Origin of the sequence: Georgenia alba (assembly GCF_042665525.1) — a bacterium.
Classification (GTDB): domain Bacteria; phylum Actinomycetota; class Actinomycetes; order Actinomycetales; family Actinomycetaceae; genus Allobogoriella; species Allobogoriella alba.
The window spans coordinates 1833255-1887662 of sequence record NZ_JBHTCQ010000001.1; the positions used below are offsets into that span (position 1 = coordinate 1833255).

Annotated in this window: 52 protein-coding genes and 3 tRNA genes (2 of these 55 running past the window's edge); 30 read left to right on the top strand and 25 right to left on the bottom strand. The window is 73.0% G+C overall.

Going from position 1 to position 54408, the window contains the following annotated elements; translation table 11 throughout:
- On the top strand, positions 1-915 hold the 3' portion of the coding sequence (locus ACFQQL_RS08435) for a carbohydrate ABC transporter permease (RefSeq protein ID WP_382393190.1). It extends 111 nt beyond the left edge of the window; only the last 915 of its 1026 coding nucleotides appear in the window; its start codon lies off the left edge, out of view; its stop codon occupies positions 913-915.
- Positions 912-1814 (top strand): carbohydrate ABC transporter permease, encoded by a 903-nt coding sequence (locus ACFQQL_RS08440; RefSeq protein ID WP_382393192.1) that lies wholly within the window; start codon positions 912-914, stop codon positions 1812-1814. Before ACFQQL_RS08435 ends, ACFQQL_RS08440 begins: the two co-directional genes overlap by 4 nt.
- Positions 1815-1879: 65 nt before the next feature.
- Here the strand turns inward: ACFQQL_RS08440 and ACFQQL_RS08445 are convergent.
- The 3 genes from ACFQQL_RS08445 to ACFQQL_RS08455 form a co-directional block, all read right to left on the bottom strand.
- Positions 1880-1952 (bottom strand) — tRNA-Lys (locus ACFQQL_RS08445).
- Between the two features lie 130 nt (positions 1953-2082).
- Positions 2083-2463, bottom strand: coding sequence for a hypothetical protein (locus ACFQQL_RS08450; protein ID WP_382393194.1), 381 nt, complete (start codon positions 2461-2463; stop codon positions 2083-2085).
- Between the two features lie 109 nt (positions 2464-2572).
- A complete protein-coding gene (locus ACFQQL_RS08455; RefSeq protein WP_382393196.1) occupies positions 2573-3610 on the bottom strand; it encodes a LacI family DNA-binding transcriptional regulator in 1038 nt (345 codons plus the stop codon).
- A 222-nt stretch (positions 3611-3832) separates the two neighbouring features.
- Here ACFQQL_RS08455 and ACFQQL_RS08460 point away from each other — a divergent pair, with 222 nt between their 5' ends.
- Genes ACFQQL_RS08460 through ACFQQL_RS08475 form a run of 4 tightly spaced genes read left to right on the top strand, consistent with a single transcriptional unit; the run spans position 3833 to position 8926 of the window.
- Positions 3833-5764 (top strand): glycoside hydrolase family 127 protein, encoded by a 1932-nt coding sequence (locus ACFQQL_RS08460; RefSeq protein WP_382393198.1) that lies wholly within the window; start codon positions 3833-3835, stop codon positions 5762-5764.
- 28 nt (positions 5765-5792) lie between these two features.
- The gene (locus tag ACFQQL_RS08465) at positions 5793-7112 is read left to right on the top strand and encodes an ABC transporter substrate-binding protein (protein ID WP_382393200.1); all 1320 of its coding nucleotides are present in this window, start codon (positions 5793-5795) and stop codon (positions 7110-7112) included.
- Entirely contained in the window at positions 7109-7999 is an 891-nt protein-coding gene (locus ACFQQL_RS08470; RefSeq protein WP_382393202.1) for a carbohydrate ABC transporter permease, read from the top strand. The genes ACFQQL_RS08465 and ACFQQL_RS08470 overlap by 4 nt, the downstream gene beginning before the upstream one ends.
- A 9-nt stretch (positions 8000-8008) precedes the next feature.
- Positions 8009-8926, top strand: coding sequence for a carbohydrate ABC transporter permease (locus ACFQQL_RS08475; protein WP_382393204.1), 918 nt, complete (start codon positions 8009-8011; stop codon positions 8924-8926).
- 31 nt (positions 8927-8957) lie between these two features.
- Here ACFQQL_RS08475 and ACFQQL_RS08480 read toward each other — a convergent pair whose 3' ends face one another.
- On the bottom strand, positions 8958-9278 hold the full coding sequence (locus ACFQQL_RS08480; RefSeq protein ID WP_382393206.1) for a hypothetical protein: 321 nt from the start codon (positions 9276-9278) through the stop codon (positions 8958-8960).
- 131 nt (positions 9279-9409) lie between these two features.
- Here ACFQQL_RS08480 and ACFQQL_RS08485 point away from each other — a divergent pair, with 131 nt between their 5' ends.
- From ACFQQL_RS08485 to ACFQQL_RS08495, 3 genes are all read left to right on the top strand, one after another.
- The gene (locus ACFQQL_RS08485; protein WP_382393208.1) at positions 9410-10318 is read left to right on the top strand and encodes an ATP-grasp domain-containing protein; all 909 of its coding nucleotides are present in this window, start codon (positions 9410-9412) and stop codon (positions 10316-10318) included.
- A gap of 104 nt (positions 10319-10422) precedes the next feature.
- Positions 10423-11535, top strand: a complete 1113-nt coding sequence (locus ACFQQL_RS08490; RefSeq protein ID WP_382393210.1) for an NDMA-dependent alcohol dehydrogenase — start codon at positions 10423-10425, stop codon at positions 11533-11535.
- 44 nt (positions 11536-11579) lie between these two features.
- Positions 11580-13028, top strand: a complete 1449-nt coding sequence (locus tag ACFQQL_RS08495; RefSeq protein WP_382393211.1) for an aldehyde dehydrogenase family protein — start codon at positions 11580-11582, stop codon at positions 13026-13028.
- Between the two features lie 25 nt (positions 13029-13053).
- Here the strand turns inward: ACFQQL_RS08495 and ACFQQL_RS08500 are convergent, their stop codons facing one another.
- The 3 genes from ACFQQL_RS08500 to orn all read right to left on the bottom strand — a co-directional run bounded on the left by ACFQQL_RS08500 (position 13054) and on the right by orn (position 14770).
- On the bottom strand, positions 13054-13740 hold the full coding sequence (locus ACFQQL_RS08500) for an HNH endonuclease family protein (RefSeq protein WP_382393213.1): 687 nt from the start codon (positions 13738-13740) through the stop codon (positions 13054-13056).
- Between the two features lie 192 nt (positions 13741-13932).
- Positions 13933-14008 (bottom strand) — tRNA-His (locus ACFQQL_RS08505).
- A 99-nt stretch (positions 14009-14107) separates the two neighbouring features.
- Positions 14108-14770 carry an oligoribonuclease gene (gene orn / locus ACFQQL_RS08510; RefSeq protein WP_382393215.1) on the bottom strand — a complete coding sequence of 221 codons (663 nt, stop codon included), beginning with the start codon at positions 14768-14770 and terminating at the stop codon, positions 14108-14110.
- Between the two features lie 52 nt (positions 14771-14822).
- On the opposite strand from orn, the gene ACFQQL_RS08515 reads away from it, so the two are divergent.
- Entirely contained in the window at positions 14823-16025 is a 1203-nt protein-coding gene (locus tag ACFQQL_RS08515; protein ID WP_382393217.1) for an NAD(P)/FAD-dependent oxidoreductase, read from the top strand.
- Complete coding sequence (gene sigJ, locus ACFQQL_RS08520) at positions 16022-16972, top strand: RNA polymerase sigma factor SigJ (protein WP_382393219.1); 951 nt, start codon at positions 16022-16024, stop codon at positions 16970-16972. Before ACFQQL_RS08515 ends, sigJ begins: the two co-directional genes overlap by 4 nt.
- Before the next feature lie 30 nt (positions 16973-17002).
- On the opposite strand, the gene ACFQQL_RS08525 is transcribed toward sigJ, so the two are convergent.
- From ACFQQL_RS08525 to ACFQQL_RS08550, 6 genes are all read right to left on the bottom strand, one after another.
- Positions 17003-17545, bottom strand: a complete 543-nt coding sequence (locus tag ACFQQL_RS08525; RefSeq protein WP_382393221.1) for a CGNR zinc finger domain-containing protein — start codon at positions 17543-17545, stop codon at positions 17003-17005.
- A 216-nt stretch (positions 17546-17761) separates the two neighbouring features.
- Positions 17762-18457, bottom strand: coding sequence for a phosphotransferase (locus ACFQQL_RS08530; protein WP_382393223.1), 696 nt, complete (start codon positions 18455-18457; stop codon positions 17762-17764).
- Positions 18457-19218: an ABC transporter permease gene (locus ACFQQL_RS08535; protein ID WP_382393225.1), complete on the bottom strand. Its 762-nt coding sequence runs from the start codon at positions 19216-19218 to the stop codon at positions 18457-18459. The genes ACFQQL_RS08530 and ACFQQL_RS08535 overlap by 1 nt, the downstream gene beginning before the upstream one ends.
- The gene (locus tag ACFQQL_RS08540; protein WP_382393227.1) at positions 19215-20027 is read right to left on the bottom strand and encodes an ABC transporter ATP-binding protein; all 813 of its coding nucleotides are present in this window, start codon (positions 20025-20027) and stop codon (positions 19215-19217) included. The genes ACFQQL_RS08535 and ACFQQL_RS08540 overlap by 4 nt, the downstream gene beginning before the upstream one ends.
- Positions 20024-20404 carry a DUF1048 domain-containing protein gene (locus tag ACFQQL_RS08545; protein ID WP_382393229.1) on the bottom strand — a complete coding sequence of 127 codons (381 nt, stop codon included), beginning with the start codon at positions 20402-20404 and terminating at the stop codon, positions 20024-20026. Before ACFQQL_RS08545 ends, ACFQQL_RS08540 begins: the two co-directional genes overlap by 4 nt.
- A gap of 5 nt (positions 20405-20409) precedes the next feature.
- Positions 20410-20736: a PadR family transcriptional regulator gene (locus ACFQQL_RS08550; RefSeq protein WP_382393812.1), complete on the bottom strand. Its 327-nt coding sequence runs from the start codon at positions 20734-20736 to the stop codon at positions 20410-20412.
- 303 nt (positions 20737-21039) lie between these two features.
- On the opposite strand from ACFQQL_RS08550, the gene ACFQQL_RS08555 reads away from it, so the two are divergent.
- The 6 genes from ACFQQL_RS08555 to ACFQQL_RS08580 all read left to right on the top strand — a co-directional run bounded on the left by ACFQQL_RS08555 (position 21040) and on the right by ACFQQL_RS08580 (position 27330).
- A tRNA-Arg gene (locus tag ACFQQL_RS08555) sits at positions 21040-21112 on the top strand.
- Positions 21113-21326: 214 nt separating this feature from the next.
- The gene (locus ACFQQL_RS08560) at positions 21327-22892 is read left to right on the top strand and encodes a GTPase family protein (protein WP_382393231.1); all 1566 of its coding nucleotides are present in this window, start codon (positions 21327-21329) and stop codon (positions 22890-22892) included.
- The gene (locus ACFQQL_RS08565; protein ID WP_382393233.1) at positions 22889-24337 is read left to right on the top strand and encodes a GTPase; all 1449 of its coding nucleotides are present in this window, start codon (positions 22889-22891) and stop codon (positions 24335-24337) included. Before ACFQQL_RS08560 ends, ACFQQL_RS08565 begins: the two co-directional genes overlap by 4 nt.
- A gap of 84 nt (positions 24338-24421) precedes the next feature.
- The gene (locus ACFQQL_RS08570; protein ID WP_382393235.1) at positions 24422-24994 is read left to right on the top strand and encodes a single-stranded DNA-binding protein; all 573 of its coding nucleotides are present in this window, start codon (positions 24422-24424) and stop codon (positions 24992-24994) included.
- Positions 24995-25123: 129 nt separating this feature from the next.
- Positions 25124-26806, top strand: a complete 1683-nt coding sequence (gene ettA, locus ACFQQL_RS08575) for an energy-dependent translational throttle protein EttA (RefSeq protein WP_382393237.1) — start codon at positions 25124-25126, stop codon at positions 26804-26806.
- A complete protein-coding gene (locus ACFQQL_RS08580; RefSeq protein WP_382393239.1) occupies positions 26806-27330 on the top strand; it encodes an acyl-CoA thioesterase in 525 nt (174 codons plus the stop codon). The genes ettA and ACFQQL_RS08580 overlap by 1 nt, the downstream gene beginning before the upstream one ends.
- A 9-nt stretch (positions 27331-27339) precedes the next feature.
- Here the strand turns inward: ACFQQL_RS08580 and ACFQQL_RS08585 are convergent, their stop codons facing one another.
- The 3 genes from ACFQQL_RS08585 to ACFQQL_RS08595 form a co-directional block, all read right to left on the bottom strand.
- The gene (locus tag ACFQQL_RS08585; protein ID WP_382393241.1) at positions 27340-28365 is read right to left on the bottom strand and encodes a DNA topoisomerase IB; all 1026 of its coding nucleotides are present in this window, start codon (positions 28363-28365) and stop codon (positions 27340-27342) included.
- Positions 28366-28427: 62 nt separating this feature from the next.
- Positions 28428-29876 carry a beta-N-acetylhexosaminidase gene (gene nagZ / locus ACFQQL_RS08590; protein WP_382393243.1) on the bottom strand — a complete coding sequence of 483 codons (1449 nt, stop codon included), beginning with the start codon at positions 29874-29876 and terminating at the stop codon, positions 28428-28430.
- A gap of 52 nt (positions 29877-29928) precedes the next feature.
- Positions 29929-31590 (bottom strand): BadF/BadG/BcrA/BcrD ATPase family protein, encoded by a 1662-nt coding sequence (locus ACFQQL_RS08595; protein ID WP_382393245.1) that lies wholly within the window; start codon positions 31588-31590, stop codon positions 29929-29931.
- 95 nt (positions 31591-31685) lie between these two features.
- Between ACFQQL_RS08595 and ACFQQL_RS08600 the strand changes: the two genes are divergently transcribed.
- Together ACFQQL_RS08600 and ACFQQL_RS08605 are read left to right on the top strand one after the other, a co-directional pair.
- Positions 31686-32657: an N-acetylmuramic acid 6-phosphate etherase gene (locus ACFQQL_RS08600; RefSeq protein ID WP_382393247.1), complete on the top strand. Its 972-nt coding sequence runs from the start codon at positions 31686-31688 to the stop codon at positions 32655-32657.
- Positions 32658-32731: 74 nt separating this feature from the next.
- Positions 32732-33301, top strand: a complete 570-nt coding sequence (locus tag ACFQQL_RS08605) for a DUF4282 domain-containing protein (RefSeq protein WP_382393249.1) — start codon at positions 32732-32734, stop codon at positions 33299-33301.
- 65 nt (positions 33302-33366) lie between these two features.
- On the opposite strand, the gene ACFQQL_RS08610 is transcribed toward ACFQQL_RS08605, so the two are convergent.
- Genes ACFQQL_RS08610 through ptsP form a run of 3 tightly spaced genes read right to left on the bottom strand, consistent with a single transcriptional unit; the run spans position 33367 to position 36433 of the window.
- A complete protein-coding gene (locus tag ACFQQL_RS08610) occupies positions 33367-34293 on the bottom strand; it encodes an acyl-CoA thioesterase (protein WP_382393251.1) in 927 nt (308 codons plus the stop codon).
- Complete coding sequence (locus ACFQQL_RS08615) at positions 34290-34721, bottom strand: globin (protein ID WP_382393253.1); 432 nt, start codon at positions 34719-34721, stop codon at positions 34290-34292. The genes ACFQQL_RS08610 and ACFQQL_RS08615 overlap by 4 nt, the downstream gene beginning before the upstream one ends.
- Before the next feature lie 14 nt (positions 34722-34735).
- A complete protein-coding gene (ptsP, locus tag ACFQQL_RS08620) occupies positions 34736-36433 on the bottom strand; it encodes a phosphoenolpyruvate--protein phosphotransferase (protein WP_382393255.1) in 1698 nt (565 codons plus the stop codon).
- Positions 36434-36623: 190 nt separating this feature from the next.
- Between ptsP and ACFQQL_RS08625 the strand changes: the two genes are divergently transcribed.
- The 6 genes from ACFQQL_RS08625 (at position 36624) to ACFQQL_RS08650 (ending at position 43589) form a co-directional block, all read left to right on the top strand.
- Positions 36624-36854, top strand: coding sequence for a PTS sugar transporter subunit IIB (locus tag ACFQQL_RS08625; RefSeq protein ID WP_382393257.1), 231 nt, complete (start codon positions 36624-36626; stop codon positions 36852-36854).
- Positions 36851-39019: a 4-alpha-glucanotransferase gene (malQ, locus tag ACFQQL_RS08630; protein ID WP_382393259.1), complete on the top strand. Its 2169-nt coding sequence runs from the start codon at positions 36851-36853 to the stop codon at positions 39017-39019. The genes ACFQQL_RS08625 and malQ overlap by 4 nt, the downstream gene beginning before the upstream one ends.
- 17 nt (positions 39020-39036) lie before the next feature.
- Complete coding sequence (locus tag ACFQQL_RS08635) at positions 39037-39510, top strand: PTS sugar transporter subunit IIA (RefSeq protein ID WP_382393261.1); 474 nt, start codon at positions 39037-39039, stop codon at positions 39508-39510.
- Entirely contained in the window at positions 39501-40211 is a 711-nt protein-coding gene (locus ACFQQL_RS08640) for an HAD family hydrolase (protein ID WP_382393263.1), read from the top strand. The genes ACFQQL_RS08635 and ACFQQL_RS08640 overlap by 10 nt, the downstream gene beginning before the upstream one ends.
- A 32-nt stretch (positions 40212-40243) precedes the next feature.
- On the top strand, positions 40244-41467 hold the full coding sequence (gene rlmN / locus ACFQQL_RS08645; RefSeq protein WP_382393265.1) for a dual-specificity RNA methyltransferase RlmN: 1224 nt from the start codon (positions 40244-40246) through the stop codon (positions 41465-41467).
- Between the two features lie 532 nt (positions 41468-41999).
- Positions 42000-43589, top strand: a complete 1590-nt coding sequence (locus ACFQQL_RS08650) for an HNH endonuclease signature motif containing protein (protein ID WP_382393267.1) — start codon at positions 42000-42002, stop codon at positions 43587-43589.
- A 234-nt stretch (positions 43590-43823) separates the two neighbouring features.
- Here ACFQQL_RS08650 and pepN read toward each other — a convergent pair whose 3' ends face one another.
- Complete coding sequence (gene pepN, locus ACFQQL_RS08655) at positions 43824-46424, bottom strand: aminopeptidase N (protein WP_382393269.1); 2601 nt, start codon at positions 46422-46424, stop codon at positions 43824-43826.
- 150 nt (positions 46425-46574) lie between these two features.
- Between pepN and ACFQQL_RS08660 the strand changes: the two genes are divergently transcribed.
- Together ACFQQL_RS08660 and ACFQQL_RS08665 are read left to right on the top strand one after the other, a co-directional pair.
- A complete protein-coding gene (locus ACFQQL_RS08660; protein WP_382393271.1) occupies positions 46575-46772 on the top strand; it encodes a hypothetical protein in 198 nt (65 codons plus the stop codon).
- Positions 46773-46812: 40 nt separating this feature from the next.
- Positions 46813-47430, top strand: coding sequence for a mycothiol-dependent nitroreductase Rv2466c family protein (locus ACFQQL_RS08665; RefSeq protein WP_382393273.1), 618 nt, complete (start codon positions 46813-46815; stop codon positions 47428-47430).
- 25 nt (positions 47431-47455) lie between these two features.
- Here ACFQQL_RS08665 and ACFQQL_RS08670 read toward each other — a convergent pair whose 3' ends face one another.
- Complete coding sequence (locus tag ACFQQL_RS08670) at positions 47456-49465, bottom strand: M13 family metallopeptidase (protein ID WP_382393275.1); 2010 nt, start codon at positions 49463-49465, stop codon at positions 47456-47458.
- A 62-nt stretch (positions 49466-49527) separates the two neighbouring features.
- Between ACFQQL_RS08670 and ACFQQL_RS08675 the strand changes: the two genes are divergently transcribed.
- Positions 49528-49980, top strand: a complete 453-nt coding sequence (locus ACFQQL_RS08675; RefSeq protein WP_382393277.1) for a ribose-5-phosphate isomerase — start codon at positions 49528-49530, stop codon at positions 49978-49980.
- Between the two features lie 19 nt (positions 49981-49999).
- On the opposite strand, the gene ACFQQL_RS08680 is transcribed toward ACFQQL_RS08675, so the two are convergent.
- A complete protein-coding gene (locus tag ACFQQL_RS08680; protein WP_382393279.1) occupies positions 50000-51298 on the bottom strand; it encodes a GNAT family N-acetyltransferase in 1299 nt (432 codons plus the stop codon).
- Between the two features lie 39 nt (positions 51299-51337).
- The gene (locus tag ACFQQL_RS08685) at positions 51338-52066 is read right to left on the bottom strand and encodes a hypothetical protein (RefSeq protein WP_382393281.1); all 729 of its coding nucleotides are present in this window, start codon (positions 52064-52066) and stop codon (positions 51338-51340) included.
- Between the two features lie 182 nt (positions 52067-52248).
- Here ACFQQL_RS08685 and ACFQQL_RS08690 point away from each other — a divergent pair, with 182 nt between their 5' ends.
- Positions 52249-52614, top strand: coding sequence for an MGMT family protein (locus ACFQQL_RS08690; protein WP_382393283.1), 366 nt, complete (start codon positions 52249-52251; stop codon positions 52612-52614).
- The gene (locus tag ACFQQL_RS08695; RefSeq protein WP_382393285.1) at positions 52607-53578 is read left to right on the top strand and encodes an Fpg/Nei family DNA glycosylase; all 972 of its coding nucleotides are present in this window, start codon (positions 52607-52609) and stop codon (positions 53576-53578) included. Before ACFQQL_RS08690 ends, ACFQQL_RS08695 begins: the two co-directional genes overlap by 8 nt.
- Before the next feature lie 87 nt (positions 53579-53665).
- Here ACFQQL_RS08695 and epsC read toward each other — a convergent pair whose 3' ends face one another.
- Positions 53666-54250, bottom strand: a complete 585-nt coding sequence (epsC, locus tag ACFQQL_RS08700; RefSeq protein ID WP_382393287.1) for a serine O-acetyltransferase EpsC — start codon at positions 54248-54250, stop codon at positions 53666-53668.
- Positions 54250-54408 carry the 3' portion of a cysteine synthase A gene (gene cysK, locus ACFQQL_RS08705; protein ID WP_382393289.1) on the bottom strand. The gene runs 777 nt beyond the window's last position, so only the last 159 of its 936 coding nucleotides appear in the window; its start codon lies off the right edge, out of view; it ends in the stop codon at positions 54250-54252. The genes epsC and cysK overlap by 1 nt, the downstream gene beginning before the upstream one ends.

Sequence of the window (54408 nt, forward strand, 5' to 3'; positions counted from 1 at the left end):
TACGTCAGCTTCATGCTGGTGTTCCTCGGGCTGCCGCTGGCGATCTTCCTGGTGTTCGTGATCTGGCCGTTCCTCCAAGCCGGGTTCTACTCCCTGACGGACTGGTCGGGGTTCACCGCCGAGTTCAACATCGTCGGCCTCGACAACTTCGTGTGGCTGATGAATGACCCCCGGTGGATCAACGCGGTCGGCAACAGCGTGACGATCGCCCTCGTCGTCCCGACCGTGACAATCGTCATCGCGTTGATCTTCGCCAGCCTCATCACAGTGGGGGGCTCGCAGAGGGGGCAGGTGCGCGGCCTTGCGGGCTCGTCCTTCTACCGCGTGGTCTCCTTCTTCCCGTACGTGATCCCGGCGATCGCGGTCGCCATCATGTGGCGGCTGATCTTCGACCCGAGTGGTGGGCTGGTCAACGGCATGCTCACCGGGCTCGGTCTCGAGCAGTTCCGGGCCTTCGCGTGGCTCGGCAATGTCGGCACGGCGATGCCGGTGACGATGTTCGTGATCATCTGGGGGATGGTCGGCTTCTACATGCTGCTGTTCATCGCGGCGATCAAGGGCGTCCCGGGAGAGATCTACGAGGCCGCCCGGATCGACGGGGCGAGCCGGTTCCGCATCGCCTGGTCGATCACCATCCCGCTGATCCGCGACAACGTGCAGACCGCGTGGATCTACCTCGGGATCATGGCGCTCGACGCCTTCGTCTTCGTCCAGGCGCTGAACCCGCAAGGCGGGCCGGACAACAGCACGCTCGTGATGGCGCAGCAGCTGTTCCGTACGGCGTTCATCGACGGCCAGTTCGGCCGGTCGAGCGCGATGGGGGTGGCGATGGCGGTGGTCACGCTGGTGTTCGCCGCGCTGGTCTTCACGGTGAACCGCCTCACCGGCGGCCGCGACGAGAGGGGGCGCGCATGAGCACCGAGACGACGACGCCGACGTACGACGCGGCACCGGGGTCCGACAATCCCGTTCCTGCTCGCCGCGCCGGGGATGACCGGTTCGTCCCGACGGTGGCGCACGCGGTACTGGTGCTCTGGTGCGTGCTCGTCGTCGCGCCGATGCTGTGGACCGTCCTCAGCTCGTTCAAGACGAATCCGGAGATCTTCGGCGAGCCGTTCGGGCTCCCGGCGTCGTGGAGCTTCGCCAACTACGCCGATGCGTGGACCGAGGCCGAGATCGGGCGGGCGTTCTTCAACACGGTGGTCGTGGTCGGCAGCGCGCTCGTCCTGGTCATGCTGCTCGGCGCGATGTGCGCCTACGTCCTGGGGCGTTTCGAGTTCCCGGGACGACGGGCGATCTACTACCTCATGCTCGCCGGCCTGACGTTCCCGGTGTTCCTGGCCATCGTGCCGCTGTTCTTCGTCCTGGAGAACGTCGGCCTCCGGGGCACGTTGCCCGGCCTGATCCTCACCTACGTCGCCTTCGCACTACCGTTCACGGTCTTCTTCCTCTACTCGTTCTTCCGCGGCCTGCCGGACGAGATCTCGGAGGCCGCCGCGATCGACGGGGCGGGCGAGTGGCGGACGTTCTTCCAGGTCATGCTGCCGATGGCGCGGCCGGGCATGGCGTCGGTGGCCATCTTCAACTTCCTGGGCCTGTGGAACCAGTTCCTGCTGCCCGTGGCGTTGAACACCAACGAGGAGAACTGGGTGCTCTCCCAACGTCTGGCGTCGTTCGTCTCCGCGGCCGGGTACCGCTCGGAGTTCGACCAGATGTTCGCGGCGGTCGTCATCACCATCGTCCCGGTGCTGATCGTGTACATCATCTTCCAGCGCCAGCTGCAGGGCTCGGTGAGCCAGGGGACGATGAAGTAGGTCCGGCGCAGACACGAGGAAGCCCCGCCGGTCCGGGCCGGCGGGGCGATCGGTGGGCTCCGAAGTACACCGCCTGGGACTCGAACCCAGAACCCACTGATTAAGAGTCAGTTGCTCTGCCAATTGAGCTAGCGGTGCGCGCTGCGACGGTTGACTCTACTGCACCGTCTCCGGGCCCTCCAAGCGAGATGGGGCGCGGGCAGCGGTGATGTCCGGCACACGGCCGGACGGGTCACGACCCGTCCGGCCGAGGGGGTCGTGAGGCGGGCTACTTCTTGCGCCGGACGCTGCTGCGCTTGCCTCCCCGGCCACGGCCACCACCGCTGGAGCGCCGGAACCGGCCGCCGCCGGAGCCGCGCCGGCCCGAGGAGCCGAAACGGCCGCCTCCACCGCCGAAGCCGCCCGAACCGGAGCGGCGCTTGCTGCGCGAACCGCCGCCGAACAGCCCGCCGCCCGAGCTGCGTCGGTAGCCGCTCCCGTAGCGGCGGCCACGGCGGTAGCCGTCGTCGTAGCCGCGGTCGTAGTGACCGTCGTCGTAGTAGCCGTCGTCGTAGTAGCCGTCGTGGTGGCCGCCGGACATGCGCCGGAGCCAGCTGACGATGCTGATGATGAGGAGGGCGATGAGCAGGACCCAGACCCAGCCGTCCATCAGGGACTCCCTTCTGGCACGCCGGACCCGCCCGGCGGCTCGTTGCCGGACATCTTGCGCCATCGCCGCGCGAAGCGGAATGGGGAGCGCTCCCCGTGACGTCTCCGGGTCAGGAGGTGCCGAGCGTCGAATCGCGCGCCACGAGCCGGGGCCGGATCAGCTCCGTGCCGTGGAACGGCTCGCCGGCGAGCGCCGCGAGCAGCAGCTCGGCCGCCCGCTGCCCGAGCGTCTCGAGGCGCATGTCCACCGTGGTCAGCGGGGGCCGGCTGGCCAGGGACATGACCTGCCAGTCGTCGTAGCCGGTCACGGCCACGTCCTCCGGCACGCGCAGCCCGCGCTCGCGCAGCCGGTCGGCGCCCCCGCGGGCGAGCTGGTCGGAGGCGAAGACGATCCCGTCGACCGGGTCGGCGGCGTCGGGGCCGAGCAGCCCGTCCCCGACGAGCATGTCGACGGCGTGCCGCCCCCACCGCTCGCTCCACTCGCCGAACCGAGGCTCGCCCGCGAGCGTCATCGCGCGCGCCTCGGCCGCCGCAGCGGCGGCCTCGTGCCGCACGTGTGAGGCGCGGTGGTCGCCGCGGCCGCCGACGAAGGCCAGCCGCCGGTGCCCGAGCGAGCGCAGGTGCTCGACCACCTGGTGCATCCCGTCGGCGTCGTCGGGCACCACCGAGGCGTCCTGCGGGTCGGTGGACGGCGCGAACGCGTAGACCACCGGGCCCGGCGCCGCGACCGGCTCGCGTGGCTCCGTGGTCCGGCCGGTCACGATGATCCCGTCCACGCGCCTGCTCACCAGGGAGCGGATGTGGTGCTGCTCGCGCACCGGATCGTGCCGGGCCGTGGCGAGCAGGGCCGAGATCTGGCCCGCCAGGAGCGCGTTCTCGGCCCCGAGCACCACCGGCAGCGAGAACCGCCCGGCGTTGTCGGTGCTGAGCAACCCGACGGTGTACGTACGCCCGGTGTGCAGGGATCGGGCACCCGCGTGCGGAACGAAGCCGAGCTTCTCGGCGGCCTCACGGACGCGCTCACGGGTGCTGTCCCGGAGCATGCCGTTGTTGTTCAGGGCCTTGGACACGGTGCTCGGGGAGACCCCTGCCAGCGCGGCGACGTCGACGATGCGCACCGGCTCGCCGCGACGTCGTGGCTCCGTCACGACTCCCCCCTCCAGCAGTTTCGCTCGTTTCCGAACGGCTCGCGCGGCCCGGTCAGGAGAGTGTAGGCCACAAGCGTTCCCGACGGCGGAAACTCGCCTTAGGACGTCATTACACGAGATGGCGCCAGCGCCGTTGACAGCGCCGCCAGATCGGTCCTAGCGTTCGGAAAACGTGTTCTGAACGTTCCTGGATCGCCCCACCACCTCTCGACGAGGAGACGTATGACCACCGAGACCTCGACCGGCGTCACGGCCGGCCCCGCCGCACCGACGAGCTCCGCGCAGGTGGCGCTCCGTCCCGTCGCGCCGGGCGCCGCGACCATCACGGGCGGTGTGTGGCACGCCCGGGCCGAGGCGAACCGGACGAGGACGATCCCGGCCGGTGCCGAGCTCCTGCGGACCGCCCACAACCTCGTGAACCTCGAGATCGCCGCCGGAACGGCCGAGGGTGAGGCCGTCGGGCCGATCTTCGCCGACTCGGACGTCTACAAGTGGCTCGAGGCCGCCGCCTGGGAGTACGGCCGCAGCGGGGGAGAGGACCTGCTCGCCACCCAGCACGAGATCGCCGAGCTGCTCACCCGCGCCCAGGCCGAGGACGGCTACCTCAACTCCGTGGTCCAGCTGCGTGAGCACGAGCGGTACCGCAACCTCCCGTGGAGCCACGAGCACTACTGCGCGGGCCACCTCATCCAGGCCGCAGTCGCGCACGCACGGACCACGGGAGGCCGCGAGCTGCTCGACGTCGCCACCAAGGTCGCCGACCACCTCGTCGCCACCTTCGGGCCGGGCAAGACGGAGGACGTCGACGGGCACCCCGTCATCGAGATGGCCCTCGTCGAGCTCTACCGGGAGACCGGCACCCGCGCCTATCTCGACCTGGCCCGCTGGTTCGTCGACGCCCGTGGCCACGGCATCATCGAGGGGCACGGCCACGCACCCACGTACTTCTCGGACCGCGTGCCGGTCCGCGAGGCCACCACGGTCGAGGGGCATGCGGTCCGGGCGGTCTACCTCGCCGCCGGTGCGGCCGACGTCGCCGCCGAGACGGGCGACACCGAGCTCCTCGCCGCCCTGCAGCGGCAGTACGACTCGATGGAGCGCACGAAGCAGTACCTCACCGGCGGCCTCGGGGCGCGTTGGGAGGGCGAGTCCTTCGGCGACCCGTACGAGCTGCCCAACGACCGCGCCTACGCCGAGACGTGTGCCGCCATCGGCGGTGTGCAGTGGGCGTGGCGCATGCTCCTGGCCACCGGCGAGGCGCGGTACGCCGACCAGATCGAGCGCATGCTGCTCAACGGCGTCCTGTCCGGCATCTCCTTGGACGGGACGGAGTTCTTCTACGTCAACCCCCTCCAGCTGCGCAGCGACGCCCACCCGGAGGGCGACCGCAGCCCCGCACACGGTCGCCGCGGCTGGTTCGAGTGCGCCTGCTGCCCGCCCAACGTCATGCGCACCCTCTCCAGCCTCGCCGGCTACCTCGCCACCACGGGGCAGGACACGTCCGGCAACCCCGCCGTGCAGATCCACCAGTACGCGCCCGGCTCCGTCTCCGGCGCCGGTCTCGACCTGGACGTCGAGACCGCGTACCCGTGGGACGGCGGCGTGCGGGTCACGGTCCGCCGGGCGCCGGAGGGACCGGTCACGCTCGCCCTGCGCGTCCCCGGGTGGGCGGAGGGCGCCACGCTGCACGGCGAACCGGTCCCGGCGGGGCAGTACGCGTCGGTGACCCGCACCTGGAGCACCGGGGACGCCGTCACGCTCGACCTGCCGATGTCCCCACGTTTCACCGTCGCGGACGACCGCGTCGACGCCGCGCGCGGCTGTGTGGCCCTCGAGCGAGGCCCGTTGGTGTACGCCCTCGAGGCGGCCGACCAGCCCGACGGCGTCGTGGTCGACGACGTGCGCGTCGATCCCGGCAGTGCCGTCACCGCCGAGCACCGCGAGGACCTGCTGGGCGGGGTCACCGTGCTCCGGCTGCGCGGGCACCAGGGCAGCGCCCCGCCGTCGGACGCCCGCAGCCCGTACGCCACCGCCGGCACCCGGGAGCACGCGACCCGGGGCGAGGCGGTGACGCTCACGGCCATCCCGTACCACGTGTGGGCCAACCGAGGTCCACAACCGATGCGGGTGTGGCTCCCCGTCGTCGAACACTGAGGAAGACCCGTCCTTGCGAGGAGGAGCGATGACGCTCTCACGCCGAGGGTTTCTCGGGCTTGCCGGTCTCGGCAGCGTTGCTGCGCTGCCCGCGCTCGCGGGCTGCGGCGGCACGCTGCCTCCGACGGACGTGACGGTCGCCGGGTTCGGTGAGAACGCCGAGGGCGTGCTCAACGTGTGGTGCCGCTCGGACACCCTCACCGGCAACCAGGTGATGGTCGACGCGTTCCACGCCGCGCAGGACCGGCTGCGCATCGAGCTGACCCCCATCCCGAACAGCCAGTACGTGACCAAGCTCGCCACCGCCATCCGCGGCGGCCGGCCTCCGGACCTGGTGGACATCGACGACATCTACTCGGCCCTGTTCATCTTCCGGGACGCGTTCGCGGACCTCACCCCCGTCATCGAGGAGCTGCCCTACGCCGACCGGCTCAGCCCCGGCCACCTCGGCCTGGCCACCATGGACGACCGCTACTACGGGGTGCCGTTCCTGGCGGACAACTCGGTGCTGTGGTGCAACCTCGAGCTCTTCGACCGGGCCGGGATCAGCGTCGACGAGGCGACCTCCTCCTTCGAGGGCTATCTCGAGGCCGCCCGGGCGCTGGCCGGCCTCGGCGAGGACACCTACGGCTGGTGGACACCGGGGAACGCCTCGGGAACCCTCGGCTTCATCGTGCAGCCGCACATCTGGGCCACCGACACGGACATGATCGCCGGGGAGGTCGGCGAGCAGTACGGCAACGTCGTCGGCAACGAGCCGCTGCGCCGCACGCTCGAGCTCATGCGGACCTTCTGGGAGGAAGAGCTCGTCGCGCCGGGCTCCTTCGCCGACGACGGCTCGCGCGGTCCGGCCGACTTCCTCGCCGGCCGGGCAGGCATGACCGCCTATTCCTACGGCTCCATCGTCCCCGACGCCGACCCCGCGTTCCTCGACCAGATCGAGGTCCGCCTCCTCTCCGGTCCCGACGGCGGGGAGTGCTTCTTCGACGGCGGCGACAACTTCGCTATCCCCAACGGCGCCCGCAACCCGTCCGGTGCGTGGGAGTACGTGCGGTTCTGCCTGGACCTCGAGCAGCAGTCGATCCTCCCCGACGGGGGCTACATGCCGGTCCGCTCCGACGTCCTCACCGACGCCTTCCGGGAGCGGTACCCGCACGCCGTCGCACCGTTGGAGAACCTCGACGCCGGTTACGCCCCGCTGTCGCTCTCCTACAACCGCATCTACAACCAGCCCGACGGGCCGTGGCTGGAGATGTTCCGGCGGGCGGTGTTCGGCGGCGAGATCGAGGAGGCCATGGCTGCCGCCCAGTCCCGGTACGACCTGCTCCTGCGACAGGGGGACGCATGAGCGTGCAGACGCGCCGCGGGTCGCTCACCCACCCGCCCCGCACGGGACTGCTGCTCGTGGCGCCCGCGGTGGCTTTCGTCGTCGTGTTCGTCTTCGTGCCGTTGCTCGTCGCGGTCTACATCTCGCTGACGAACTTCCCCCTGATCGGTGGTTACGAGTTCGTCGGCCTGGAGAACTACGCGCTGGCGTTCTCCGACCCGGTGTTCGGCCGGTCGATCCTCTACACCTTCATCTACACGGCGATCGTGACCGGGCCGATCCTCGCGCTCGGCTACGCGCTCGCCGTCGTCGTGCGGGCCAACCGTCGCGGCTCGACGCTGCTGCGCACGATCTTCTTCCTGCCCTTCGTGGTCGGCCTCACCACGATCAGCTTCATCATGCTGCTCGAGGCCCAGCCGAACAGTGGTGCGGTCAACCTCGTGCTGCGTGCGCTCGGGATCACGGACGGCTCGACCGCGTGGCTCGTGAACGGACCGCTCGCGACGGGGCTGATCTGCGTCCTCGTCATCTGGGGCGTGTCCGGCCTGACGATGATCCTGCTCATGTCCGCCATGCAGGGCATCCCCCGCGAGATCTACGAGTCGGCCGAGCTGGACGGCGCGTCGTGGTGGCAGACCGAACGCCAGGTCACCATCCCGATGATCCGCCGCGCCATCGCCATGAGCGTCATCATCTCGGTCATCGGGTCCTTCCTGGCGTTCACGCAGTTCTTCATCCTCACGCAGGGCGGGCCCGGCTCGGAGACCACCACGGTGGTCATGTCGATCTTCCGCCGCGCCTTCGTCGACCTGCAACTGGGCGCGGCCACCGCGATGTCCCTGCTGCTCGTGCTGCTGACCGGCCTGGTCACCGGCGTCCAGTTCTGGCTGCTCCGCGAACGAGACTGAGGTGAACCCATGACGGCGACCGCCACCCGGCAGCGTTCTGCACCGGCGCCGCGCACCCGCGAGGAGGGCGCGGGCCGGCCCGACCGAGGGACCCGCGAGACGGCGACCAAGCGGATGCTCTACGTGACGGGCGGGACGCTGGCCGCGCTCGTCTTCCTGGTGCCCCTTGCGTTCGCGCTGATCCGGTCGGTCCAGCCCAACGACGTCATCGTCAACGCGCCCGAGCCCGCGACCTTCTTCGACTTCTCGCTGGTGAACTTCCGCGGCCTGAGCACCCAGAGCGCGCTCGGCAGCTCGGTGATCAACAGCCTCATCGTCTCCATCTCGACGGCGGTGCTCACCGCGCTGCTGGCCACGCTGGCGGGGTACGGGTTCGCCAAGTTCCGCTTCCGTCTGCGGCCGTGGCTGTTCGGGCTCGTGCTGCTGACGATGATGGTGCCGTTCCAGGCGATCCTCACGCCGCTCTACCTGCAGATGAACACCATGCGGCTGACGGACTCGCTGCTGGGACTGGTGCTCTTCTACACGACCGTGAACCTGCCGTTCTGCGTCTTCGTCATGCGCAACGCGTTCGAGTCGGTGCCCGAGGAGCTCGAGGCCGCGGCACACGTCGACGGCGCGGGGACCGTGCGCATGCTCGTCTCGGTCCTGCGGCCGCTGATCGTGCCCGGTGCGGCCACCTCGGCGCTGTACGCCTTCCTCGCCTCGTGGACCGAGTTCCTCGGCGCGCTGACCTTCCTGACCGACCAGGATCTCTACACGCTGCCGGTCAGCATGGTGAACCTGCAGCAGGGCGCGTACGGGGAGGTGAACTTCGGTCTGATCGCCGCGGGTGCCGTCGTCGCGATGGTGCCGTGCGTGATCCTCTACGTCGCGCTGCAGCGCTTCTACGTGGCCGGCCTCGCGAGCGGCTCGATCAAGGGGTGAGCCGGCACGGTGAGCTGCCGGAGTGCCGGGCTCACGGCCGGTAGCGGTCCGAGACGACGTGGGCCGCCGCGGCGTGCGCGGCGGTCACCGCGAGCACCGACGGCCAGGCACCGACCTTCTTCGCCAGCGGGTGCGACAGGCCGAACGCGGCCACGTACCCGGCGGTCAGCCCGGCCGCGGCCGCGATGCCGTCGCGTGCCACCCAGGTCCGGGCCGCCATGGCGCCCGCGGCCGCCAGGACCAGGCCGCCGAGCGGACGGCGGCCGGTGATCCGGGCTGCTGCGTAGCCGCCGATCAGGCCGATCGCCGAGACGGGGGCGGTGCGGACGTCGAACGGGTCGGGCAGCTGCATGTCGCCCACGATACGACGCCGACGGCGGACCGGGCGTCGCGGCGGGGACCTGCGGGGCCAACCCCCGACCGTGAGCCAGGGCTGCCGGAGCCCGTTCCGGGCGCGGGGCGCCGTCGAGGTACGTTGACCTCGTGTCCAAGCCGATCGTGATCCTCGCGACCTCCGCCGAGCTGCCCAACCTGGACGAGGACGACGCGCCGCTGCCCGATGCGCTCGCCGAGCGCGGACTGGAGCCGCGGGTCGCCGTCTGGGACGACCCCGACGTCGACTGGTCCAGCGGCATGGTCGTGGTCCGGTCCGTCCACGACTACGCGGCCCGCCGGGAGGAGTTCCTCTCCTGGGCGGAGTCCGTGCCCCGCATCGTCAACCATGCCGACGTGCTGCGCTGGAACACCGACAAGCACTACCTCCTCGAGCTGGAGAAGCGCGGGATGCCGATCATCCCGACCACCTGGCTGGAGCCGGACCAGAACCTCACCAAGCACCAGGTCCACACGCGGTTCCCGGCGAGCGGTGACTTCGTGGTCAAGCCGGCCGTCTCCTCGCTCGGGCACGACACCGGCCGCTACACCGCGGTCGACGCCTCCTCCCGGCAGCGGGCCATCTCGCACGCCATGGAGCTCCTCGCCGACGGACGCTCGGTCATGGTGCAGCGGTACCTGGAGTCCGTCGACACCCGGGGCGAGACGGCGCTGATCTTCATGAACGGCCTGGTCTCGCACGCCGTCGAGAAGGAGGCGATGCTGCACGGTCCGTACCAGCCCGAGGACGACCCGCAGGAGGTCGTCCACGCCCGGCAGGCCAACGATGCCGAGTGGCGGCTGGGTGAGGTCGCGCGGCACGCGATCCACTCCTACATCAAGGACCGGATGGGCCGGGACGAGCAGCTGATCTTCTGCCGCGTCGACGTCGTCGAGGGCGAGGGCGACCAGATGCACGTCATGGAGGTGGCCCTCGTGGACGCCTCGCTCTACCTGTCCACCGCCCCGAACGGCGTGGACAACTTCGCCGACGCGATCTCCGTGCGCGCCTTCTGGTGATCCTGCCAGCGTCCAGGCTTTCCGTGGGGTGAAAGGGGCGCTCACCTGCGCCGTCGCGCCGTCCTAGGGTCACGAGCGTCGACCCTCGACGGCGAGGAGGACTTGTGAGGACGCAGGCCGCGGTGCTCTGGGAGTACGGGCAGGACTGGCAGCTCGAGGAGCTCGAGCTGGACGACCCCCGGGCGGGCGAGGTGATGGTGCGCCTTGCCGGGTCGGGGCTGTGCCACTCCGACGAGCACGTGCGCGTGGGGGATCTGCCGATGGAGGCGTTGCCGACGATCGGCGGGCACGAGGGCGCCGGCGTGGCGGAGAAGGTCGGGCCCGAGGTGACGAGCGTGCAGGAGGGCGACCACGTCGTCCTCAGCTGGATCCCCGCGTGCGGGCGGTGCCGGTCCTGCGCCAGCGGGAACCAGAACCTCTGTGACGAGGGAGCCGGGCTGAACGCCGGGCTGCAGCGGGACGGCACGGCCCGCCACCACGTGCGCGGCCGGGACGCCCGGCTGATGTGCATGCTCGGGACGTTCGCGCCGGTGACCGTCTGCCGGGAGTCCTCGGTGGTCAAGATCAGGGACGACGTCCCGCTGGAGAAGGCCACCCTGGTGGGGTGCGGCGTCACGACCGGCTGGGGCACGGCGGTCTACGGCGCCGAGGTCGGCGCGGGGGACACGGTCGTCGTGCTCGGGATCGGCGGCGTCGGCGCCAACGCCGTGCAGGGCGCGCGAATGGCCGGAGCCAGCCAGATCATCGCCGTCGACCCCTCCGAGTTCAACCGGGAGCAGGCGAAGCGCTTCGGTGCGACGCACACCTTCGCCGACGCGGCCGAGGCGCGCGAGGCCCTGCCGGACATGACGTGGGGGCGAATGGCGGACTCGGCCCTCATCACCGTCGACCTGGCCGACGGGCAGGTCATCGGGGACGCCGTCTCGCTGGTCGGCAAGCTGGGCACGGTCGCACTCACGTCACTGTCGAACGTCACCGACCACCAGGTCGTCATGCCGATGTTCGAGATGGTGACCTACCGCAAGAAGATCGTCGGCACCCTCTTCGGCAACGCCAACCCGCGGTACGACATCCCCCGGCTGCTCGACCTGTACATGGAGGGCGAGCTCCTCCTCGACGAGCTGGTCACGCGCGAGTACCGGCTCGAGGACATCAATGACGGCTACGAGGACATGCGCACGCACCGCAACGTCCGCGGGATGGTGCGCTACGCCTGAGCACGGCGGGCGCACGGGCTCGGAGACACGAACCAGGAGGTTCCATGACGACCGACGGTCAGCTCTACATCAGCGGCGAGTGGACGGCGGGGTCCGCCGGTGCCACCTTCGAGACCATCGACCCGGCCACCGGCGAGGTGCTCGGGACGGCGATCGAGGCCACCGAGGACGACGTCGACGCCGCCGTCGAGGCCGCCCGCCGCGCGTTCGCCGACCCGGCCTGGCACGGCATGACGCCCTCCGCCCGGGGCCGGCTGCTGTGGAAGATCGCCGACCTCGTCGAGGCGCACGCTGACGAGCTCGCCGAGCTCGAGAGCAAGGACCAAGGGCAGTCGGTCGGCTTCGCCCGCGGCACCATGGCCGGCGCCGCCGACATGCTGCGCTACTTCGCCGGCTGGTGCACCAAGATCACCGGCACCGTCAGCCCGGTCTCGATCCCGGGCATGCTGCACTACACCCGCCGGGAGCCGGTCGGCGTGTGCGCCCTCATCACGCCCTGGAACTTCCCGCTCGCCATCGCCGTGTGGAAGCTCGCGCCCGCGCTCGCGGCCGGAAACACGGTGGTCCTCAAGCCGGCCGAGCAGACGCCGCTGACCACCACCCGCCTCGTGCAGCTGTGCGAGGAGGCCGGCGTGCCGGCGGGCGTGGTCAACCTCGTCACCGGCGGGCCCCAGGTCGGCCGGCGGCTGGTCGAGCACGACGGCGTGGACAAGGTCTCGTTCACCGGCTCCACCGAGGTGGGGCGTGAGATCGTCCGCGCCTCAGCGGGAAACCTCAAGCGGGTCAGCCTCGAGCTGGGCGGCAAGGCCCCCAGCATCGTCATGAAGGACGCCGACCTCGACGACGCGGTGATGGGGAACCTGATCGGCGGGCTGATCAACAGCGGCCAGGCGTGCGCGGCGTACAGCCGCTTCTACGTCGACGCCTCGCGCGCGGACGAGTTCACCGAGAAGCTTGCCGGCGCCATGTCCGGGATGACGGTGGGGCCGGGCACCTCGCCGGAGAGCCAGGTCGGCCCGATGGTCTCGGCCGAGCACCTGGAGAAGGTCTCCGGGTACGTGAGCCGGGGTGTCGACGAGGGCGCGGAGATCGTGGCCGGCGGCCGGCGTGCGGAGGGCGACCTCGCCTCCGGGTTCTTCTTCGAGCCCACCCTCTTCCGCGGTGTCACTCACGAGATGACCATCGCGCGGGAGGAGATCTTCGGCCCCGTGCTGCCGGTCATCTCCTACGACGACCCGGAGGAGCTGGTGACGCGCGCCAACGACACCCCGTACGGGCTCGTGGCGTGCGTGTGGACCTCGGACGTCGCCAAGGGGCACCGCCTGGCGCACCAGATCCGGGCCGGCGAGGTCTACGTCAACACCCTGCCGATGCTCGACCCGGCCGCTCCGTGGGGCGGGTTCAAGGCCAGCGGGTGGGGGCGGGAGATGGCCGCCGACGCGCTCGACGCCTACACCGAGACCAAGGGGGTCTGGGTGAACCTGGGCGGCTGAGGCACTGTCAGGCACCGAGGCACGGTCAGGCGATCTCCACCTCGATGACGAGGTTCTCGCAGCTCGCGGCGAGGTCGTTCATCGCTGCCTGCTCGGTCGAGTCGACGGACAGGCCCCAGCGGATCTTCACCGCCACGTACTCGCGCAGGTAGCGGCACTGCTGCTGCTCCGGGAGCCACTCGGCGACGTCCTGGTCGCTCTTGGACTGGTTCACCGAGTCCGTCACGCCGACCAGCGTCCGGTAGTCGTCCAGATCGTTCGCGAAGGCCTCCCGCCGGGTGGAGTCCCACACGTGTGCGCCGGAGTCCCATGCCTCGGCCAGCGGGACCATGTGGTCGATGTCGATGTCGGAGGTGTCGTACTGCGAGACGCCCTCGTAGTAGGAGTACCAGCGGCCGCCGCTGAGCGAGCAGCCGTCCCCGACCGTCGGCGCGTCCTCGGCCTCGGCGATGAGGACCTCGTACCGCGCGTCGCAGCCGTCGCCGTCGGCGTCGACCCAGTGCTCGAACAGGTCGCGGTCGTACCCGTCGCGCTGCTCGGTCGCGACCGGCAGGTCCTCGATCGCGGTCTGCAGCGGCGCGGAGTAGCTTGCCGCGGCGGCGGGTGCCGGTATCCCGGCTACCAGCGCGACGGCGGCGCCGAGCGTCACGGCCGCGGCGCGGATCGGGGCGGGGCGAGGTTCGGTACGCGGGTTCGGTGTCGTCGTCGTCACGGCTGGTCCTCTCGGCTCACGTCGTGTCCGGGCACAACCGAGCCAAGCCCACGAGCCTTCACGGGGCAACGACGCGAGCGTGACGTGTCGTCGACGCCGCGGTGAACGGGCCGGCGCGGCCGCCTCGAACCGCACGCAAGACGATCCCGAACCCAGAGAGGGTTCGGGATCGTCTCGTGCGACCAGGTCACATGGGGTGAGTGACGGGACTTGAACCCGCGACATCCGCGACCACAACGCGGCGCTCTACCAGCTGAGCTACACCCACCATCGCCGCCGTGCCGAGCTGGTGCTCACGCGTCGGCAGCAGTGAACGAGCATAGCCGACCACCGCCCCGCGGCCCCAGCGCGGGGCGCGTGGTCTGGCTCACCTTGCGCCGGCCTGGCCCGCGGAGAGCCGCTCGACGACGGCGGAGGTCGGCTCGGCGAGCACCGCCTCGGACGCGGCCTTCACGGTCGGCGAGTCCGGGCCCTGGCCGTCGGGGAAGAGCGCCGCGCGGTAGTACCGCAGCTCGTCGATGGACTCGAGAATGTCCGCCAGCGCCCGGTGCCCGCCGGCCTTGGCGGGGGAGTGGAAGTAGGCGCGCGGGTACCACCGGCGGGCGAGCTCCTTGATCGAGGAGACGTCCACGATCCGGTAGTGCAGGTGCTCGACGACCTCGGGCATGTCCCTCGCGAGGAACGTGCGGTCCGTCCCGACGGAGTTGCCCGCCAGCGGCGCCTTGCGGGGCTCCGGCACCCATCGCCGGATGTACTCCAGCACCGCGGCCTCGGCCTCTGCCATGTCCATGCCGGTCTCGAGGGCGTCCAGCAGACCCGAGGTGGTGTGCATGGTGCGCACCACCTCCGTCATCTGCTCCACCGCGCCCGGGGTGGGGCGGATCGTCAGGTCGATCCCCGCGTCCACGGGGACGAGCTCGGAGTCCGTGACGATGACGGCCACCTCGATGAGGGCGTCCTTCTCCAGGTCCAGACCCGTCATCTCGCAGTCGATCCAGACGATCGGGTCCTTCAGTGCTTGAGGGCTCACGCGCACAGGGTACGTCCCGTCACAGACGTCGCCCCTGCGCCGTCGGTGGGGCATGACACTCAACGACCCACGCAAAGACCCACGCACCGACCCCCTGCAGATCCTCGTCCTCGGTGCGGGCTACGCCGGCGTCCTCACCGCCCAGCGCCTCGCCAAGCGCCTCCACGCCGAGGAGGTCGTCGTGACCGTGGTGAGCGCGTTCGAGGAGTTCGTCGAACGACCGCGCCTGCACCAGATCGCCGCCTGGCAGCGGGTTCCGCGCCTCGCGCTCGCGGACCTGTTCGCCGGCCTGCCCGTGCGGCGGCGCACCGCCCTCGTCGCGGCGATCGACACCGCGCACCGGCGGGTCGTGCTCGCCGACGGGACGCACCTGGCGTACGACACGCTCGTCGTCGGGCTCGGCAGCCAGATCGACGCCGCGCGGACCCCCGGTGCGGCGGAGCACGCCGTCGTGCTGACCGACGCGGCGGCAGCGGAGGGGGCCGCCGCGCGCACGGCGGCGCTCGCGAAGGCGCGCGGGACGGTCGTGGTCTGCGGCGGCGGGCTGACCGGCATCGAGATCGCCGCGGAGCTCGCGGAGACCTGGCCGGACCTCACCGTGCGGCTGGTGAGCAGCGCGGAGGCCGGTGGCTGGCTCTCGGCCCGGGGCCGGGCCTACCTGGGCACGACGCTGGACCGGCTCGGCGTCGAGCGGGTCCGCGGCCGCGTCGCCCGGGTCGAGGCGGGCGTCGTCCACCTCGAGGACGGCACCGCGCTCACGTGCGACGAGGTCTACTGGGCGGGCGGGTTCCGGGCGAGCCCGCTGGTGGCCGAGGCGGGACTGGCGGTGGACCGCGCGGGGCGTGCCGTCGTGGACCGGACGCTGCGCTCCGTCTCGCACCCCGAGGTGTTCGTGGTCGGCGACGCCGCCGCCGTCCCGGGGCCGTGGGGCGACGCCCTCGCCATGGGCTGCCGCACCGGAACGTTCACCGGGCCGACGGCGGCCGAACGGATCGTCGCGGACCTCACCGGGCGGGAGTCGAGGCCGCTGCGGTTCCGGTACCTCCACGAGTGCCTCTCCCTCGGGCGCCGGCAGGGGCTCGTGCAGCTCCTGGACGCCGAGGGCCGGCCGCACGAGCGGATCCTCACCGGACGGCTGGCCATGGCCTACAAGGACGCCACCCTGAACGGGGCGAAGGTGCTGTTCCGTCATCCGGCGCCGGTGCTCCGAAAGAGGGCGACGGCACGCACGGCACGGACGAGACTGGCCGCATGAGTGCAGGGAGCACGGGCATCGACGCCGAGGCCCTCGCCAGGCTCCGGCCGCTCGCCTTCTCGGTGGCCTACCGGATGCTCGGGTCCGTCGCGGAGGCCGAGGACGTCGCCCAGGACGCGCTGGTCCGGATGTTCGGCGCCGAGGGCGTGGCGAACCCGAAGGCCTACGTCACCACCGTCGCCACCAGGCTGAGCCTCGACGTGCTGCGTTCGGCCCGGGTCCGGCGGGAGAGCTACGTCGGGGACTGGCTCCCGGAGCCGCTCCTGACGGAGCCCGGACCCGCCCGGGTGAGCCCCACGCTCGCTCCTGGCGCCCACGTCGAGCTCGCCGACGACCTCTCGACCGCGTTCCTCGTGCTGCTGGAGACCCTGACGCCAACCGAGCGGGCCGCGTTTCTCCTGCACGACGTCCTCGGCTTCTCCCACCACGAGACGGCCGAGGTCGTCGAACGCTCGGAGGTGGCGACCCGGCAGCTCGTCTCGCGCGCCCGGGCCCGCATCGCCGAGCGGCGGCCACGCTTCGAGGACTCTCCGGCCCGCCGTGCCGAGCTGGTCGAGCGGTTCCTCGCGGCGTGCCTGGAGGGCCGGGTGGAGGAGTTCGTGGACCTGCTCGCCGAGGACGTGGTGTTCACCGGCGACGGCGGCGGGAACGTCCCGCCCGGCTTCGCCATCACCAGGCCGGTCCGGGGCCGGGAGGCGGTCGGCCGCCTCCTCACGGGGTTCGTCCGGCGCGGCCTCGGGCTGATCACGGTGGAGACGTGCGCCGTGGGCGGGGTGCCCGGCGCCGTGTGGCGATCGGCCCTGGACGGCGGCGTCCTCGCGGTGCTCAGCATCGACGTCGTGGACGGCCGGATCACCGCCCTCGGCAACGTCCTCAACCCCGACAAGCTCCGGCATGTCGGGCCGCTCGCCGACCTCGACGCCCTGGCCCGGGCCATGCAGGGCTGAGCTAGGCCCGTACGGCCCCGGCCCGCGCGGTCAGCCTCGGGCCCGGGTCCGGGCGCGGTGGCGGCGCACCGCCGCGCGGTTGGCGCAGCGGACCGAGCAGTACCGCTGCCTGCCGTTGCGCGTGACGTCCACGACGACGGCGGAGCACGGGTCCCCGGGCGAGTCTCCAGCGGCGCAGCGGCGGAGGCGGTGCATGCCCCGCGTGGTGAGGTGCAGCGCCGTGCCCACGCTGATGACGGCCGCGAGCACCTCGGGGAGGGCCTGGCCGTCGTCGCGGTAGTGCAGGTGCCAGCCCTCGCCGTCGTGGTCGGTGAGTCGCGGGTACGCCGTGACGGCGGCCATCTGGGCGTTGAGGATCGTGGCGCGCCGGCGGGGGTCGTCGGCGTCGACGACGGCCAGCCAGTCCTCGACGACCTGCCCGGTCCGTGGGTGGTCGTCCGGGGCGGTGGGGAAGTCCATCGTCATCCCGAACGCGCGGGTTCGCGCGACGATCCCGGCCCGGTCGTCGGGCCAGTCGTTCGCCAGCGACGCAGCCAGGCGTACCGCGTAGTCACCGTAAGGGTTGAGGTGCATAAGACCATTACAGCAGGGTGACGGTCATGACGCGCACCACCGATCTCGGGCAGTCACTGACACCTGCGGCCCGCCCCGCCGCAACCCACGAGCACGCCTGGCTCGTCGACTCGTCGCATCCCACGTCCGAGGGCGTGGTGCTCTACGTCCGGTGCGCCGGGTGCCGAGCCCTGCGGGTGGACGTCCAGGATCGGCCGGGCGGTCCGCCGTCGGCGCTCAGCAAGGTCGTGCGCCCATCCTGCTGACCCAGGCCAGGAGGCGGCGCCGCTCCGCATCTCCGACGTTCCGGTCGGCCGCGCGGCGCCCGGCCAGGTGTGGCAGTGCCGCCATCGCGGCCGCACGGTCGAGGCCTGCCTCGTAGCCGGCGAGGATCCGTCGGCGCAGCAGCGCGACGCCCAGGCGGATCGGCAACGGCCCGTCGACCGTCGAGGTCGCGAGGATGAGCCATGTCATCGCGAGGTCCGCCCCCGGCGGGCCGCGACGGGCGTTCGCCCAGTCGATCAGGACCGGACCGTCCGGCCCCAGCAGGACGTTCATCGGGTGCAGGTCGAGGTGGAGCAACGCCGACCCGGGCAGGCCGACGTCCGGGAGAGCGTCCGGCGCCCGGACCGCGTGCACCGCCTCGTGCAGCGCGTGCAGCACGCCGGCGGCCGTCCTGCTGCGCCACGGACGCCGCAGGAGCTCCACCTGCAGCGTCGGACCGGAGACCCTGTCCATGACGACCGCCCCGTCCGCGGTGACCTCGTGCACCCGCGGGACCGGGACGCCGCCCGCGTGCGCGGCCGCCATCACCGCGGCCTCGGCGGACAGGCTCCGCCCGTCCCGGGCGCGCCGCAGGACGAGGCCGTCACCGAGGTCGAAGACGTCCGCGTCGCGTCCGCGGGCGAGGAGCGGTCCGACGTCGGGGGTCATCAGGCAATCTTGCGCCGGTAGACGACCATGGCGAAGGCGTAGGCGACGACGAGGATGCCGACGCACCAGACGAGGGCGACCCAGATGTCCGTGCCGACCGGCTGCTGCGCGAACAGGGAGCGGAGCGCGTCGACGATCGCGGTGACCGGCTGGTTCTCGGCGAACCACCGCACCGGGCCCGGCATGGTCTCCGTGGGCGCGAACGCCGAGCTGATGAACGGCAGGAAGATGAGCGGGTACGAGAAGGCGGTCGCGCCGTCCATCGTCTTGGCCGTGAGGCCGGGAATGACCGCCAGCCAGGTCAGGGCCAGGGTGAACAGCATGAGGATGCCGACGACAGCCAGCCATGCCAGCGGGTCCGCGCCCGAGCGGAAGCCCATCAGCAGCCCGACGCCCATCACGAGGGCGAGCGAGATGAGGTTGGCGACCATCGAGGTCAGCACGTGCCCCCACAGGACGCCGGAGCGTGCGATCGGCATGGACTGGAACCGCTCGAAGATTCCGCCCTGCATGTCCTGGAAGAGCCGGAAGGCGGTGTAGGAGATGCCCGAGGCGATCGTGATGAGCAGGATGCCGGGCAGCAGGTAGTCGACGTAGGAGTCGGACCCGGTCTCGATCGCCCCGCCGAACACCCAGACGAACATCAGCATGATGGCGATCGGCGTGACCGCCGTCGTGATGATGGTGTCGGGGCTGCGCGTGATGTGGCGCAGGGACCGTCCCAGCAGCGTGGCGGTGTCTCCGAAGAAGTGCGTGGTCATCGTTCCTCGCTCGTGTGTGCCGGTTCGGCGTCGTCATGGGACTCGGTGTCGCCGACTAGGGCGAGGAAGACCTCCTCGAGTGTCGGCTGCTTCTCGACGTACTCGACCGTGGCGGGCGGGAGCATCCTCTTGAGCTCCTCGAGCGTGTCGTTCACGATGATCCGGCCGCCGTGGAGGATCGCGATCCGGTGGGCGAGCTGCTCCGCCTCGTCGAGATACTGGGTGGTCAGCAGCACCGTGGTACCACTCGCGGCGAGCTCGCGCACGGTCTGCCAGACCTCGATGCGCGCCTGCGGGTCGAGACCCGTGGTCGGCTCGTCGAGGAAGATGATCTGCGGACTCCCGACGAGGCTCATCGCGATGTCGAGCCGACGGCGCATGCCGCCCGAGTACGTGCCGACCTTCCGGCCGCCGGCCTCGGTGAGCGAGAACCGTCGCAGCAGGTCGTCCGCGACGGCTCCCGGGTTCTCGAGGTGCCGCAGCCGCGCGACGAGCACGAGGTTCTCACGCCCGGTGAGGATCTCGTCGACCGCCGCGAACTGCCCGGTCAGGCTGATCGACTCGCGGACCTTCTCGGCCTGGGTCCTCACGTCGAAGCCGCCCACGCGGGCTGTGCCGTCGTCCTGTCGGAGCAGCGTGCTGAGGATCTTCACCACGGTCGTCTTGCCGGCTCCGTTGGAGCCGAGCAGGGCGAAGATGCTCCCGCGAGCCACCTCGAAGTCGACGCCCTTCAGGACGTGGAGCTTCTGGTAAGACTTCTGCAGCCCGTGCACCTCGATTGCTGGTGCCGGTGCCGTCCGGGTGGTCATGAGCGGCTGTCTCCCTCGGTCTGGTGCTCGGCGCGGTCGATGGCGTCTGCCAGTCGTGCCCGCTCCTTGTTGATCCACTGCCCGTCGGCGTAGTTCGCGAGGAACGTCTCGGCGAACTCGACCGGGTCGTCCCCGACGACGTCGCGGACCGGCGTCCTGTCGGCCGCGGCCTGCTCGAAGAGGTCGGCGAGGTCGTCGGTCATCTGCAGGAAGACGTCGCTCTTCTCGATGGCGCCCGCGTACATGACGTACCGCTCGAGCGCCTCGGCGGCGGTGCGGTAGCCCTCGGGGAGCGCCTTGAGGCGCGCCTTGGCGGCCCTGTAGCGCTTCTTGTCCTCGAGCGAACCGGTGAGCATCTCGATCCACCGTGCGGCCATGTGTCCTAGCCCTCTTCCCGGAGCTGTTCGAGTCGTCCTGAGAGGAAGCTCCAGGTCCTCCAGAACTCGTTGAGGTACTGCTGTCCGCTCGCGTTGAGCGAGTAGACCTTGCGCGGCGGTCCCTTCTCCGACGGGACCTTCTCCACGTCGACGAGGCCGCGCTTCTCGATCCGGACCAGCAGGGCGTAGACGGTGCCCTCCGCGATGTCGGCGAAGCCCTGCTCGCGCAGCCAGCCGGTGATCTCGTAGCCGTATGCGGGGCGGGCGGACAGGATTGCCAGGACGAGGCCTTCCAGGACGCCTTTGAGCATCTCGGTCATCTGCTTCCCCATCGCCACCCCACTACTCAGTGCCACTGACTACTGGTACACCGTAACACTAAGTAGTGCCGGTGTCACCCAGTGCGGGTGTCACCCAGCAGCGCCCGTGCAAGCCCGCCGAGCCGTCCCCTGGTCACTCGCCCGCCCGTGTCGCCACCGTGGCCCCCTCCGCCGCGCCCCACGGACGACGTCAACGGGGCGCGACGGGGCGCCCGCGGGCCGCCCGCCCGGGTGGTCGTGCGGCATACTTGACGGCGGTCGCGAGGCCCGCGGCGGGGTGTGTCCGCCGGCCGGGCTCGCCCGCCGGCCATCCTTGCCCCCGTAGCTCAACGGATAGAGCAACGAGCTTCTAACTCGTAGGTTGCAGGTTCGAGTCCTGCCGGGGGCGCAGACGGCAGATCCCCCGAGCGGCGGCCGCCGACCGCGGCGGGCCCGGACGGAGCCGGGCCACGCCGGGGCTCGGGCAACCTCGTGCGCCCTGCTGCCGCACACTCACGATCACGGTCGAACGGCCGATCCGGGGCCCGGGCCTGGGGCCGGGCGCCGCCGCGCTCGGGGGGAGAGTTCCCACGTCAGGGCACTCTCCGGTCACAATGGGGCGCGTGACCACCTCCGCCCACGTCGCGCCGGCGGCAGCCCCGCGCCACCCGCGGCTCGCCGTCGTCAACGACCTCGCGGGCACCGTCGAGGGGGTCGGGCTCCCGCTCGAGCTGCCCGGCACGAACGATCTGCGCGCGCTGCGGGAGCGCGTCCTGACGCAGATCCGCATGCGGCTGCTGCCGCGGCTGAAGGAGGAGGAGGCGCCTGCCGTCGTGGTGTTCGGTGGTTCCACCGGCGTCGGCAAGTCCACCCTCGTCAACTCCCTGCTCCAGGCGGACGTCACCGAGGCGGGCGTGCTGCGCCCCACCACCCGGACACCGGTCGCGGCCGTGCACCCGGAGGACGTCCCGCTCATGACCGGCCGCCCCGTCACCGAGGTGGCCGACGTCGCGACGAGCGAGGCGGTCCCCACCGGTCTTGCCCTGCTCGATGCGCCGGACCTCAACTCGGTCGACGCGCGCAACCGCTCGCTCGCCGGCCAGCTCCTCGAGGCGGCGGACCTGTGGGTCTTCGTCACCACGGCCTCCCGGTACGGCGACGCCCTGCCGTGGCGGCTGCTGTCGGAGGCCCATGAGCGCGGCCTGACCACCGCCGTCGTCCTCAACCGGGTCCCGGGCAACGTCCTCGCCGCGGTTCGCCGGGACCTCCTGCAACGGCTGGACAGCCTCGGCCTCGGTTCGGCGCCGCTCTTCGTCGTCCCGGACGCCGGCCCGCGCGAGGCGCGTCTGGAGCCGGCGAGCGTGGCAGAGCTCGCCGCCTGGTTGCGGCTCGTCGCCGGGCGGCACGGAGCCGCGGGCGTCGTGCGCCGCACGGACCGCGGCGTGTGGGCGGGCCTGCGTGACCAGGTGCTCGCCCTCGCCGACGCCGCCGACGCGCAGACGGAGGCCGCGGCCACCCTGCGAGAACTGGCGGAGCGAGCTGCGGACGCACCCGCCGCGGCCGTCCGCGAGGCGGTCACCGAGGGCCGTGCGGGCAGCGGCGCCCCCACCACCCGCTGGCTCGCGCTGGCCTCCAGCGGCGCGCCCCTCGCTCCCCTGGTGCGCGGGCGCCGGATCGGGCGCGGCTTCCGCGGACGTGCCCTCGCGGCCCGCGACGCCGCGGCCGCGGGCCTGGCGGACGAGACGGCGGCGGCCCTGCGGCTGGTGATCGCGGACGCGCTACGACGCACCTCGGCCGGGGTCCGAGACGCCTGGTCCGCCGCGGTCGACCTCGGCGGTCCCGCGCTGCTGGAGAGCACCCCCACCGACGGCGCCGAGGCCGCCGCCGACGTCGTGGCGGCCTGGCGGGAGGCCGTCCGGGAACGGGTTCCCGACGGCGGCACCGCGCTGGGCCGCGACGGCCTGGCGGCTCTGGTGCAGACCGGTGCGGCGGGCGTCGCCGGCGCGGCCGACGCCGCCGAGCGGCTCGCGCCCGGCACCGTGGCGCCCGTCCGGGAGGACCTGCTGGCGCGAGCCGAGGCGGCCGTGCGGGCCGCCGTGACCCCGTACCTGGAGCCGCTCGAGGCGCTGCCCGTGCAACCGGGCACGGCGCTGCGGCTGCGCGCGTCGGAGCTGAAGGAGCACGCATGACGACCACTGCCGCGACGGACGCGACGGCGCTCGCCGAGCGGGCGGACGGGCTGGTGGTCGCCCTGGACCACGCTGATGGCCTCGTCGACGCCGAGGTCGCCGACCGGGCCCGCCGCGACCTCGACGCCGTCGCCGCACGGCTCGAGCGGGGCGGGGACCGGACCGTGGTCGCCCTGGTGGGCGGCACCGGCTCGGGCAAGTCCTCGTTGTTCAACGCGATCTCCGGGCTGCAGTTCGCCGACGTCGGTGCCCTGCGTCCGACGACGGAGGTCGCCGCCGCCTGCGTCTGGGGCGAGGACGCGACCGCCCTGCTGGACTTCCTGGAGGTAGGACCCGAGCGCCGCATCCAGCGAGAGTCGCTGCTCGACGGCGACGCCGAGCGGCCGCTGCACGGCATGGTGCTCCTCGACCTGCCCGACCACGACTCGATCGCGGTCCACCATGCCCGGCTGGTGGACCGGCTGCTGCCGCTCGTGGACCTGCTGGTGTGGGTGGTGGACCCACAGAAGTACGCGGACGAGGCGCTGCACGAGCGGTACCTTCGGGCGCTCGCCGGCCGTCGGGACGCCATGCTCGTGCTGGTGAACCAGGCGGACACGCTCCCGCGGGGCGCGGTCGAGCGCGTGATGGCCGACGTCGGCGCGCTGCTCGCCGAGGACGGGCTCGACGGCGTCCGCATCGTCGCGACCTCCGCCGTCGACGGCACCGGGATCGCCGAGGTGCGCCGGATCCTCGCGGAGACGGTGGCGCGGCCGTCCGTGACCGTGCAGACCGCGCAGGCGGAGGTCTCCGCGGTGGCGCGGCGCCTGGCCCCCGCCGTCGGTCACGCCGAGGCGGCGTTGGACGACACCTCCGCGGAGGCCGACGCGCTGGCACGTGCCGCCGGTGTGGAGTCCGTCGTCGCGTCGCTCCGGGGCGCCGGCCGCGGAACCGGTGGTGGGGCCGTCGCCCGTCCCGAGCCGCCGGCGGAGAGCACGGTCGCCGCCGTGCGGGACGGCTGGGTCGCGGCCGTCGCGCACGAGCTGCCGCCGCGCTGGGCGGGTGCCGTCGAGGAGGCCGTGACGCCCGCGGAGGAGATCCGCCGGGTGGTGGGCGAGGAGGTGCAGGCGGTGCCGGTACCCCTCACCGGGTCCCGCCGCGCGGCGTCCCTCGCTCTCGGCGGGGCGCTCGCGGGCGTGCTCGCGGCGGTCTACGTGGTCGTCGCTCTCGTGCTCGACCTGCCGCTAGCCGGCGCCCTGGTGCCCGCGCTGGCGCTCGTGCTCGTGGCGGGGGTGCTGCTGGGCCTGTTCACCAGCACGAGACGCCGGCACGCCGAGGCCGCGGCCGAGCGGTACCGCGAACGTGTCCTGGGACGGGTCGAGACGGCCGTCCGGACGCTCATGGTCGAACCGGTCCGCCCGGTGCTGCACAAGCACCGCGAGTTGCGCGAGGCGCTCCAGGACTGACCGCGCAGGCGCCGCGTCGTCCACAGCGGCACCGGCTCGGGCCCTCCCGTCCACATCCGCGGCGCCCCGCGCGGCGCCGGGGTGGTGACCCGCGCGACCGTGCTGGTGGCCGGCACCGTGCCGGCCCTCGACAGGAGCACGGAGAACAGCATGATCAACGACATCGCGGTCAGCGTCGCCGGGTGGATCGGCACCAAGCCGGAACGGCAGATCGTCTCGAACGGCAACAGCTACGCCCGCTTCCGCGTGGCCTCGACGCCGCGGCATCCCAACGGCAACGACGGGTGGAGCGACGGCACCACCACCTGGCTCACCGTCAAGGCCTGGGGCGAGCTCGGCGAGAACGTCCTCACCAGTCTCGGCAAGGGCGATCCGGTGGTGATCCGCGGTGACCTCAAGACCGAGACCTGGACCACCGAGGACGGCGAGCGCAGCTCCCTGCACATCAAGGCCGAGACGGTCGGGCCGGACCTGCGGACCGGCACGGCGCGGTTCACCCGGACGGTGCGCAGCACCGCGGACTCCGGTGGCCACACCGCGGAGGACGGCACAGCGCCGGACGACGTCGACGGCCTGACCGGGCCGGACGGCGCGCGGTACGAGGTGTCCGAGCTGGCGGAGGGCGCCGCGGAGGAGACCGAGGCCGCCACGGTGTGAGGATCCTCGCGGGCGGCCGGCAGCCTGCGCCGTCGTCCCCGTTCCCCCGCACCGGCTCGCGCTGACTACGCTGGGACGCGACGTGGCCGCCCGCCGGGCGGCCGATCGACGTACGCGATGCGGAGAGCAGTGGCTGAGTACATCTACTCCATGGTCCGGGCGCGGAAGGCCCACGGCGACAAGGTCATCCTCGATGACGTCACCATGGCGTTCCTCCCGGGCGCGAAGATCGGCATGGTGGGCCCGAACGGCGCCGGGAAGTCCACGATCCTGAAGATCATGGCCGGCCTGGACACGGCGTCGAACGGCGAGGCCCGGCTGAGCCCCGGCTACAGCGTGGGCATCCTCCAGCAGGAGCCGCCGCTCAACGAGGACAAGACCGTCCTGGGCAACGTCCAGGAGGGCGTGGGCGAGATCCTCGCCAAGGTGCAGCGGTTCAACGAGATCGGCGAGCTCATGGCGGAGCCGGACGCCGACTTCGACGCGCTCATGGAGGAGATGGGCAAGCTGCAGGGCGAGATCGACGCCGCCAATGCGTGGGACCTCGACTCCCAGCTCGTCCAGGCGATGGACGCGCTGCGCTGCCCGCCGCCGGACGCCGACGTCAAGGTGCTCTCCGGCGGCGAGCGGCGCCGCGTGGCGCTGTGCAAGCTGCTGCTCGAGCAGCCGGACCTGCTGCTGCTGGACGAGCCGACCAACCACCTCGACGCCGAGTCCGTGCTCTGGCTGGAGCAGCATCTCGCGAAGTACCCGGGCGCCGTCATCGCCGTGACGCACGACCGGTACTTCCTCGACCACGTCGCGGAGTGGATCGCGGAGGTCGACCGTGGCCGGCTCTACCCGTACGAGGGCAACTACTCCACGTACCTGGAGAAGAAGGCCGCCCGCCTGGAGATCCAGGGCAAGAAGGACGCCAAGCTGCAGAAGCGGCTCAAGGAGGAGCTGGACTGGGTCCGTTCGTCGGCCCGGGGCCGGCAGGCCAAGTCCAAGGCCCGCCTGCAGCGGTACGAGGAGATGGCGGCGGAGGCCGAGCGGACCCGCAAGCTCGACTTCGAGGAGATCCAGATCCCGCCGGGCCCGCGCCTGGGCTCGGTGGTCATCGAGGCCAGCGACCTGCGCAAGGGGTTCGGCGACCGCCTGCTCATCGACGACCTGTCCTTCTCGCTGCCGCCGAACGGCATCGTCGGTGTCATCGGGCCCAACGGCGTCGGCAAGACGACGCTGTTCAAGACGATCGTCGGTCTCGAGTCGCTGGACGCCGGGGACCTCAAGATCGGCGAGACGGTGAAGATCTCCTACGTCGACCAGTCCCGTGGCGGCATCGACCCGGACAAGACCCTCTGGGAGGTCGTCTCCGACGGTCTCGACTTCATCCAGGTCGGCAACGTCGAGATGCCGTCCCGCGCGTACGTCTCCGCGTTCGGTTTCAAGGGACCGGACCAGCAGAAGCCCGCGGGCGTGCTCTCCGGCGGCGAGCGGAACCGGCTGAACCTGGCGCTGACCCTCAAGCAGGGCGGGAACCTGCTGCTGCTCGACGAGCCCACCAACGACCTCGACGTCGAGACCCTCGGGTCGCTGGAGAACGCGTTGCTGGACTTCCCCGGCTGCGCCGTCGTGGTCAGCCACGACCGGTGGTTCCTGGACCGGGTCGCCACGCACATCCTCGCGTGGGAGGGCGACGCCGAGAACCCGGCGAAGTGGTACTGGTTCGAGGGGAACTTCGAGTCCTACGAGAAGAACAAGGTCGAACGGCTGGGGCAGGAGGCGGCGCGTCCGCACGCGGTCACCTACCGCAAGCTCACCCGCGACTGATGGCTCGCCTGGTCATCCCTCTCCACCTGCGGTGGAGCGACATCGACGGCTACCAGCACGTCAACAACGCGAAGATGTTCACCCTCCTCGAGGAGGCGCGTATCGCGGCGTTCTGGGCCTCCACACCCGGCGACGCCAGGTACGGCGCGGCCGGCGCCTCGGGTGACGTGAGCCCTGCCGACCAGGCCGACGCCCCGGCCACCAAGATCCTCGCCACGGGGCCCGGCTCGGGCACGAACACGTTCATCGCGCGGCAGGAGATCGAGTACCTCGCGCCGTTGCCCTACACGCTGCGGCCGATCGACGTCGAGCTGTGGATCTCCCACCTCGGCGGAGCCAGCATCGACGTCTGCTACGAGGTCCCGGGACCGGACGGGCCGGCGGTCCGAGCGATGACGACGCTCGTGCTCATCGACGAGACCACCGGCCGGCCGCGTCGTATGACCATGCAGGAGCGGGCAGCCTGGCAGGAGTACCTCGACGACCCCGTGCCGTTCCGCCGGCGCGCGCAGACGCCCTCCTGAGCCCGCTCGCTACTCGTCCAGCAGGTCGAGCACGGCCCGCTCGACGGAGCCGTGCGTCTCGGGCGGCTCCGGCTCGTCGGGGGTGGCGGCGCGGCGGGCCAGCGTGGTGTCGATGAACCGGCCACGCTCCGCCAGGTCGAGAACGCGGGAGTCGATGTAGGAGGACCGGGCGACGGCGGCCGTGTTGCCCAGATGCTCGGCAACGGCCGCGACGGCCTCCCGTTCCGCCCGCTTGTGCGCCGTCCGGCTGGTCGCCTCGGGTGCCCGCAGCGCCAGCTCCAGGGCCGCCAGGACCGTGCCGTGCCAGGTCCGGAAGTCCTTGGCGGTCGCGTCCGGACCCAGCCGGTCCTTGACGTAGTCGTTGACGTCGACGCTGGTGAGGTTCCGCCACGCGCCCGACGTGCCCCCGGACCGGAACGCCAGCAGGTCATCGCCGGTGCGGCGGCGGCGCAGCGTGGTCAGCGGCTCCACGAGCGCCGGGTCCTCCAGCACGAGGTGACGGGACTGGCCGGACTTCGCCTCGTAGGTGAAGCGCATCTCGCCGTCGCGGGAGATGCGCAGGTGCCGCTTCCGCAGCGTCGCCAGCCCGAAGCTGCCGTTGTGCTGCGCGTAGGACTCCCCGCCGACGCGGAAGAAGCCCAGGTCCAGCAACCGGAACGCGACGGCCTGGGCCCGGCGCCTCGGCATGCCGGGCAGGCCGAGGTCGCGGGTGACCTGGGCGCGCGCGGCCGGCAGCCGGCGAGCGAGGTCCAGCACGCGCTCGTGCTTCTGCGCGTCGCGGGTCTCCCGCCAGGCCGGGTGGTACAGGTACTGGCGGCGGCCTGCGTCGTCCGTGCCGACCGCCTGGATGTGCCCGTTCTCGAGCGGGCAGATCCAGACGTCGCGCCACGCCGGCGGGATGACCAGCGACCGGCACCGGGCCACGACCTCGGGATCCTCGATGCGGAGCCCGTCCTCGTCGAGGTAGACGAATCCGCGGCCCGCCCGCCGCCTGGTCAGGCCCCGGCCGGACGGGCTGACTCGCCGCAGTCTCATCGCGTTCCTCGCACGGGCACAGTGTGCGCCGGCGGGACGCGCCGTGCCTCCCGGCCGGGTGCTCAGCGGCGGGCGAGCAGCAGCTCCGCCACCGCCAGGAGGCTCACGGCGGCCGCGGACCGGGCCCCGACGTAGCGGCCGGCGGCCAGGTGCGCGTCCGCGGTCGTCCCGGTGCCGACGACGACAGCGTCGTGTCGATGCGCTCGGACGGTGTCGAGCAGGTCGCGCTGGGCGGGATCGCGGTGCGCGTCGCGCACGACGAGCACGAGCGGACGGGACCGGGCGGCCTCCAGAGCGGCGGTGAGGGCCGGGCCCCCGGAGACGAGCCGGGCCCCGTCGACGGCGGGGTCGAGGGCCTGCATGGCGTGCAGCAGGCTCGCCGCGCTCGGCTCGACGCCGGCGCGCGGCGGGACCGCCTCGATCACGTAGGGCAGACCCGCCGGCAGGCCGTCGGCGAGGTCGACGTGCAGGGTCCGGCGGCCGAGCTCGCCGGTGAACTCCACCGGAGGGCCGGCCGCCTCCGTCACCGGGCGCGGCCGGGCCAGGGCCCGGACCCGGGACGCGGCCTCCCGGACCCGTTCCACCGGCAGGCGGCCGTCCCGGACGGCCGCGACCACATGGTCACGGGCGGCGAGCTGCTGCGCGAGCGGGGAGTTCATGCACAGCAGGTCCGCCCCGGCCGCCAGGGCACGCACGCACCCCTCCGCCAGCCCGACCCGGCCGGCGACCGCGGCCATCGTCAACGAGTCCGTGACGACGGCGCCACGGAACCCGAGCTCCCCGCGCAGCAGGTCCGTGAGGATCCGCCGGCTGAGGCTCGCCGGCTCCTCGTCGAGCGCCGGGTAGCTGATGTGGGCGCACATGACGGCGTCGACCCCGGCGTCCACGACGGCACGGAACGGCACGAGATGGGGCTCGAGGTCGCCGTCGACCACCGGCAGGTCGAGGTGGGAGTCCACCGTGGTGTCGCCGTGCCCAGGGAAGTGCTTCGCGCACGCGGCCACACCGGCGGCCTGCATGCCCTCGAGGTAGGCGACGCCGTGCCGGGCCACGAGCTGCGGGTCCGCACCGAACGAGCGCGTGCCGATCACGGGGTTCTCGGCCCGGGTGGTCACATCCACCGCGGGGGCGAGGTCCAGGGTGATGCCGGTCGCGCGCAGCTCGGCCCCGATGGAGCGCGCGGTGGAGCGGGTGAGGGCGACGTCGTCGAGGGCACCGAGGGCGAGGTTGCCGGGCGTCGGCGAGCCGTCGCGGGCGTGCAGGCGCGTGACGTCCCCGCCCTCCTCGTCGACCGCGAGGACGACGTCGTCGCCGATCTCGCGCAGCTCGGAGCAGAGCCGGGCCAGCTGTTGCGAGTCCTCGACGTTCTCGCCGAAGAGGACGACACCGCCCAGCCCGGCGGCGAGCCAGTCGCGGAACGCCGCCGGGGTGGCCTCCGCCGTCGTGCCCGGGACCCCGACCAGGAAGCACCGGTCGACGAGGGCGGTCACGGGCTCCTCCGCCGCGGTCATACCCGGATCCTCGCAGGTGGTCGCGCCGGACGAGGGCCGGGCGCCGGGGTTCTCAGGGCCTCGGCAGCCGGGTGCCGAGCACCAGACCCCACGGCGTGTGCTCGAGCACCCGGAGACCGATGTGCAGGTAGAAGCCGATCGCGTTGAGGTTCCGGCCGCCCACGCCCAGGTGGACGCCGGGCGCCCCGGCCGCGGTGAGCCCGTCGAGCACGGAGCCGATGAGTGCCCGGCCGTTCCCGCCGCCCTGTCCCTCCGGGAAGATGTCGATGTGCAGGTGCGCCGGATGGTCGGCGAGCCACGGCTTGTCCGTGTGCTGCCCGCTGTGGATGGTGCGGATGAGCGCGGCGTCCGGGGAGGCGTCCTCCTCGGACGGCCTGGGGTAGCGCTCGCGCAGGGGCGGCCACCACTCGCGCTCGCACCACTCCTCGAATTCGTGGGTGCTCAGCGTCGCGACCGAGTACCCCACCGGCGCGCCGTCACCACGGCGCAGCACCCGAGCCAGCTCCGGCTCCCGTGCGAGGTAGGCGCCGAGGAAGACGTGGCCGGGCAGGGCGCCGTCGCGGTACATGGCCGTGGCGTCCCCGCCCGAGTCACCGGTCTCGAGGCAGACCCGGTAGAGGGTCTCGAGGTCCTCGGGCCGGTACCCGTCCACGACGAACCCGGTGGGCAGCGGGATCGGCAGCGGGCCGGGGGCGCCGGTGCTCTCGTCGTCGTGCTGCCCGCCCGTCCCGGCCGGCCCGTGCCGGTCGGTGGCGGCGGCGACCTGCGCCGCCACCTCGGCCAGGGGCGGCATCGTCCAGCCGGCACGCTCGGCCGCCAGCCGCAGCGCCCCGACCACCGGCTCCGCGGCGGTGACGGCACGGTCCCCGAGTGCGCGCCGCACCCCGGCGCGTACCGGCCCGTCCGCCGTGAGGACGGAGCCGGCCATGACCACGCGCCCGGTCGCGCCGTCGACCACGGACAGGCTGTGCAGCAGCCCGGCGACCGCACGGTCGACGATGTCGAGCGCCACCCCGTCACCCGCCGCGGCGCACCGGGTCACCGCAGGGGCCAGCTCGCCCAGCTCGGCGGGGGAGCGGGCGTCCACGAGGCGCACCAGGTCCTGCCGCGGGTCGCCGGTGCCGCCCGCCTCGCCCACCAGCCTCCCGGCCTCGGCGGTCAGCGCGGTGGCCGGTCCACGGCCGTCGAGGTCCGCGGCGGCCGCGCGCAGGCCCTCCAGCGAGAGCCAGATGCCGGACCCGACATCCCCCAGCACCCAGCCGAGCCCGTCGCAGCGCCGCTCCTCGCGGAAGCCGGCGAACCGACAGGCAACGGCACCGGTCCCGGACAGCAGCAGGGTCCCGTCGGGGGAGTCCGAGCCGGCGGCGAACGCGACGACGAGATCGGTGACCACCTCGACGACCGGTGGCCGCGGCCCGGCCACCGCCAGTGCGGCGTCGACCATGGCCACGACTCGGTCCCGTCCCGCCGGCCCGGCGCCGGAGACCCCGGCGACGCACGCGGACACGGTCACCTCGCCGGCGGCCGCGTCGCGTGCCCGCGCGAGCGCGCGGCCCAGGAGGTCGGCCAGCAGCGCGCCGAGCTCGCCCCGAGAGGAGCGAAGGTTCGCCCCTGGGCCGGTCGAGACGGCCAGCACGTCCCCGGACGCGGCGAGGACCGCCACCCGGGAGGACGTCCCGCCCACGTCGATGCCGAGGACCACCGAACCGGTCACGTCGCACTCCCGCATGCTGTGGTGATAACTTCCGACGCCGAGGCTAGCCGGGACGCTCGGCTCCACGACCTCGGGACCGATGCGTGGGAGGCGCGATGGCCGACGACTGGCGAGAGGCGCTGGCCCTGAGCTCGCCCACGGAGGAACGCAACCCCCGCACCGCCGAGATCGACCGGCTGCCCGCGGACGAGCTGGTTCGGCTCGTCCTCGCCGAGGACCGTGGCGTCGTCGCCGCCGTCGAGGCCGCGGCCGACGCCCTTGCCGCGCTCGTGGACCACGCGGTCGAGGCACTCACGGCGGGCCGGCGCATCCACTACGTCGGGTCCGGGACCTCGGGCCGCCTCGGTGTGCTGGACGCCGCCGAGCTGCTGCCGACCTACGGGGTGGGCGAGGAGTCCGTCGTGGCGCACCTCGCCGGGGGACCGGGCGCGATGCTGCACGCCGTCGAGGGTGCCGAGGACGACGACGCGGCCGGGTACCGCCTGGGCGGCGCCTTCGCGGCGGGCGACGTCGTCGTCGGGCTGGCCGCCAGCGGCCGCACCCCGTACGTGGGCGGTGCGCTGCGCGCAGGCCGCGACCGCGGGGCCGTCACGGCCCTCGTCTCGACCAATCCGTCCGCGCCGCTGGCCGCCGAGGTGGACGTGGCGGTTCTGCTGGACACCGGGCCCGAGGTGATCACCGGGTCGACCCGGATGCGGTCCGCGACGGCGCAGAAGATCGCGCTGAACGCCTTCTCCACCGCGCTGATGGTTCGGATGGGGCGGACCTACTCCAACGTCATGATCGAGGTGCAGGCGACGAACGCGAAGCTGCGGGCGCGCGCGGTCCGGATGCTCGTCCAGGTGACCGGTCAGGGGCCCGAGCGGTGTGCCGAGGTGCTCGCGGACGCCGACGGCGAGATCCGCACCGCGCTCGTCGCGCTGCTGGCCGGCCGGGACGTGGTGCGTGCCCGGGAGGCACTGCGGGACACCCCGGCCGACCCGGCCCGGGTGGCCGACCCGGGGGGCGTGCGCTCCGCCGTCGCGGCGCTCGCGGGGGACGGGAGCGACACGGCGAGTCCGGCGTGACCTCTCGGCCTGGTGCGCATTCTCTACTAGGGTCAGCGGTCGTAGGCCTGTCAGCAGCGAGAATGGAGCCCGACGTGTCGAGTCAACCTCCCGTTCCTCCGAGCCAGGGTGGCGGTCCGCCGCCGTGGCAGTCGCAGGGCCAGCAGCCAGGTCAGCAGCCGGGTCAGCGGCCCCCGCAGGGCCCGCCGCCCGGGTACCGCCCCGGCGGTCCGGGTGGCCCCGGCCAGGGTGGGCCGGGCGGACCCGGGGGTCCGGGCGGGCCGTACCAGGGTGGTCCCGGCGGTCAGGGGCAGCCGTGGGGTCAGCAGCAGGAGAGTTCCGGCGGCTTCTTCAAGTCCCTCTTCGACTTCTCCTTCAACAGCTACATCACGCTGACGTTCGTCAAGATCATCTACATCCTGCTGATCATCCTGGCCGTGCTCATGTGGCTCGGCTGGGTGATCATGGGCTTCATCGCCGGTGCCAGCATGGGTATGGTGCCGGGCAGCGACGGGTCACCGATCCTCGGGATCATGGCCCTGCTGTTCGGGTGGATCCCGGCGTTCATCATGATCGTCTTCTACCGCGTGGGGCTCGAGTGCGTCGTCGCGCTCATCCGCACCGCGCAGAACACCAGCGAGCTCGTGAAGCAGGGCAAGAAGTAGGGCTCGCCCCGCGCCAACCGACACTGACGCCCCTCGCCGCCGCGGTGAGGGGCGTCGTCCTTGGATCAGGGCGCGACGTCGACCCGGGCATCGGCGTCCTCGGGCACCCTGACCATGCCCTCCTGCGCGATCGTGGCCACGTGCGCGCCGGCGCGGTCGAAGACGCGCGCCAGTCCGAGCCCGCGGCCGCCGCGGGCGCTCGGCGACTCCTGGACGTACAGCAGCCAGTCACCGACGTCGACCGGCCGGTGCCACCACATGGCGTGGTCGAGGCTGGCCACCGAGAGCCCCTCGCTGCGCCAGCTGAGCGCATGCCTACGGAGCACCGGCTCGAGCAGCACCTGGTCGCAGGCGTAGGCGAGCAGCGCACGGTGCTGGAGCTGGCTGAGGCCATCCGGGAGCGGCGAGCGCGTCCGCATCCACAGCATCTGCCGGTCGGTCGGATCCTGCGCCGGCCGCAGGTAGATGTCCGGCTCGACGTGCCGCACGTCGAAGGCGGCGGTCGAGCTCAGGAACTTCGCCACCGGGTGGTCCATCCCGCCGAACATCTCCAGCGCGCTCGGCAGCCCGTCCGGGTCGGGGGCAGACGGCGCGGCGGAGGCGTGCTCCCGGCCGGGCTGGTCCTCCTGGTAGGAGCTGATCAGTGACAGGATCGGCCTGCCCTGCTGCAGCGCGTGGGTCCGGCGCGTGGAGAACGACCGCCCGTCGTGCAGCCGCTCGACGGCGAAGCCGATCGGCTCCTCGACCTTGCCCGGTCGCAGGAAGTACCCGTGCACGGAGTGCAGCGCCCGGGCCGCGCCAGCAGGCAGGGTCTCGGCCGCGGCCAGGATCGCCTGCGCGAGGACCTGTCCGCCGTAGATCCGACCGGTCAGCTGGGGCAGCGCGGTGCCGGTGAACTCGTCCCCGCCCACCGGGGTGAGGCGCAGCGCGCGCAGCACGCTGCCGAGCGGCTCCTCGTCCTGGCGCGCGGCCCGCTCCTCGGCCGGTGTCACAGCAGCGACCTGCGGCCGGTATCGGCCGTGTTGACCATGGCGTGCGCGGCGCGCTCGAGGTAGTCCCACAGCATCGCGTCGAGCTCCGGCGGCAGGCCCATGTCGTCGACGCCGGCACGCATGTGGTGCAACCAGCGGTCGCGCGCGTCGGTGTCGACCGGGAAGGGCATGTGCCGCATGCGCAGCCGCGGGTGACCGCGCTCCTCGGAGTACGTCGTCGGGCCGCCCCAGTACTGCTCGAGGAACATGGTCAGCCGTCGCTCGGCGCCCTCCCAGTCGTCCTGCGGGTACAGCGGGGCGAGCACCTCGTCCTGGCGCACACCCGCGTAGAACCGGTGCACCAGGCGGGCGAAGGCCTCGTGCCCGCCCATGGCGTCGTAGAGGCTGCGCTGCTCGCCCGAGCGGCCGGCAGGTGGTGTCGTCGTCACGCCACCATCATGACCTACAGGCCGAGGTCGGCGAGGACCGGCAGCTTCTCGCGCACGACGGCCCGCGCGTCGGCCGCAGACTCCGCGTCGACGGCGAGCCGCGACACCGACCGGCAGGTCGCCAGGTCAGTCGCGGCCAGTACGGCGGCGACGTCCCCGAGCGCGCGCGGGGTCATCGACAGGGACGTCACTCCCAGGCCCACGAGCACGACGGCGAGGGCCGGGTCGGCCGCCGCCTCGCCGCACACCCCGACGGGGCGCGACTGCTGGGCGCCGCCCAGGCACGTCGCCTCCACCAGCCGCAGCACCGCGGGCTGCCACGGGTCGGAGAGCTCGGCGAGCGAGCCCAGCACCCGGTCGGCGGCCATGGCGTACTGGGTGAGGTCGTTCGTGCCGATGGAGGCGAAGTCCGCGCGGGCCAGGATCGGCCCGGCCAGCAGCGCCGCGCTCGGCACCTCGACCATGACGCCGGCCGTTCCCAGGCCGTGCCGGCCGCATGCCGCGACGAACTCCTCCGTCTCGGCGACGGTCGCCACCATGGGAGCCATGACCCAGACCTCCGCACCGGCCTCGCCTGCGGCGCGGGCGATGGCCGAGAGCTGGTTCTCCAGCACCTCCGGGGCGCGCCGGGCGGTGCGCAGCCCGCGCACACCCAGGGCCGGGTTGGCCTCCTCGGCATCGGTGACGAACGGCAGCGGCTTGTCGGCCCCGGCGTCGAGCGTCCGCACCACGACCTTCTTGCCCGGGAACTGCTCCAGGACGCTGCGGTAGGCGGCGGCCTGCTCCTCGACCGAGGGCTCCTCCGTGCGGTCCAGGAAGCAGAACTCGGTGCGGAACAGGCCCACCCCCTGGGCGCCGGACTCGGCGGCGACGCGGGCGCCGGCCGGATCACCGACATTGGCCAGCAGCTCGATCTCCTGCCCGTCGGCCGTGCGGCCGTGGCCGTCGAACGTCCGCGACGCGGCGGCGGAGGTACGGGCCGCGGCGACCGCCTCGGGGCTCGGGTCGGTCTCGACGGTGCCCGCTCCGCCGTCGACCAGGACCTCGGTGCCGTCGGTGAGCCTGGTGGTGGCGCCCTCGACGCCGACCACAGCGGGGATGCCGAGGGAGCGGGCGAGGATCGCCGTGTGGGAGGTGGGACCGCCCTCGACCGTGACGATCGCGCGGACCCGACCGGGGTCCAGCAACGCGGTGTCCGCGGGCGCCAGGTCCACCGCGACCAGGACGTACGGGTCGCGGCGCTGCGGGACTCCCGGCATGGGTGCGCCGGTGAGCTGCGCGATGAGCCGGTTGCGCACGTCGGCGACGTCGCGGGCACGCTCGGCCATGTAGCCACCGAGGTCGGCAAGCTGCTCGGCGACCGCGCCGGCGGCCTGCCACACGGCGCGGGGGCCGGGCAGTCGCTCGCCACGCACCAGCTCCACGGCCCCGCCCACGAGCGTGGGGTCGGCGGCCATCTGCGCCGTCGTCTCCAGCAGCTCGCGCCGTTCGCCCTCGACGGTGCCGGCGGCGTCCTCGAGGGCGGCGGCGACCGCCTCGGCGGCGGCGGTGACGCGGGCGGCCTCGTCCTCGACCTGGTCCTGCGGGACCAGCGGGTAGGACGGCGGCTCACCCGCCGGGGGCCGGACCTGCGCGACCGGGCCGGCGGCCCGTCCAGGGCTCACCCCGACGCCGCGCAGGAGCTCCTCGGACGATGCGGCGCTGCTGCTCATAGGTCTCCTCCTCCCGGTGGCTGCCTGCATCATGCCGTGCCGTCACCGCTGCGCACAGACAGATCCACCTCCGCGCGGCGGCCGTGTCCGTGCAGGTGGGCGCACCCGGACGCGGGTAGGCTCGTGCCAGGCCGTGCGTCGCGGGTCCCGCGGTGCCCGGCGGATCCTGACGTGCCGATGGAGGAGTCACATGAGCAAGGCCGAAGACATCCTGTCCGCCCTGGGAGGCGCGCCCAACGTCGTGGTCGTCGAGCCGTGCATCACCCGGTTGCGGGTGGAGGTCAAGGACCCGGCCGTGGTCGGGGAGAACGACCTCAAGGCCAACGGTGCGTTCGGCGTGGTCCGCACCGGCCACGTCGTGCAGATCGTCGTGGGCCCCGAGGCGGACGACCTCGCCGAGGAGATCTCCACGCTGCTGTGAGCACGCCGCCGACCGCGGGCGACGCGACGCTCCCGCCCGAGCTGTGCCGCCTCGCGGACATCCATGGCGTCGCGACCGAGTTCTGGGACTGGTCGGGCCGGCGGCGTGAGGTGTCCGTCGCCACGATCCGGGCGGTCCTGTCCGCGCTCGGGGTGCCGGCGGACGACGACGAGGAGGTCGCGGCCGGGCTCGAGGACGCGGAGGTCGCGCCGTGGCGGCGCGTCCTGCCGGCCTGCGTCGTCGTGCGGGAAGGGAGCTCGCGGGAGGTCGCCGCGCACGTGCCGGACGGCTCCGCCGTCGCCGTGGCCGTCGAGCTCGAGGACGGCGGGACGGTGGAGCTGGAGCAGCGTGAGGACCTCACCCCGCCGCTCGAGGTCGACGGCGTGCGCACCGGCCGTGCCACGTTCGTCCTGCCTGCGGACCTGCCTGTCGGCTGGCACGAGCTGGTCGCTCGGGTGCACGGCGCGGACGACGAGTCGCAGGTCCGGGCGCCGCTCGCGGTGACGCCGGAGCGGCTGCCGGAGCCGCGCCTGGGCACCGCCCGCGGCTGGGGCGTGATGGCCCAGCTGTACTCGGTGCGGTCGGCGGCGTCGTGGGGGATCGGCGACCTCGCGGACCTCACCGAGCTCACCGGACTGTTCGGCGACCTGGGGGCCGACTTCCTCCTGGTGAACCCGCTGCACGCGGCGGAGCCGGTCGGCCACATGACCCCCTCGCCCTACCTGCCGGCGACCCGTCGGTTCGTCAACCCGATCTACGTCCGGCCCGAGGAGATCCGCGAGGCGGCGTACCTCACCGGGCCGCAGCGTGCGCTGGTGGACTGGGCGGCCGAGGAGGTGCGTGCCGCCAACACCGTCAACGCGCCGATCGACCGCGACGCCGTCTGGGCGGCGAAGCGCGAGGCGCTCGGCGTCATCCACGCCGCGCCTCGGAGCCGGTCCCGGCAGCGGGCGCTGGAGCGCTTCCGCGCCGAGGAGGGCCAGGGGCTGGAGGACTTCGCGCTCTGGTGTGCGCTGAAGGAGCGGTACGCCGACCGGCCCTGGCCCCGCGAGCTCCAGGACATCCGCTCGCCGCACATCGCCCGTGCCCGGCGCGAGCTGGCGGAGCGGATCGACTTCTACGTGTGGCTGCAGTGGGTCGCCGACTCCCAGCTCGCCGAGGCGCAGCGGCAGGCGAAGACCTCGGGCATGGGCCTGGGCGTCATGCACGACCTCGCCGTCGGCGTCCACCCGGACAGTGCCGACACGTGGACCGCGCCGGAGGCCTTCGCGCACGGCATCGGCGTCGGCGCACCGCCGGACATGTACAACCAGCAGGGCCAGAACTGGAGCCAGCCGCCCTGGCGCCCGGCCGCCCTGGAGTCCTCCGCGTACGCGCCGCTGCGGGAGATGGTCCGCACCGTGCTGCGGCACGCCGGCGCGGTCCGTATCGACCACATCATGGGGCTGTTCCGGCTCTGGTGGATCCCCGCGGGCATGGGCGCGGACGAAGGCACCTACGTGCGCTACGACCACGAGGCGATGGTCGGCGTCCTGCTGCTCGAGGCCGCGCGGGCAGGTGCGACCGTCATCGGCGAGGACCTCGGCACGGTCGAGCCCTGGGTGCGGGAGTACCTGGCCGAGCGCGGGGTGCTCGGCACCTCGGTGCTGTGGTTCGAGAAGGACGACGACGGATGGCCCCGACGACCGGAGGACCTCCGTCACGACGTGCTCGCCACGGTCGGCACGCACGACCTGCCGCCGGCGGCCGGCTACCTGGCGGAGGAGCACGTGGACCTGCGACGCCGGCTCGGGCTGCTGTCCCAGCCGGTCGAGGAGGTCCGCGCGGAGGCACGGCTGGAGCGGGAACGGCTGGTGGCCCGGCTCCGGGAGGCTGGGCTCCTCCCGGAGGACCACACCGAGCGAGAGCTCGTCGAGGCCCTGCACGCCTATGTGGTGGGCAGCCCGGCGGTCCTGGTCGGTGTCTCGCTGACCGACGGCGTCGGGGAGCGCCGCGCGCAGAACCAGCCGGGCACGGACACCGAGTACCCGAACTGGAAGCTCCCGCTCGCCGACGGCGCCGAGCAGGTCGTGATGGTGGAGGACCTGCCGGGCTCGGTTCGGCTCGACTCGCTCGTCACGGCCGTACGCCGGGCGCTGGGCGCGGACGACCGGCTGGCGTCCTGAACGCGGAGGAGGCGTCCATGACGACCGCCGAGCAGAGCCTCGTGGTCCTGGCTCCGGTGGCCGGCACGGTCAGGGCCCTGGCCGACGTGCCGGACCCGGTCTTCGCGGAGGCGATGGTGGGGCCCGGGATCGCCGTCGACCCGGGGACGGTGGAGCGCGCCGAGGTCCGTGCGCCGGTGAGCGGGGTGCTCGTGAAGATGCATCCGCACGCCTTCGCGCTCGTGGGCGCGGGAGGTCGTGGCGTCTTGGTCCACCTCGGAATCGACACGGTCCAGCTCGCCGGCGCGGGGTTCACGCTGCACGCCGCCGAGAAGGACGCGGTGGAGGCCGGGCAGCTGCTCGTGACCTTCTCCCCGGCGCAGGTCGCCGCCGGCGGCCGCTCGCCGATCACACCCGTGATCGCGCTCGACACCGTTGCCGACTCACTGACGCTCGCCGTCGAGACCGGGCAGGAGGTGCTCCCCGGCGAGGAGCTGTTCTCATGGACGTGACGGACCGCGTGACGGCGGCCCTCGGCGCCCCGGGTTCCGGGGTGCTGCTGGATCTCGACGGGACCTTGGTGGACTCCGAGCCGACCCACCGTGCCGCCTTCGACACGTACTTCTCCCGGCGCGGCTGGGAGATGACCGACGAGCTCTACCTGCGGTTCGTCGGGCGCCGCGGCCTGGAGGTGCTGGCCGAGCTGGACGGTCCGTGGCGGGAGGAGGACCCGCAGACGGTGCTGCGGGGTCTCGTCGAGTGCGTGGACCGCGAGGCCGTCCCGCCGCTGCCCGTGCCGGGGGCCGCCGCGGCGATCGCGGCGTGGCGCGACGCCGGGGTGCCGGTCGCCGTCGTCACCTCGGCCTGGCGGGACTGGGCCGTCGAGGCGCTCGGCCTGCTCGGCGTCGCCGAGCTCGGGCTGCCCATGGTGACGTGGGAGACGGTGACCACCGGCAAGCCGGCGCCGGAGCCGTACCGGCGGGGCGCCGAGCTGCTGGGCCTGGACCCTGCCGGTTGCGTCGCGTTCGAGGACAGCCCGGCCGGCCTCACGGCGGCCGTGGCGGCGGGGGTGGGCCTCGCCGTCGGCGTGACGACGACGCACCCCGCCGAGGCCCTGCTCGCCGCCGGTGCGGACGGCACCCTGCCGGATCTGACGTCGCTGGTGGGCGGCCCGGGGCTGCGTAGTGGCGAACGACGCACCTCCGGGCCCTGACCCGGCGAGCCGGGCGCGCCTACCATGGGCCGGTGCCTCCCCAGACTCCTGCCACCGGCCCGACCTCTGCCGCCGACACGCGGCCGCAGGTCCGGCCCGCCACCGAGGGCTGGGAGCAGAAGGTCGGCTCGGACGGACGCCCGCTGCTGCAGTTCGCCTCGCCGCGGCGCGGCAGACCGCCCGTGCACTGGGCCGACCTGAGGGTCGAGGACCGGGCCCCCAAGGTCGTGGAGCTCGGGCTGCCGCGGTTCCGGGCCGCGCAGCTGAGCACCCACTACTTCGTGCATCACACCGCGGAGCCGGCCGAGATGACCGATCTGCCGGCCGCCGGGCGTGAGGAGCTCGTGAGGGCGCTGATGCCGCCGCTGCTGACCGAGGTGCGCCGCCTGACCACCGACGACGGTGCCACCATCAAGTTCCTCTGGAAGCTGCACGACGGGGCTCTCGTGGAGTCCGTGCTCATGCGGTACCCCGGTCGGGTGACGCTGTGCGTGTCCTCGCAGGCCGGCTGCGGCATGAACTGCCCGTTCTGCGCCACCGGCCAGAACGGGCTGACGCGCAACATGTCGACGGCTGAGATCGTCGACCAGGTGGTGGCGGCCAACCGCGCGCTCGCACGCGGCGAGCTGGGCGGGAAGTCGCGTGATGACAGCACGCCGGACCGGGTCTCCAACATCGTCTTCATGGGGATGGGCGAGCCGCTCGCCAACTACAAGCGGGTGATCGAGTCCGTCCGGTCCATGGTGGCGGAGCGGCCGCACGGACTGGGCATGTCGGCACGCGGCATCACGGTCTCGACGGTCGGGCTCGTGCCTGCGATCGACAAGCTCGCGGCCGAGGGCATCCCCGTGACGTTCGCGCTCTCCCTGCACGCGCCCGACGACGAGCTGCGGGACGAGCTCATCCCGGTCAACTCGCGCTGGAAGGTGGATGAGGCGCTCGACTCGGCGCGGCGCTACTTCGAGGCGACCGGCCGACGGGTCTCGATCGAGTACGCCCTCATCAAGGACATGAACGACCACGCGTGGCGTGCGGACCTGCTGGCGAGCAAGCTCAACGCGCGGGGTCGCGGCTGGGTGCACGTCAACCCGATCCCGCTGAACCCGACGCCCGGCTCGATCTGGACGGCGTCGGAGCCGGACGTGACGCGCGAGTTCGTGCGGCGCCTCAACGACGCCGGGGTCCCGACGACGCTCCGGGACACGCGCGGTAAGGAGATCGACGGCGCCTGCGGGCAGCTCGCCGCTGCGGACTGAGGGCGGCGGCTGGGTACTGCGGCCCGGAGGACTCGACCTCGCCCGCGCCGTCCTCGATGGCTCGGGGGAGTCGTCGCCCACGCTGCGGTCGCTTGCTGCGCTTGCCGCGCTTGGTCGTGCAGGCGTGACAACCGCCGGCTCTCGCCCGCTGGGACGCTGGTGCGGTGTCGTCGGACGGTGGCTCGGACGGTGGCGTCTCCCCAGGTGAGGGTGGGGTGACGGCATGTCCACAGGGGCGGGGGGTCGGATCGTGATGTCGGTGCCGGCTTCTAGTGTTGGACGTATGTTCGAAGAGTTTGCGGAGTGGCTGCCGGAGGGTGGGGGTGCGGCGGCGGGGCCGCATGGGCCGGTCGGGCCCGCGGCTGGCGCGTCCTCAGCGATCGGCTCTGCGGCGACTGGCGCTGCGCCGGCCGGCTCTGTAGCTGGCTCGGTGGCGGCTGGGTCTGCTGCGGCGGGGCCCGGCGGTGCCGATGAGGATGCCGCCACTACCGCGCCGAGCGACGTCAGGGCTGGCGAGGTCACGGACCCGGCGGTGGGGTTCTGCTCGCGGTTCGGGCTCACGGACGCCACAGCGTTGCGGTTGGAGGCGTTGCCCGGGGGCGCGGACCTGGCGGGGGTGCTGTTCGGTCTTCAGGTGGCCGAGTTGAGCGAGGCGGCGCTGGTGGAGGCGGTCGCGGGGTTCGAACGGCTCGCCTCGGCCGCCGCGGCGGGGCAGGCCCGCTGTGTCGGTGAGCTGATCGCGCGGCGCGGGGCGGGCTCGCGGGCCGCGGATGGGGTGGTCGATGAGGTCCGGGCCCGGCTGGGGCAGACCGGGGTGGCCGCGCAGGCCAAGGTCGACCTGGCCGAGTCGCTGCAGGACTACCCCGAGGTCGCCGACGCCCTGGCGGCCGGGACGGTGGATGCCCGCAAGGCCGGGGTGCTGGTGGACCGCCAGCCCGGCATCAGCCAGGCCGAGCACCGGGACTTGACGAAGGAGCTGCTGGCCGAGGCGGGTGAGAAGACCCCGACGTGGATCCGGGACCGGATCCGGCGGCACGCGTTGGCCACCGACCCCGACGCGGGTCGGCTGCGCCGCGAGCAGCAGTACGCCCGCAGGTGCGTGACGGTCGAGCCGTTGCCGGATGCGATGGCGAGGGTCTGTGCGTACCTGCGCGGGGATGACGCGCAGCGGGTCAAGACCACCCTGGACGCCCTCGCCGATACCGCCCGCGCCCCCGGCGACACCCGCACCATGGACCAACGCCGCGCCGACACCTTCGTCGACCTCTTCACCGGTCCCGGCAACCATGACCGGCCCGGCGGACAGTCGCCCGTTCTCGGCGACACTGTCGCCGGCACTGCGGCCGCAGCGACGGCCGACGCCGTGACCAGCACGACGCGGTCGACGGCTGGTGATCCCGCGGCTCGTGCCGATGACGCGAGCCGGCAGCGCGGTGGCGGGTCTGGTGCCCAGGTGTACGTCACGATCGGGGCCGGGACACTGCTGGGACTGGACGATGAGCCCGGCAAGCTGGCCGGGCACGGCCCGATCCCGGCCGAGCTGGCCCGACGGCTCGCGGCCGACGCGACCTGGCGGGGGCTGTTCACGGACGCGACCGGTCAGTTCACCGCCCTGGGGACCCGGGCCTACCGGCCCGGCCTGGTCCTGGAACGGGCCGTGAAGGCCCGGCACGTGCGCTGCACCTTCCCCGGCTGCCGCCAGGCCGCGACCTATGCCGACCTGGACCACATCGACCCCTACGACCCCACCCGCGCACGAGACCAGCAGAGCGAACCACAGACCACCGAGACCAACCTCCACCCGCTGTGCCGGCGACACCACAACCTCAAGACCACCGGACACTGGACGGTCCACAGCGACGACGGCCCGGCGACCAAACCCGGCCGCACCGGCGACACCGGCCGCACAAGCAAGACCGACGGCGGCCCCGGCACCAGCACCAGCACCAGCAACAGCGCGACCGGCGGCGCCGGTGCGTTGACCTGGCGCGCACCCACCGGCCACACCTACCGACATCGACCCGAACCCCCGCCCGGGACCGGACGAGCCAGCCCTCCAGACGAGCGCGACCTGCCCGACGAGCCGCGACTGGAACTCGACCCCGACAACCCACCCTTCTGACACTTGCACGGCCGCGCGCCAGGCCGGGCCAGCGCGGGTGGCCGGCGCGGTGCGGCGCGCGCCGGCGCGGCGGGGCAGTCGGCGCATCCTTCGATGGGCGCGGCCGGCTGAGTTCCGGGCCCTTGCGGATGGCTGCCTCGGTCTGCTGTGCGTCGTGTGCCGACGTTGCGACGCCTGACCGAGCGAGAGCGGCGCGTGTCCGCCTACAGGCGTCGCTCGCCGCCGCTCGTCGATCTACCGGCCCGCTGCCGCTCGGTCCGCCTCCTGCGCACGCACAGCCCGCTCGGCCTGGTCGAGGTTCTCCACCACGAGCCGCCGCAGGGCCGCGGGCGCCTCCGGGTGGTCGTCGAGCCAGCGGCGCGTCGACGCGACCACGTCCACGCCGAGCTGGTCCGCCAGCCCTGCCAGCCGGCCGGGGTACAGGCCGAGCACGATGTTCTGCGCCATCTCGTTCGTCCGCTCTTCCCACGTGGGCTCGAGCGCGTCGAAGTACCGGTCGACGAACGGGGCCAGCAGGGCGCGGTCGTGCGCGTGCGCGAAACCTGCGATGACATTCTGCTGCACCGCGTTGGGCAAGGTGTCGCACTCCACGACGTCGGACCAGGCCTGCTGCTTGTTCGCCGGCGTCGGCACCATGGCCCGTGTCCGTGCGGCCTGCTGCTGGCCTGTGGCGGTCCCGTCGCGTTCCAGCTCCGCGGCGATCTGCTCCTCACCCGCACCACCGCCGGCCACCATTCCCTGCAGGAGCGTCCAGCGCAGGTCGGTGTCCACGGCGAGTCCGTCGAGTTCAACCACCTCTGGCGTCCCGTCGAGCAAGGTGGCCAGGACGCCCAGGTGTTCGTCGGCCGTCGCGTGACCGGCGAACGTCCGCACGAGCTGCAGCTGCGTGTCGGAACCCGCCTCCGCCTCGCGCGCCAGCTCGAGCAGCCGCGCCACGACCGTCGACCGAACCTCTTCCCGGGCCTCCGGAGCCACGTACTGCCCCAGCGCCGCGGTGAGCTGGCGCAGCAGCACCATCACGACGGTCGAGTCGGACTCGGTGGCCACGGCACCGAGGACCAGGTCGAGGTACTGCCGGGCCGACCACTCGCCGTCGCGCGTCATGTCCCACGCCGCCGCCAGCACGAGCGACCGGGAGAGCGAGTCCGGGAAGCCGGCCGCCCGGCCGATGTGCTCCCTGGCCGTCGCGAGCGACACCTCGTCCAGGCGGATCTTGGCGTACGCGAGGTCCTCGTCGTTGATGAGGATCAGGTCGGGCCGGGCGACGCCGGAGAGCTCGGGAACCTCTGTCCGCTCGCCGCGCACGTCGAGCTCGACGCGCGTGGTCCGCTCGAGCCGGCCGTCCACCACGTCGTACCCACCGACCACCAGTCGGTGCGGCCGGAGGACGGGATGCTCGGCCGGGGCCTCCTGCAGCACGGCGAAGGAGGTGAGCACCTCCCGGCCGTCCACCACCTCGGTCCGCAGCTCCGGCCGCAGGAGCGTCACGCCCGCCTGCTCGAGCCAGACGTCGGACCAGGCCGCCAGGTCGCGTCCGGACGTCTCCTCGAGCTCGACCAGCAGATCCCGCAGCTCCGTGTTGCCGTGGGCATGCTTGGCGAAGTACCGCTGCACGCCGGTGAGGAACGCCTCCCGGCCCACCCAGGCGACCAGCTGCTTGAGCACCGAGGCACCCTTGGCGTAGGTGATGCCGTCGAAGTTCACCTCGACGTCCTCGAGGTCGTTGATCTCCGCCACCACCGGGTGCGTGGAGGGCAGCTGGTCCTGGGTGTACGCCCACGTCTTCTCGAGCGAGGAGAACGTGGTCCAGGCGCTGCGCCACCTGGTGGCCTCGGCCGTCGCCAGGTGCGAGGCGTACTCGGCGAACGACTCGTTCAGCCACAGGTCGTTCCACCAGCGCATCGTGACGAGGTCGCCGAACCACATGTGCGCCAGCTCGTGCAGGATCGTGACGGCGCGCCGCTCGACCGTCGCCTCCGGTACCCGGGAGCGGAACACGTAGTTCTCGAGGAACGTCACCGCGCCGGCGTTCTCCATGGCACCCGCGTTGAACTCCGGCACGAAGAGCTGGTCGTACTTGGTGAACGGGTACGGCCGGTCGAACGCCTCCTCGTAGAACGCGAAGCCGGCCCTCGTGATCGCCATGATCTCCTCGGCGTCGAGGTGCTCCGCGAGCGAGGCCCGGCAGTACACGCCCAGCGGGATCGTGCGCCCGTCCCGCGAGGTGAGCTCGCCGGTGACCCCGTGGTAAGGCCCGGCGATGACGGCGGTGAGGTAGGAGGAGATCACCTCGGTCGGCTCGAAGCGCCACGTCCGGGATCCGCCCGCGGGGTCGCTCACCGCCTCGGTGGGAGAGTTCGACACCACGGTCCAGTGCGCAGGCGCGGTGATCGTGAAGCGGAAGGACGCCTTGAGGTCGGGCTGCTCGAAGACCGCGAAGACGCGACGGGAGTCGGCGACCTCGAACTGGGAGTACAGGTAGACCTCGTCGTCGACCGGGTCGACGAACCGGTGCAGGCCCTCGCCGGTGCGCATGTAGCGGCAGGTCGCCTCCACGACGAGCTCGTTCTCGGCGGCCAGACCCTCCAGGGCGATCCGTGCGCCGTCGAACGCGCCGCCACCGATCTCCCGCCCGTTGAGCACGACGCGCTCGACGGACTCCGCGAGCAGGTCGACGAACGTCGCCGCGCCGTCGGTGGCCGTGAACCGGATCGTCGTCGTCGAGGAGAAGACCTCCTCGCCCCGCGTCAGGTCGAGGACGACGTCGTAGGACGACGTCGAGACGGTGGCGGCGCGCTCCGTCGCCTCGGCGCGGGTGAGGTTCTCTCCGGGCATTGCTCTCCTCGGGTCACGGGTGGATCGCGCGACGGCGCATCACCAGATCGTGCCACCCGCCCGGCCCTCCGAACGAACGGAATCCGCTCGTCGGATTGCGGGCCCCGGCGGACGGCGGAAGGCTGGGGCGACGCAATGGATGGGAGGGTCATGTCCGAGACGAGCGGCAGCAGCGCACGGGACCTGGCGGACGAGGCGAAGGAGCAGGCCGAGCGTGCCGCCCAGAACCTGGCCGAGACGCGGCTCGACGACGAGGAGGTCGCCGCGGAGGACGTCGAGGAGGCCGACCCCGACGCCCAGGAGGGCATCACCGGCCGGCGTGATCGTGAGGACGGCGCCGCGACGTGAGCCTTTGTCCGCCCGCCCCACGGCGCGGTTGGATGGGGTCATGACTGACACGACGACCACCACGACGGCCGATTTCTGGTTCGACCCGACCTGCCCCTGGGCATGGATGACCTCCCGCTGGATGACCGAGGTCGAGAAGGTCCGCGACGTCACGGTCCGCTGGAACGTGATGAGCCTGTCCGTGCTCAACGAGGGTCGCGACCTGCCCGAGGACTACGCGAGGAGCATGGAGCGGGCCTGGGCGCCGGTCCGGGTGGTCAACGCCGCGCGGGAGCAGCACGGCCAAGAGGTCGTCAAGCCCCTGTACGACGCCCTCGGCACTCGCATCCACCCGGGCGGCAACAAGGACTTCCCGGCCGTCATCGACGAGGCCCTCGCCGAGGTCGGGCTCCCGGGTGAGCTGGCCCGCTACGCGACCACCGACGAGCTCGACGAGAGCCTGCGCGCCTCGCACCAGCGGGCGATGGACCTCGTCGGTGAGGACGTCGGCACGCCCGTGGTCGCGGTCGACGGCGTCGGATTCTTCGGCCCCGTCGTCACGCCCGCCCCCACGGGTGAGGCGGCCGGTCGTCTGTGGGACGGCGCAGTGCTGGTCGCCGGCACCCCGGGCTTCTACGAGATCAAGCGCACCCGGACCCAGGGGCCGATCTTCAGCTGACGCGCGCCGCCGCCCGGCAGCGACCTCACCAGATGGTGACGCGCTCCTCCGGCGGCAGGTACAGCGCGTCGCCCTTCGCCACGTCGAACGCCTCGTGGAAGGCGTCCATGTTGCGGACCACGCCGTTGCAGCGGAACTCGGCCGGCGCGTGCGGGTCGATGGTCAGGAGCCGGATCGCGTCCGCGTCCCGCGCCTTCTGCCGCCAGATGCGGCCCCAGCTGTGGAACACCCGCTGCAGCCCGGTCAGCCCGTCGATCACGGGTGCCGCGGCCAGGCCGCCGGCGTCCCGCAGCGCGATGTCATAGGCCTTGACGGCGATCGACAGCCCGCCGAGGTCGCCGATGTTCTCCCCGACGGTCAGCGCCCCGTTCACCCGGTGGCTGTCATCGAGCTGGGCGGGGGAGTAGGCGTCGTACTGGTCGATGAGCGCCTTCGTGCGTCGTTCGAACTCCTCCCGGTCCTCCGCGGTCCACCAGTCGGCCAGGCGCCCGGTGCCGTCGTACTTCGAACCCTGGTCGTCGAACCCGTGTCCGATCTCGTGGCCGATCACGGCACCGATCCCGCCGTAGTTCCATGCGTCGTCGGCATCCGGGTCGAAGAACGGCGGCTGCAGGATGGCGGCGGGGAAGACGATCTCGTTCCAGGTGGGGTTGTAGTAGGCGTTGACCGTCTGCGGCGGCATGTACCACTCGGTGCGGTCCATCGGCCGGCCCAGCTTGGCCAGGTCGCGGCGCTCCTCGAACAGGCTGGCCGCTCGGACGTTGCCGAGCAGGTCGTCCGGGGCGATCTCCAGCGCGGAGTAGTCCCGCCAGACGTCCGGGTAACCGATCTTCGGCGTGAACGCCTCCAGCTTGGCCAAGGCGCGTTCCTTGGTCACCTCGCTCATCCAGTCCAGCCCGGTGATCGACTCCCGGTAGGCCGCGACCAGGTTGTCCACGAGGCGCTGCATGGCCGCCTTGTGCTCCGGCGGGAAGTGCTGGGCGACGTACAGCTCACCCACCGCCTCACCCATCGCCCGCTCGACGACCTCGACGCCCCGCTTCCAGCGCTCCCGCAGCTCCTGTGCCCCCGTGAGCGTCCGGCCGTAGAAGTCGAAGTTCTCCTCCACGAACGCGGCCGGCAGGTACGGCGCCCGCGCGTGGACCACGTGCCAGGTCAGCCACAACCGCAGCGAGTCGGTCTCCAGCGAGGACCAGGCTGCCGCGAAGTGGGTGAGGTAGGACGGCATGGCCACGATCAGCCGGTCGAAGGCGCCCTCCGGCACACCGAGCGCGGTGCGCCACAGCTCCCAGTCGAAACCGGGTGCCGACGCCGTCGCCTCCTCCCACGTCATCGGGTTGTTGATCTGGTCGGCCTCGCGGGACCGGACCCGGTCCCAGTGCCCGCCCGCGAGGGTCGTCTCGACCTTCATGACCCGCTCGGCCGCACCCATCGCCTCGTCCTCGGTGACCAGACCGCTCAGCGCCAGCATCGCGGCGACGTGCCCCACGTACGCGGTGCGGGTCTGCTCGTGGGTGTCCTCGCGGTAGTAGGACTCGTCCGGCAGGCCGAGGCCGGACTGCCAGAGGAAGACGACGTAGCGGTCCGGGTCGTTGAGGTCGGCGTCCACGCCGTACCCGACGCCGCCGGTGACGCCCGTGGGCTGCAGCGCGCCCATGGCACGCACCAGGGCGTCCTTGTCCAACGCCGCGGTCAGCATGTCGAGGTCGGTGCGCAGGGGAGCGCTGCCCAGCGCCTCGATCCGCTCGGTGGCCATGAACGAGCCGTACAGGTCGCCGATCTTCCGTGCGTTCGCCTCGGCCCGCTCACCCGTCGCGGCCGCCTCCTCGACGATCCGCCGCACCCGCTCCTCGCTGAGGTCGCGCAGGCGGTGGAACGACCCGTCCCGGGAGCGGTCCGCCGGGATGACGTGCCGCTCGAGCCACGTGCCGTTGACGTGCCGGTAGAGGTCGTCCTGGATGCGGACGCCGTGGTCCATCGCCTCGGCGTCCGACAGGTCGTCCGTGGGGGTCTCGCGCACGTTCGTGGTGGTCATCCTCCGACCTTAGGCCAGGCCGCGGATGCCTCGCCGCCCACCAGGCAGGGCAGACTTGGCCCATGCGCATCCACCTCGCCGCCGACCATGCCGGGTTCGAGCTCAAGACCGTCCTGGCGGCCCACCTCGCCCGCGCCGGGCACGACGTCATCGACCACGGTGCCGACACCTACGACCCCGACGACGACTATCCCGCCGTGTGCCTCGCCGCCGCGGAGGCCGTGGTCTCCGACGCCGGGTCGCTCGGCGTCGTCATCGGCGGCTCGGGCAACGGCGAGCAGATCGCCGCGAACAAGGTGCGTGGCGTGCGCGCCGCGCTCGCATGGTCACCGGCGACGGCGACCCTCGCCCGGCAGCACAACGACGCGAACGTCGTCGCGATCGGGGCGCGCCAGCACGCCGAGGCCGAGGCCGTCGCGCTCGTCGAGGCCTTCCTCGCCGAGCCGTTCTCCGGCGACGAGCGTCACCAGCGGCGCATCGAGCAGGTGGCGGCGTACGAGAACCCGGCGACGTGACGGCTGCCGCGCCGGAGCGCTAGAACCCCCAGCTGTTCGCCGGCGCGACGGGCCAGCCGAACGCCGTCGCCGCGGCGGCGAGGTGACCGGGTACCAGCTCCTGCACGCGGCCGGCACCGGCCAGGGCCGCCAGCGAGAAGGTGCCGAGGTAGACCGAGGCCAGGTCGGCCACGTCGATCGCCAGGTGGGCGGGCTCGTCGGTCCGGGTGATCTCGGCCGAGCCCGTGCCCCGCAGGTGCCAGCGACCGGCGTTCGCCGGCACCACCGCGTCGGTGACCTCGAGCACCACATCGACTGGGGCGGCGTACGTGCGCGTGGCCAGCACCGCGGGAAGGTCGAGGATCCGGATCCATACCCCGTCGTGCACGCGGGCGTTGGTCCCGCGCAGGTCCCCGAGCAGATGGACCAACGGGTCGTCCAGGGCGAGGTCCCCGGTCTCGACGGTGCCCATGAGGTCGAGGTCGGTCAGGGTCCCCCACAGCGCCCGCGCCGCGGCGGGATCCAGCGCGGCGGACTCGTGGACCGTCACGCGGCCGTCGGGCAGGCCGGTCTGCGACCACCTGTTCGCACGCCGGAAGACGGCGTAGCCGCGCGGCTCGCCGTCCACCGTGCGCACGACCGCGACCCGGAGTCGTTCCGCGTCCCGCCGGGCGCTCGGACGGTCCGTGAGGTGGCTTGTCCGCAGGGCATCCGTGTCGCGGGTGATCCAGCCGGGCCGCTGCACGGCGCGGTGCACGCGGTCGAGGTCGGCGCCGTGCCGCCCGGCGTCCGCCGTGTCGAGCTCGACGAGCAGGTCCTCGCTCCCCGCAACGGTGTGCAGTCGCCTGCCACGAGGGACCTGGAGCCTGGTGAACTGCGTGGCGATCCCGTATCCGTACCGGCCGTAGATGGCGGCTTCCGCCGCGTAGAGGGCGGAGAGCACCTCGCCGCGCGCGACCGAGCGGGCCAGGTGGGCGGTGACCATGGCGCGGGCGAGGCCGCGGCGACGGTGACCGGGATGGACGGCGACCCAGGTCAGCCCGGACGTGGGCAGTCGCCGGCCGCCGGGTACGGGGAGCTGGAACGCGTAGGAGGAGTGCACGGCGGCCAGCCGTGCCTCGGTGCCGCGTTCGTCCCACACCCCGACGCTCCGGCCGGGCTCGAGGGTCCACACCTCGCGCTCCGCGTCGTTCGGGTCCGGCTCGAACGCGAAGCCCCACCGGTCGACGTCCTGGATCAGCCGTCGGTCCCGGGTGTCGTCGAGCTCGGCCAGCCGGTACCCGGGTGGTGGAGGAACGACGTCGACGCCTCGGACGTCCCGGTGTGGTGCGCTGGTCATGGCGTCAGCCTGGCAGGGCCGTCCCGTGGCGGCGAGCACTTATCGGCGCGCCGCCGACCCCGTCGCCGACCAGGCTGCGAGCAGCACCCCGAGCGGCACCAGCACCACGACGGCGGCCGGGACGGCTCCGAGCAGCGCCACGGCCGCGCCCACCAAAAGGCCCTGCACGAGCCAGCGCCGGATCGCGCCGGGCTCCGGCCGGCCCCGCCGCGAGACGGCGGCGGCGCGGGCCTGCTCGCCCCGCTCGCCCGGACTCAGCAGCAGCGCACGCCAGGCCCGGGCCTGGAACGCCGATGCGGACGCGCCGGCGGCGAGCCAGGTGGCGCCACCGACCAGGCCGGCCGTCCAGCCGTCGGCGAGCAGCGACGTCGCGAGGGCGGCCACGGGCGTCAGCCCGGCTCCGGTGAGCGCACCGACGAGGACGGCGCGAGTGGCGTCGAGCCTGATCCGCGTCGTCACGACCAGTGCGACACCCGTCACGACAAGCCAGCCGGCCGCCGTTACCGCGAGCGCGGTGAGCGCGGTGGCAGGCCCGTCGAGCAGGGCGGCCGCGAGCAGCGCCGCGACCAGCACCGCACCCGCGGTGACGGTCATCAGCACGGCGCGTCGGCGGGCGTGCGTGCGTGCCGCCTCGATCAGGCCGCGCACGTCGAGGTGCTCGTGCGGCACCGAGTCGTCGCAGTGCTCGCACGCCGAGCCGTGGACGGACGGAGCTGCCGTGCCCCCGGCGGGCAGGGCGTCGGCGGAGCGGGTGGGGCTCGAGCTCATGGTCCTGCGATCATAGGCGTTGGCGGCGGGGGCGAAGTGCCGTCGCCCGGGGCCACGAGACACGAGCGAGACCGGGGCGAAGTGCGAGAAGATCGAGCGGTGGACCGGGAGATCGACGAGCACGGGTGGGCCTGGCCTGCCCCGTTTCGTCCGGGTGGGGCGGACTGCGAGGAGATCGAGCGATGGACCCGCTGAACGCGGAGCGGACGGAGCTCGCCGAGCTCGTCCTCGACGTCGCCGACCAGGTTCCGTCCGGCATGGTGACGACGTACGGGCTCGTCGCGGAGGCGGTCCGCGCCGCGACCGGCCACGGCCACCCCCGGCACGTCGGCACCGTCATGGCGACCTACGGCGGCGAGGTGCCGTGGTGGCGCGTCGTGCGCGCGGACGGGACGCTGCCGCGTCAGCTCCGGGCACGGGCCCTGGAGCACTATCGCGCCGAGGGAACACCCCTCTCGCCCCTGGTGCCGGTGCGCGTCGACCTCGAGCGCGCGCTGTGGGACGCCCCGGCGGAGTGGCAGGTCCCCCTGGCGGGCCCGCGTGCCTGAGGGGCACACCGTCCACCGCCTGGCCCACGCGTTCGAGGAGCTCTTCGGCGGGCAGCCGCTCGCCGTCTCGTCGCCACAGGGCCGGTTCGCCGACGGCGCGGCGCTGCTGGACGGTCTGCGGCTCGTCAGCACGGAGGCGTACGGCAAGCACCTGTTCCTGGGCTTCTCGCCGGCACCGGGCGGATCGGACGAGGACCTCCGCTGGCTGCGCACCCACCTCGGCCTGTACGGGTCGTGGACGTTCGCGGGCGACGCGACGTTCTCGGCGCCGCACGCGATCGGGGCACCGCGGCGCCGGGTGGGTGAGGAGGAGGTCGCGGGCGACGGCGCGGGCGCCGCCGCTCCCGCCGAGTGGCGGGTGCCGGAGCCGCGCGGCGCGGTGCGGGCCCGGCTTCTCGGCGAGCACGGGGTGGCCGACCTCACCGGCCCGGCCGCGTGCGAGGTGATCACGGCCGCGGAGAAGGTCGCCGTCCAGGAGCGGCTCGGCCCCGACCCGCTGCGGCCCGACGGCGACGGTGAGGCGTTCGTCCGCAACGTCCGTGCGCGCCGGCGTGCCATCGGGGAGCTGCTCATGGACCAGGAGATCGTCTCCGGCGTCGGCAACATCTACCGGGCCGAGTCGCTCTACCGCGCCCGCATCCACCCGCGTCGGCTCGGCCGCGACGTGCCGGCCGCCCGGCTGAGCCGCCTCTGGGCGGACCTCGTGGAGGTCATGGCCGACGGCGTGGCGACCGGTCGCATCGTCACCACGCGCCCGGAGGACCGCACCCCGCCCGGCGAGGTGCGCGATCCCGAGGGCGAGCCGGTCGAGGGTGAGCCGGCCGAGGGCGAGCGCTGGTACGTCTACCGGCGCACCGGGCTGCCGTGCCTGGTCTGCGGCGCGAAGGTCGCCGAGGCCGTCCTGCAGGCACGGCGGCTCTTCTGGTGCCCGCGCTGCCAGCGGGCGCCCCGACGGCGGGTCTGACCCGGCCCGACGCGCCGGTCTCCACGCGAGTGACCGGCCCATGGTGACGGCGCCGGCACCGGCGCGCGGCCCGGCCGTCCCCGCCCCTCAGATGTAGACGGCCGGGTCCACCCACTCGTCCAGGCTCGCGAGCGGTGCCCGCCGCGGCTTCGCCGGCACGCCCACGGCGACCGACCCGTCCGGGACGTCCTTCACGACCACCGCGTTGGCCCCGACCTTCGCGTCGGAGCCCACCGTGACCGGACCGAGAACCTTCGCGCCCGCGCCGATCATGACCCGGTCGCCGATCGTCGGGTGCCGCTTGCCCTTGCTCATCGACACGCCGCCGAGCGTCGCGCCGTGGAACAGCACGACGTCGTCGCCCACCTCGGATGTCTCACCGATGACCACGCCCATGCCGTGGTCGATGAAGAGACGCCGTCCCAGCACCGCGCCCGGGTGGATCTCGATGCCCGTGAGACCTCTGACCACCTGGGAGAGCAACCGCGCGGGCAGTCGCAGGAGCGGTCCGGACCGCCACATCCGGTGGGTGAGCCGGTGCGCCCAGACGGCGTGAACTCCCGGGTAGACCAGCGCGATCTCCACCAGGCCACGCGCCGCGGGGTCGCGGCGCTGCGCCGTCCGCAGGTCCTCCACGAGCAGCGCCCGCAGCGACTGCGTGGCGGGTTTCATCAGTCGACCAGGCCCTCGAACAGCGCCGTGGAGAGATACCGCTCGCCGAAGGACGGGATGATGACGACGATCGTCTTGCCGGCCATGTCCTCGCGCTGCGCGACGTTGACGGCGGCCGCCAGCGCGGCGCCCGAGGACAGGCCGACGAGCAGCCCCTC

Excerpts from the sequence above, each read along its gene's own strand:
- ACFQQL_RS08530 (WP_382393223.1), bottom strand. The coding sequence starts at position 18,457 with ATGACCCCCGACGTCGGACCGCTCCTCGCCCGCGGACGCGACGCGGAC.
- ACFQQL_RS08460 (WP_382393198.1), top strand. The coding sequence starts at position 3,833 with ATGACCACCGAGACCTCGACCGGCGTCACGGCCGGCCCCGCCGCACCG.
- ACFQQL_RS08625 (WP_382393257.1), top strand. The coding sequence starts at position 36,624 with ATGAGCAAGGCCGAAGACATCCTGTCCGCCCTGGGAGGCGCGCCCAAC.
- ACFQQL_RS08440 (WP_382393192.1), top strand. The coding sequence starts at position 912 with ATGAGCACCGAGACGACGACGCCGACGTACGACGCGGCACCGGGGTCC.
- ACFQQL_RS08515 (WP_382393217.1), top strand. The coding sequence starts at position 14,823 with ATGACACTCAACGACCCACGCAAAGACCCACGCACCGACCCCCTGCAG.
- ACFQQL_RS08465 (WP_382393200.1), top strand. The coding sequence starts at position 5,793 with ATGACGCTCTCACGCCGAGGGTTTCTCGGGCTTGCCGGTCTCGGCAGC.
- pepN (WP_382393269.1), bottom strand. The coding sequence starts at position 46,424 with ATGCCCGGAGAGAACCTCACCCGCGCCGAGGCGACGGAGCGCGCCGCC.
- ACFQQL_RS08495 (WP_382393211.1), top strand. The coding sequence starts at position 11,580 with ATGACGACCGACGGTCAGCTCTACATCAGCGGCGAGTGGACGGCGGGG.
- ACFQQL_RS08525 (WP_382393221.1), bottom strand. The coding sequence starts at position 17,545 with ATGCACCTCAACCCTTACGGTGACTACGCGGTACGCCTGGCTGCGTCG.
- sigJ (WP_382393219.1), top strand. The coding sequence starts at position 16,022 with ATGAGTGCAGGGAGCACGGGCATCGACGCCGAGGCCCTCGCCAGGCTC.
- ACFQQL_RS08685 (WP_382393281.1), bottom strand. The coding sequence starts at position 52,066 with ATGAGCTCGAGCCCCACCCGCTCCGCCGACGCCCTGCCCGCCGGGGGC.
- ACFQQL_RS08580 (WP_382393239.1), top strand. The coding sequence starts at position 26,806 with ATGGCTCGCCTGGTCATCCCTCTCCACCTGCGGTGGAGCGACATCGAC.
- ACFQQL_RS08565 (WP_382393233.1), top strand. The coding sequence starts at position 22,889 with ATGACGACCACTGCCGCGACGGACGCGACGGCGCTCGCCGAGCGGGCG.
- ACFQQL_RS08470 (WP_382393202.1), top strand. The coding sequence starts at position 7,109 with ATGAGCGTGCAGACGCGCCGCGGGTCGCTCACCCACCCGCCCCGCACG.
- ACFQQL_RS08545 (WP_382393229.1), bottom strand. The coding sequence starts at position 20,404 with ATGGCCGCACGGTGGATCGAGATGCTCACCGGTTCGCTCGAGGACAAG.
- ACFQQL_RS08540 (WP_382393227.1), bottom strand. The coding sequence starts at position 20,027 with ATGACCACCCGGACGGCACCGGCACCAGCAATCGAGGTGCACGGGCTG.
- ptsP (WP_382393255.1), bottom strand. The coding sequence starts at position 36,433 with ATGAGCAGCAGCGCCGCATCGTCCGAGGAGCTCCTGCGCGGCGTCGGG.
- nagZ (WP_382393243.1), bottom strand. The coding sequence starts at position 29,876 with ATGACCGCGGCGGAGGAGCCCGTGACCGCCCTCGTCGACCGGTGCTTC.
- epsC (WP_382393287.1), bottom strand. The coding sequence starts at position 54,250 with ATGAAACCCGCCACGCAGTCGCTGCGGGCGCTGCTCGTGGAGGACCTG.
- ACFQQL_RS08665 (WP_382393273.1), top strand. The coding sequence starts at position 46,813 with ATGACTGACACGACGACCACCACGACGGCCGATTTCTGGTTCGACCCG.
- ACFQQL_RS08670 (WP_382393275.1), bottom strand. The coding sequence starts at position 49,465 with ATGACCACCACGAACGTGCGCGAGACCCCCACGGACGACCTGTCGGAC.
- ACFQQL_RS08690 (WP_382393283.1), top strand. The coding sequence starts at position 52,249 with ATGGACCCGCTGAACGCGGAGCGGACGGAGCTCGCCGAGCTCGTCCTC.
- ACFQQL_RS08585 (WP_382393241.1), bottom strand. The coding sequence starts at position 28,365 with ATGAGACTGCGGCGAGTCAGCCCGTCCGGCCGGGGCCTGACCAGGCGG.
- ACFQQL_RS08550 (WP_382393812.1), bottom strand. The coding sequence starts at position 20,736 with ATGGGGAAGCAGATGACCGAGATGCTCAAAGGCGTCCTGGAAGGCCTC.
- ACFQQL_RS08450 (WP_382393194.1), bottom strand. The coding sequence starts at position 2,463 with ATGGACGGCTGGGTCTGGGTCCTGCTCATCGCCCTCCTCATCATCAGC.
- ACFQQL_RS08675 (WP_382393277.1), top strand. The coding sequence starts at position 49,528 with ATGCGCATCCACCTCGCCGCCGACCATGCCGGGTTCGAGCTCAAGACC.
- ACFQQL_RS08475 (WP_382393204.1), top strand. The coding sequence starts at position 8,009 with ATGACGGCGACCGCCACCCGGCAGCGTTCTGCACCGGCGCCGCGCACC.
- ACFQQL_RS08660 (WP_382393271.1), top strand. The coding sequence starts at position 46,575 with ATGTCCGAGACGAGCGGCAGCAGCGCACGGGACCTGGCGGACGAGGCG.
- ACFQQL_RS08600 (WP_382393247.1), top strand. The coding sequence starts at position 31,686 with ATGGCCGACGACTGGCGAGAGGCGCTGGCCCTGAGCTCGCCCACGGAG.
- ACFQQL_RS08680 (WP_382393279.1), bottom strand. The coding sequence starts at position 51,298 with ATGACCAGCGCACCACACCGGGACGTCCGAGGCGTCGACGTCGTTCCT.
- ACFQQL_RS08480 (WP_382393206.1), bottom strand. The coding sequence starts at position 9,278 with ATGCAGCTGCCCGACCCGTTCGACGTCCGCACCGCCCCCGTCTCGGCG.
- ACFQQL_RS08535 (WP_382393225.1), bottom strand. The coding sequence starts at position 19,218 with ATGACCACGCACTTCTTCGGAGACACCGCCACGCTGCTGGGACGGTCC.
- ACFQQL_RS08635 (WP_382393261.1), top strand. The coding sequence starts at position 39,037 with ATGACGACCGCCGAGCAGAGCCTCGTGGTCCTGGCTCCGGTGGCCGGC.
- ACFQQL_RS08640 (WP_382393263.1), top strand. The coding sequence starts at position 39,501 with ATGGACGTGACGGACCGCGTGACGGCGGCCCTCGGCGCCCCGGGTTCC.